Genomic DNA, 57,671 nt, shown 5'->3' with positions numbered 1-57,671 from the left:
TACATTGCTAAACTATTATCTAACGCTATATAAAGATCTGCCGCTGTATCATATTGCTTACCAATATTCATAATAGGTATCGTTTTATTAAGATTAACATTCTCAATAATAACGTCATTTTCGACATAAAATAACAATATTGCTTCGAGATTATGGTTGTGTAAAGAATCTAACAATTTTAGTTCACGGTTATAATAATGCTCAGATTCAATAAACAATATTGTATAACCTTGTTTAATTAAATTTGCTTGTAACACATCAAGCAAAATTTGCGCAGAATGATCGTGGTTTTTGGTTGTTATAACTGCAATAACTGGGCTAGATGACGCCGAGGCTAACTGGCTAGCGGTAACATTGGGTTTATATCCTAACGCATCGATAGCAATTTGAATCTTTTTGCGAAGTTTAACAGAAACACGTTCTGGCGTGCGTAAGGCACGTGACACGGTCATAGAGCCCACACCGGCATATTTCGCTACGTCAAATAAAGTAACCTGCCCTGTATTCCTCCGTTTTTTTGCGCTTTGCATATTTCATCCTAATTGAATTTAATCTAACCGTTCGTTTAAAAAAGACTAATTTTGACAACTGCAAGCCAGTGATGAGTGACTTATCCATTAATATGAATATTGTGAGCCACCTTTTAAAACTCAATTTTTTAATAATATTATTCTATCAACATAATTATTTTTAATGAATTTATTAGAAATGTTATCTACATCACAAAATAAATAAAAATTTATGCAAATATGATAGCGCTATCACATTTCTATTATTTTAGTTGTGGCTATTTTTAATTTATATGCTAATTTTTCAATAAATTATCAGAATTTTAATGGAGAGAAAATGCTCGCTAACTATTTAACACAGCAAACTGTGAATATTGTTGATTCTGTAAATGATTGGAAAGAAGCTATACAGCTTTGCGCATCACCATTATTAGCAAACAATACGATTTCTCCTAATTATATTGAAAAAATTTTTGAATTACACGAATCACTTGGACCTTATTATGTGTTAGCGCCTGGCATTGCAATGCCACATGCCAGACCAGAGCATGGTGTAAACCAATTAGGCTTATCAATGTTATTAGTCAAACAAGGGGTAAATTTCAATTCGGCAGATAATGATCCAGTTTATTTAATTACGTTATTAGCAGCAATTGATAGTTCTAGTCATATTGAAATATTAACGCAATTGGCAACCTTATTTGGTGAATCAAATGATATGCAAGCCATTTTTAATGCTCAACATTGCGATCAGATTTTAACTGTAACCAATCGTTATTAAATTTAATTAAACTTTATAAAAGGATAAATAATATGAAAATTATGGCTGTTTGTGGTCAAGGTCTAGGTAGTAGTTTTATGGTTGAAATGAATATCAAAAAAGTGCTTAAGAAATTAAATGTTGATGCCGAAGTAACACATGCCGATCTTGCATCTATCTCACCCGATCAAGCCGATATTTTTGTTATGACCAAAGATTTAGCGGCCAGTTCGGGTATCCCGGCAGATAAATTAGTGGTACTAAGCAATATTATTGATATCAACGATCTAGAATCCAAACTTGCTGAGCATCTTGCTAAGAATTAACGACCTATGAGGTGTTGCTATGATTCAGGAAATCGTAAAATTTATTGTTGATATTTTAAAAGTACCTGCCGTATTGGTGGGTTTAATTGCCATGGTTGGGTTAATAGCCCAACATAAATCATTTGCTGATACCGTAAAAGGAACCGTGAAAACAATTTTAGGTTTTTTGGTATTAAGCGGTGGTGCAAGCGTGCTTATCAGTGCAATTACGCCACTCGGCATGATGTTTGAGCAAGCTTTTAAATTACAAGGTATTATTCCTAATAATGAAGCTATAGTTTCTATGGCATTAAATGAATATGGTGCAGCAACGGCATTAATTATGGCATTTGGTATGGTCGCTAATATCGTAGTTGCACGTTTTACACGTTTAAAATTTATCTTTTTGACAGGACATCATACCTTTTATATGGCCTGTATGATTAGTATTATTTTAACCGTTGCAGGATTTAAAGGCTGGCAACTGGTATTTACTGGATCGTTAGTGCTTGGCCTTATCATGGCTTTTTTCCCTGCTTTGGCACAACCGCATATGCGTAAAATTACGGGTAATGATGATGTCGCATTTGGCCATTTTGGTACTTTAGGTTATGTGCTAGCTGGCTGGCTTGGACAAGTTGTAGGTAAAAACTCACGCTCAACTGAAGAGATGAATTTACCTAAAAACCTAAGTTTCTTACGCGATAGCTCAATTTCAATTTCATTAACTATGATGATTATTTATCTCATTCTAGCTCTATTTGCTGGCTCTGATTATGTCGAAACTAATCTAAGTAAAGGTGATAATTATTTAGTTTATGCGATTATAGAGGCCATTACATTTGCTGCTGGTGTGTTTATCATTCTACAAGGTGTGCGATTAATTCTCGCTGAAATAGTGCCAGCATTTACAGGCTTCTCAGAAAAATTGGTACCTAATGCAAAACCCGCTCTTGATTGTCCTGTTGTCTTTCCATATGCGCCAAATGCTGTTCTCGTCGGCTTTTTATTTAGTTTTCTTGGTGGATTAATTGGATTATTTGTTTTAGGGCAATTAAATCTGGTTCTGATATTACCAGGCGTTGTTCCTCATTTCTTTTGTGGTGCAACAGCGGGGGTATTTGGTAATGCAATGGGAGGACGTCGTGGGGCAATGCTCGGAGCATTTGCTAATGGTCTATTAGTCACATTCTTGCCGGTTATGCTACTGCCTGTGCTAGGATCTTTGGGTTTTGCAAATACGACTTTCTCTGATGTCGATTTTTGCGGTGTTGGAATTATCTTAGGTAATATGGCTAAGTGGTTTAACAAAGATATCATAATGAGCATTATTATTGCTATCTTTGCTATATTGGTTATTTATAATTACATAGCTAAACCCAAAATTGATTCAAAGGATTAGTTAAAGTATCTATAGCCACTATTTATATTAGTGGCTATATAAAACACAGAAAAGGCATCTTTAAGAAAGCCCATCATTTAATTAAGCCCTATTTTACAACAAAGACATTATGGCTTAATTTTAACTTATTTTTAGTCACACTTTTCAGTTAAAAAACATCTATTGTTGCTTTTATACCGACTAAAAAACATGAGTAAGCAATTCCTTTAAATAAACCCCCTTAAATAAATCATCTAACCAGAAATAAGGTTGCTATTTACTAATTATGCTTCCATAAATAATTAATATAGCAACAACACTTATTGCTACTATAGCAATGGTATATTGTGTTTTTACACGGTACTTTTTCACCTCACCGACTGAAAGTTCGCTATGTTTGTTCTTTCGTTGATAATAATAGTACATTGGTAAACCAACTAACGTCAGCACAATTGATGCCAGCCCATTTTCTGTTTGATAAACTAGCATACCATAAATCACATAAACAGCGCCCAATATGGCTAAAATAGGGATAATTGGATAGCCAATGACTTTGTAAGATCTTGGTATATTAGGGTATTTTTTTCTGGCTATCATAACACCAACAAAGGTTAGTAAATAAAATACCCAAATCGAAAACATAGAAATTTCAGATAAACGATCGGCATCTAACAAAACCGAATATAAAAATGCAAAAATAACAAGAACTGAAATGGCATTAACAGGAGAACGGCTATCCTCATCTATTGTACTTAAATAACGTGCACCAACAATAGTTCCACGCTCTGCCATGCTAAAAATAGTACGTGATAATGTCATGATATAACCATTAATACCACCCAAAATCGAGATCATAATACCAACAGCAACTAAGTTACCTCCTGAATGCCCAAACATTCGCTGTGAAGCAACCGCGGCGGCATCGTGCCCTAATGAAACCATTTCGTTGACAGGAAAGATTTTAAAGAATGCTATATTGATACAAGCATAAACAATCACTAAAAAGATAATCCCAAAAATGATTGCTTTTGGTAATACTTTAGATGGATTATGAATTTCACCTGCAACCGATGCAACCTGTGCCCAACCATCATAAGCAAATAATGTAGCTAAGATAGCAACAGCAAAAGGCGCAAATGTTTCAATACCTTGACCACTAGCACCAAATAATGCGACTTGCCCATTGCCTTTCCAAAGACCAAATACCGCCAGTAGTAATATCGGAATCAATTTACAAGCCGTTGCAATGGTTTGTAAATATCCTGCCTCTTTGACACCAATTGCATTAATAAAGGCAATAAAGCCTAATGCTCCTGCACCTACCGCCATTTTATATGTGTCTTCAATCTCAAATAATGAGCAAAATACTGAACTAAAATAACCGACTAATGCACCAATTAACGCTGGAGAAAAGATAACTGTCATCATCCAACCATAAAGGTGAGCGATTTTAGCGCCATAGATTTTTTCTAAATAAACAAGCATGCCCCCAGTTTTTGGGAACATGACGCCTAATTCACAAAGCGTTAATCCACCACAAATGGAAATAGCACCACCAATAATCCAAGCTAATAAAGCATAATGATAATCGCCAGTAACTTCCAATACTGAAGGTGGTTTCATAAATGCACCAGCGCCTAAAACCATCCCAACAACCAGGGATAATGCAGAAACTAAACCAAGATCTTTCCGCAAGTTATTTTCTAAATTGTGATCTGACATAAAGATCCCCTTGAATCTATCAATAAGCAAAATTTGTTTATAATAGGGATTTATTTATAAAATACAAGAAGGATTAATTTTAACTCATTAAAAACACTAAAAATAAAAATGATAACATAAATAAAAAGCCAGCTAGAAGCTGACTTCTTATTCTCTAGATTACTGAAAAGTGATTTCTATTTCTTCATTTTCATATCCACAACCATACGTCCACGAATTTTACCTGCTTTCATTTCGTCGATCATATCATTGATATCTTCCAATGGTCTTTTTTCAACCATTGGTATTACTTTACCCTCAGCACTGAAACGAAATGCCTCGGCTAAATCTTCACGAGTACCAACCAGTGAACCTAAAACTTGAATACCATCAAGCACTGTTTTTGGAATACTCAAGTCCATAGTTTCCGAAGGCAAGCCTAAGGCAACAACACGTCCTAAAGGGCGTACTGAATGAATAGCCTGATTGAAAGCTGTTTTCGTCACTGAGGTCACAACAGCACCATGTACACCGCCTTCAGTGTGCGCTTTAATATAAGCACCTACATCATCCACTTTTTTAGGATTAACGACTAAATCTGCCCCCAACTTTTTACACAATTCTAATTGACTATCGCTATTACTAATTGCAACCACTTTATTGTTAAACACTTTTTTACCATACTCAATAGCCAGTGTTCCTAAACCTCCAATGCCAAATACAGCAAGCCATTGCCCCGGTTTGGTATCGGCAACTTTAATGCCTTTGTAGGTTGTAACGCCGGCGCAAGTAATACTTGTTGCCTGTGCGGGATCTAATCCTTCCGGTACTTTAACCGCATAATCTGCTTTAACAATACACTGCTCTGCCATACCGCCATCAACACTGTATCCAGAATTTAACGCATTACGACAAAATGTTTCATGACCAGAAATACAATATTCACAAGTACCACATCCAGCATGAAACCAAGCAATACTAACTCTATCACCAATTTTAAGGCTCTTTACATCAGGAGCAATTTTAGTCACTATTCCCACACCTTCATGACCAATAACTCGGCCTGGCTTTTTGCCAAAATCACCCGATGCTACATGGATATCAGTATGACAAAGACCACAATATTCAACGTCAACTAATGCTTCTCCCGCTTCTAATGGGCGAACTGGAATATCTTTAATTTCAACTTGACCATCGCATTCTTGCTTAATTACTGCTGCCTTCATTTTTTTCTCCTAAATAAATTTTAAAGTTAAAACATAATTGCTTTTCATTCTAAACGAATTATTTTTGAAAAATATGAGTGGTTTCACAATTCTATTAAATAATATTCATTGTTTAATAATTTATACTTGAACATAGCCTTTCATTGAAATTTGAAAAAAATAAATTGGTGGTGTTGTTATAAAAAGGGGTTGTTATAAACATATGCAGCATACTGATATAGGCTGAAAATAAGTCAACTATTTTTTAAAGGCGATATTTACTCAAGTGGTAACTTAAGTTCAATCATAATGTCATTAGATAACAATGGTATTGGCTTAAATTAAGGATATCGCTTTAACTAGCACAAATGATTAATAAACAACCAAAAAAAAGCAATATAATAAAAAAACTAACTAAATGGAGGCTATAAAATGGCTAGAAAATGTATTTCTCGTGGTAAATTCACACGTATGCAACAGCTATCAAACCAAGATGGCGTGATTGCTGCATTAGCGATTGATCAACGCGGTTCAATGGTTAAGATGATGGAATCTGCGGTTGGTAAAGATCGTTATCATATTGATATGGTGTATGAATTTAAGGAGCTTGTTTCTCAAGAATTAACTAAATATGTTAGCGCAATTTTGTTAGATGAAGAATATGGTTTTAAAGGCATGGCGGCAAAAAATAGCAATGCTGGATTAATCATGTCATATGAAAAAACGGGATATGATGCCAATACACCAGGTCGCCTACCCGATATTTTGCCCGAGGATTCATTACAACGCTTAATAAAAAAAGGGGCTGATGCTGCAAAAGTATTGGTTTATTATAATCCAGATGATCCTCAAGATATTTTAGATAAAAAGCACGCATTTTTAGAGCGTTTAGGTAATGAAGCAAGAGCTGCGGATATTCCTGTTTTTGTTGAACCTATTGTTTATGATAATGTGATAACCGACGATAAAAGCCCTGAATTTGCAAAAATCAAACCACAAAAAGTCATTAATACCATTAAAGAGTTTACTAAAGAACAATATTACATCGATATTTTAAAAGTCGAAGTTCCTGTACTTTTTAAAAATGTCGAAGGCTTTAACGACAACAATGTCGTGGTTTATACTCAAAAGCAAGCCGCAGATTACTTTAAACAAGCTAGCGATGCAGCAACACGACCTTTTATTTATTTAAGCGCTGGTGTGCCAACAAAAACTTTCCATCAAGAGCTCATTTTTGCCGGCGAAAATGGCGCTAAATATAGTGGCATTCTTGGCGGGCGAGCAACATGGTTTGAAGGTGTTGCAGCCTATGCAAATGGTGGAAAAGAGGGATTAAAACGTTGGTTAGATCAAACAGGCCGCGAAAATGTTGAACATCTTAACAAAATATTAAAACAATATGCTACTCCTTGGTATGATATCTATGGTGGTAAAGATAATATTGAAGTGATTGATGTTAAATTAGGTAATTAACATAATCATCTAAAATAATTAATTGCAATAAGTTATTAGCAAACTAAAAAGAGAACAGTTTTTATTCCTATTTTTACTGTTCTCTTTTACTATGATTGCAAGTTGTGTAGCGATAAATCTGTTGCTATAGTTTTATTAAGATGGTTTTACTAATATGGTTTAATATCAAATCAAAATAGCCTACCACACATAACAAATCATCAAATTGCTTTACTGAAAAATAAATCAACCTTACTGAGTTTTGCCATTGATTGAATATAGGCCTTAATCTTAGGTGGAAAAACTAGACTTTTAACACACGTCAAATTTCGTAAAACGGGGAACAAACAGATATCATCTAAAGATAATTGTCCATTACATGCTTCTGGTGAAATAATTAGCAATTCAAGTTTATTTAACACAGTTAATACCTCAGCGGCTAGTGCATCGGTTTGTGCCATACATTGATCAAATGATCCCATTTTTTCCTTTTTACTAGTAACAAAATAATCAATAGCACTTTGTGTCGCAAACTCGGCTAAACCTAATTTTATATATCGTGGACACACTAACTTATAATCATATTGCTGTAGCTGCTTTATTAGTTCAGCTATATTTGCTGATCTATCGCCAATTAAAATGGGATTGCCGCCATAATTGTTATCGACATAATCAACAATATCTAAACTTTCAGGCAGATAACTGCCATCGTCTTTCTGTAAAATCGGCACCATCTTTTCACCAATCATACGCTCTGGCGATTGAAAATCATCACTAAGCAATACCTGTAGTTCAACTGGCACGTTTTTTAAACCAAAAATCATTCTAGCTCTTACACAAAAAGGGCAATGTTCATAAATATACAGTTTCATTTTTACTCCTTAAGTAATCAATCAACCAACATAAAAAGGCAATTCCCAAAAATAATAAAAAAAACTTACTTACAGCAAATAGTGCTTGGGAATAACCAATCTTTACAACATTAATAAAAGGATATGGATACAGATTGGTATAGTAACCTCGAATAAAAATATAAACACCATAGCCAATCATTAACAATGACGCCCCCATAATGACTTTTAAATTAATTCGTCGAAATGGTCCAAAAATAAACCAGCTCAATAATCCCAAAACAGGAATAATCACATGTAAACTTTCATTCGCAATTTTCAATAATACATTAGGTGGCGGTGTATGGATGCTTCTTAACACTAGGTTATATACAATAGTCGTTATCATCACACCCGCCAATCCATTCAAACGAATAACTTTAAAACTGTATCGATGACAGTTAGGATTGATAGCTAGCCAAAAACAACTCAATGCTAACATTAAATTTGATAAAACTGTAAAGAAACTATAATAATAAATTAATCGCCCTATTGAAGATTCGGGTTGCCAAGGACGAAATTTAGTATGCCAATAAATGTAAGTTTCCATGGCAATAATAGAGATTGCAAATAGCGCAATAAAAATATTAATAGTTCGTTTTAACATAATGCCTTTTAATATAAATAGTACAAAAAACAACTAAAAGTGCAGTATATAGTAATTAATAAAAAAATCATAAACTACCTCTGTTTAAAAGATAACAAATAGACAAAATCTACAACTTATTGGCAGTTAGTATATAATGTCAGAATAAATGTAATGTAGAGATGATATTGATGTCGAATCACGACACCCCGCCCCAAAATAAAATATTAATAGAACATTTTTTAGATTCTTTATGGTTAGAAAGGAATTTAGCTGAAAATACCATTGCGTCTTATAAGTTAGATTTGCTGGCATTAAGTCAGTTTTTACAACAACAAAATGTCACATTTTTGTCTGCTCAAACAGTTAATCTACAAGCATTTTTAATGCAACGGGTGCAAGATGGGTATAAAGCAAGTAGTTCTGCAAGATTACTTAGTGCAACTAAACGTTTTTTTCAATATTTATATCAAGAAAACTATCGTGCAGATGATCCTTCAGCGGTATTATCATCCCCCAAGCTTCCCAAAAAATTACCTAAAGATTTAACCGAATCACAAGTGGAGGCATTACTTGAATCGCCAAGCATAGACGATCCGATTGAACTTCGAGATAAAGCAATGCTTGAAGTACTTTATGCAACCGGTTTACGTGTATCTGAATTAGTGAATTTAGAAATTAGTGATGTTAGCCTACGGCAAGGTGTTGTAAGAGTGATAGGTAAAGGCAATAAGGAACGTTTAGTACCGCTGGGTGAAGAAGCGGTTTATTGGCTTGAATATTATTTTAAATATGGCAGAAATGATCTTCTAAAAACAGGGCCTGTTGATGTTCTTTTTCCTAGTCGATTAGGAAAAAAAATGACACGTCAGACCTTTTGGCATAGAATTAAATATTATGCCGTATTAACAGGTATCAATATTGAAGCACTTTCACCTCATGTGCTTCGTCATGCCTTTGCAACGCATCTGCTTAATCACGGTGCTGATTTGCGTGTTGTGCAAATGTTGCTTGGGCACAGTAGTTTATCAACGACGCAAATTTATACGCATGTGGCAACTGAAAGATTAAAACAGTTACATAGTAAACATCATCCTCGAGCGTAATACTCAAAAAAATAAGGGTAATTGAATGAAAAAATTAGGTTTAGCTTTAGCTTTAATTTCAACCTCAGTATTAGCGAGTAATGCTGATATAACAAAAACTTTAAATAAGTTAGGTTACGACAATAAAGAGTTAAAAATTACTAATAGCCCAATAAAAGGGCTTAAAAGCGTTTCTACGCCTGATGGTATTTTTTATGTTACAGAAGATGGCAAATATTTAACTCAAGGTTCTATTTATAATGTTCAAGGTGACAATCTTGAAAATATTGCTAACAGTAATAACCTTAAACTAATGCAAACAATTGCAAAAGATGCCATTGTTTACAAAGCGCCTAATGAACGATATGTCATTTCTGTTTTTACTGATTACACTTGTCATTACTGTAAATTATTGCACGAAAATATTGATAAATATTTAGAAGCAGGTATTTCGGTGCACTATTTTGCCTTTCCTAGAGCAGGAGATAAAAGTGATGTTGGTAAAAATATGCAATCTATTTGGAGCATGAAAGATCGTAAAGCCGCGTTTGAAAATGCTTATAAAGGCAATAAAATTTCACCAGCTAGTAGTATGATTCCTTACGTTACCCAACAATTTAATGTTGGGAAGCGACTTGGAATTAGCGGTACACCAGCAATTATTTTACCTAATGGCGAGCTTGTTTCTGGTTATGTACCAGCAGATAAATTACTTGAAGTTTTAGATAAAAAAACAAGTAAATAACTAATTACCGCTGTTGAAATATAATATTAAACTCAATGTTAGCGCTAATGCGCTAGCATACAGAATATGAAAAAAAATAAATTAAGACATCGCAAATTACCTGATGGATCTCCAGAATTTTCCGAGGATATTCCATTATTATTACAGCGAGTTTATGCATTACGTGGGGTGACTAGTATGCAAGAGCTCGACTATACCACACGCAATTTGCACAATTACGACACATTAGATGGCATTAACAAAGCCGTTGAAATTCTTTATTTGGCAATGAAGAATAATCAACGGATCATGATTGTTGGCGATTTTGATACTGATGGTGCTACTAGTACTGCTTTAACCGTTAAAGCCCTTAAAAATATGGGGTGCCAATTTGTTGATTATATCATTCCGGATCGTTTTGATGATGGATATGGGCTAAGTATTTCAATTGTAAAAAAAGCGCTATTAAAAAATGCGCAACTCATTATTACTGTGGACAACGGTATTTCTGCTGTTGAAGCTGTCGATTTTGCCAAGCAGTCAAATTTGCCAGTGATTATTACTGATCACCATTTATGTCCAGAACGATTACCTGATGCAGATGCTATAATCAATCCTAATTTACCTAATTGCGTGTTTCCTTCTAAGCATTTAGCTGGAGTGGGTGTGGCTTTTTACTTCATGCTTGCTTTACGAGCCAAATTACGGCAAGAAAATTGGTTCACGGACAATAAGTTAACTGAATATAATGTAACGAATTTATTAGATTTAGTTGCTTTAGGTACGGTTGCTGATGTGGTTAAACTTGATCATAATAATCGTATTTTGGTTCACCAAGGTATAAACAGAATTCGATCTGGTTATTGTAGCGAAGGTATTAAAGCCTTATTGCATATAGCGAAGAAAGATCCTGCTTCGATTACATCAACCGATTTAGCTTATTATATAGCTCCTCGATTAAATGCTGCGGGAAGAATGGATAATATGACATTAGGCGTTGAATTATTACTTTGTGATAATTATGATTTAGCAATTAATAAAGCAGTAGATCTTGATAATCTCAATTGTGATAGAAAATTGATTGAACAAACAATGCATAAAGAAGCTTTATTGTTTATTCAAGAAATTGAAGAGCAAAATATATCAATTCCTAACGCACTGGTGTTTTATCATCAACAGTGGCATCAAGGTATTATTGGTATATTATCTTCTCGTTTGAAAGATAAATATCATCGACCAGTTATATCGTTTGCTTCAACCCAAGATGGTTTTTTAAAAGGCTCTGGACGCTCAATTAAAGGCGTTCATTTGCGCGATCTACTTGATGAATTAAATCAGCGACACCCTGATTTAATCGTTAGCTTTGGTGGGCATTCAATGGCAGTTGGTTTAACTATTCACGAAAAAGATTTAGCGCATTTTACACGTTGTTTTCAAGCACTTTTAAATACACAAGTCGATCCTGATTTACTAGAACATATTATTGAAACAGACGGTGAAATAGATAGCCAAGACTTTACTTACGCAACCGCCAAATTGTTAAAAAAATCTGGCCCTTGGGGCGAAGGGTTTGATACGCCTATTTTTGATGGCGTATTTGTTATTCATCAACAACGGTTAATTGCAGACAAACACCTTAAATTAGTATTAGAGCCACAAAATGGTGGTCCATTTATTGAAGGTGTCTGTTTTAATGTCAATCGACAACAATGGCCTGATCAGTCGATAAAAAAAGTAGAATTAGTTTATCATCTGGATGTAGATGAATTTCGGGGTAACCAAGCTCCACAATTACTGATAAAATATCTATGGCCTATCGCCTAAGCAATTAGAATGGATTATAATTTGACAATTGTGCTTAATTTACATCTAATTACGATGGTTATCTAACATCATCAACATAAAATTTACGCAACGTTAAGGATTCAAAATGCATATTCATATTCTTGGAATTTGTGGTACATTTATGGCTGGGATTGCATTAATAGCTCGCTCGCTAGGCCATAAAGTAACAGGTTCAGATAAAAATGTTTATCCACCAATGAGTACACTGTTACAAAAAGAGCACATTGATATTATTGAAGGATATGATCCATCACAACTCGCCTCTACACCCGATTTAGTCATCATCGGCAATGCCTTATCAAGAGGTAACCCTTGCGTTGAATATGTCTTAGATAATAACATCCCTTACATTTCTGCGCCTCAGTGGTTACATGATAATGTTTTGCGCGATCGCTGGGTTATTGCGGTTGCTGGAACACATGGCAAAACTACAACCGCAGGTATGATCAATTGGATTTTAGAAAAACTAAATTATAAACAAGGTTTTGTTATTGGTGGTGTACCGGGTAATTTTGATGTATCAGCCCGATTAGGAGACGGGAATTTTTTTGTGATTGAAGCTGATGAATACGATTGTTCATTCTTCGATAAACGTTCCAAGTTCATGCACTACTGCCCTAAAACACTTATCATGAACAATTTAGAATTTGATCATGCCGATATTTTTGATGATCTTAGCTCAATTCAAAAACAATTCCATCATTTGGTTCGTTTAGTGCCAAGCAAAGGGTTAATTATTTCACCACAAGAAGATGTAAATTTAAAACAAGTATTGGCAAAAGGTTGCTGGAGCGAGCAAGTTTTTACTGAGTCTGAAACAGGCTGGTTAGCACAGCGCATAAATAACGACGCAAGCCATTTTGCAGTTTACTATAACAATGCAAAAGTAGGCGAAGTGAAATATTCCTTAGTGGGCGAACATAATATGCATAATGCATTAATGGCAATCGCCGCAGCACATAATGTAGGCATTGATCCAGCCGATGCTTGTTTAGCATTAAGTTCATTTATCAATGCCAAAAGGCGGCTAGAACTCTATGGTGAAATAAATAACATCGAAATCTACGACGACTTTGCTCATCATCCAACTGCAATTTTAGCAACATTAGAGGCATTACGTAGTAAAATTGGTGCAAATCGTCGCATTTTAGCTGTTCTTGAACCTCGCTCAAATACCATGAAGCTAGGCGTATCTAAAGATGAACTAGCACCATCACTAGGTCGTGCTGACGAAATCTTTATCTTTCAACCAGAACAATTGCCTTGGTTAGTTGCTGATGTTGTTGATGCTTGTATCCAACCTGCTCACTGGACGGGTGATATTGATTTACTTGTTGAAATGATAACCAAAACAGCTCGCCCAACCGATGCCATTTTAATTATGAGTAATGGTGGCTTTAATGGCATCCATAAAAAGATCTTAGAAAGCTTAGAAAAGCAACAAATCAAAGCTCATGAAAACGAACAATTAATTCAATAACAGTAGATGATATGTCACATACTGTGGCATATCATACCTAAAAGATATTTTATGAATGAAACTGCCGAAATGATTGCTATGTTATGTCGCAGAATAAAAATAGCAAGAATTGAAAAAAATTTATCTCAGCAAGAACTGGCTAACAAATCTCGAATCGGTATTGCGACAATAAAACGCATTGAACAAGGCGAATCCATTACATTACAAACATTAATTGCGGTTCTTCGTGGGTTAGATGAACTGGATCAACTGAATAATTTGCTTGCCTATAATGAAGTGATTCATAAAACAGCAATGGAGCAACTTAAGCGGAAAAGAAAATACCGTACAATAAAACAAGAAAAGGTGGATGTGTTGGTTGAGAATGATTTTTTGCGTTCTAAAGTCAATACCATGCGCTGGAAACATTAAAGGCAATTTAAGAAAGTTCAATTTAAGAAAATACAATTTAAAGTAATATAATTTAAAAAAATATAATTTAAGGTTTCGCCGATTGTATAATCGGCGAATTTGACACAACAAATAATTTCAACTTAACTACAATGAACGGTGATGGCAAGCCCCCCGCGTGATGTTTCTCGGTATTTTGCATTCATATCTTTTCCTGTTTCATACATAGTTTGAATCACTTTATCTAAAGATACTTTTGCCGCAGTTGTTCGCCTTAGAGCCATTCTTGTTGCATTTATCGATTTTACCGCGGCAATAGCATTACGTTCGATACAAGGTACTTGCACTTGACCTGCAACTGGATCACAAGTTAATCCTAAATTATGTTCCATTGCTATTTCTGCTGCCATGCAAACTTGCTCAGGATTACCACCTAACAGTTCAGTAAGCCCAGCAGCAGCCATAGAACAAGCTACGCCAACTTCCCCTTGGCATCCAACTTCTGCACCAGAAATAGATGCATTAATTTGATAAAGTTGCCCTATTGCACCACAAGTTAGGAAAAATCGAATATAAATATCAGGAGTAACTGGATTAATAAACTTATCATAATAAGCAAGCACAGCGGGTATAATGCCGCATGCGCCATTTGTTGGTGCAGTGACCACCCGTCCACCCGCTGCGTTTTCTTCACTAACGGCAAGTGCGAACATATTTACCCAATCAATAATTACCATAGGGTCACTAATAATTTTGTCTTTAGTGGTGGATAATTGACGATATAACGAAAATGCCCGACGCGGAACTTTAAGCGGTCCAGGTAATAAACCTTCAGTATTCATTCCACGGTTAATACATTCCAAAATAGTTTGTCCAACGCGAGAAAAATAATTTTCGATTTCTTCATAAGTGTGCAGTTGCAACTCATTTTTCATCATAACGCTAGAAATTGATAAGGCATTATCTTCACAATGTTTTAATAATTCTTGAGCTGAAATAAATGGGTAAGGCAGTTTTACCGCATCTTGCTCTTGCTGGCCGAATTGCTCTTCTTCAACAATTTGACCGCCACCTACAGAATAGTAAGTTTTTTGAAATAATAAGGTATCACCGTTATAGGCACTTAAAGTCATACCATTTTCATGTAATGGTAAAAATTTAGAATGAAATACCATGCAACTATCTAATGGGAAATCAATTTCGTAGGAATGATTATAAATAGGTAAACGGTGCGTTTGGCTAAGTGTTCCGATAAAATTTGGGATATTATCTATATTTACAGTATCAGGCTTTTCACCCGCTAATCCCATAACAATAGCAATATCTGTTTGATGCCCTTTACCTGTTAGCGACAAAGATCCATAAACATCAGCCACAATTTTTGTCACTGATGACATCATTTGTTTATTAATTAGTTGATCTATAAAAGCTTTACCCGCTCTCATTGGTCCTACTGTATGTGAACTTGAAGGCCCAATACCAATTTTAAATATTTCAAATACTGAACTCATAATTTTCCTTTTTAATGCCAAGTATAAATATCATAGGCATAGTTATATTTTTGTAAATTTATCTTTGCTAATAAAATGCTAAACAAAAGTATCAACAAATAACCTCAATTTTGGGATTACGAAAATAAGTTTTTAATTCTCATTAGTGGTTAATGCTTATTGTACCCATTGTTTATTTTACTAGTAGGATAACCTACAGACTATTTTGTCCACCGACGAATGTCGATGGATTTCATACATACATTAATTAAATAGGTGATTATTACCTATTAGGTAATCTTTATAATAAATTATAGATAGCCGCAGAAATTGCAACTAATCCCATAACAACAATAAATACATTACTTAATTTTCCACGATATTTTGCCAATGCTGGGATTTGATGAATTGCATACATAGGCATTAAGAACAATAATATAGCTAAAATAGGTCCACCAAGTGATTCAATAAGCGCTAAAATGCTTGGATTAATTGTTGCAATTCCCCACGCTGTTACAAACATAAATGCAATGGCTAGTTTATCAAGTTTCTTTTCTGAAATCGTTTTGTTGCGGCTACGTAATATTTTTTGCACAAGACCGTTAAAGCCTTCTTTACCACCAAGATAGTGACCTAAAAACGATTTAGCCATGGCAATAAAAGCAATTGGCGGCCCAATGTATTCAATAACTGGCGAATTAAATCGATTAGCTAAATAAGATAAAGTCGAGATATTTTGTGTTTTTGCTTCTAAAAGTTCAGCTGGCGATAAGCACAGAGCACAACTAAAAACAAAAAACATAACAGTCACAACCATCATTATGTTACTGGCAGCAATAATTTTAGTACATTTCGGTTCTGCATAAATATTGCCATATTCTTTACGTTTAGCAACAGCTAATGAGGAAATAATGGGAGAGTGATTAAACGCAAAGACCATAACGGGAATAACCAGCCAAAGTGTCATTAATATACTATGTCCACCTTCACTATTAAGGCTAAAGGATAAATTACTGCTATTCCATTCAGGGATTAAAAATAAAGCTAGCATCATTAAAACCGCAATAAAAGGGAAAACTAAAACGGACATCACTTTAACAATCAGCTCTTCACCAAAATGAACAATTGACATTAAGAATGCAACTAAAACAAACGAAAGCAAAGCACGGGGGATTGGCTGCATACCTAGTTGATTAACCATAAAACTGTCTACTGTATTGGTAATACCAACACTATATACCAATAATATTGGGTAAATGGCAAAAAAATACAGCACCGTTATCCAAATTCCTGCGGTGCGCCCAAAAGACTCTTCTACAACAACAGTAATATCGCCATTACTGTTTTTTCCTGATAGAACAAATCTACATAAAGCTCGGTGGGCAAAAAATGTCATTGGAAAGGCAAGAATCAACATAACTAATAATGGAATCAATCCACCAACACCTGCATTAATGGGTAGAAAAAGCACTCCAGCACCAATTGCGGTACCATAAAGACTAAGCATCCATAAAGTGTCGCTTTTTCGCCATTTTGGTAATGTTGATTTATTGTTTGAACTGATAACATTTTCGTTATTCATTAACTTACTCATTGGGTACTACTCCTTAATTAATATTCTGCACATATGATATCAATTTAACGACCTTTCTAAAGTGATCGTTATCACATAAATAAAAAAATATTAAATATAATCAATATTATGTGGGTATCTATTTTGATGCTTAGTAAAATTAAAAATAAATAAAGTATCAATTTTGATTCAAAAAGTTCGAAACTAGTGACAACTGAAAGCAAATTAAAAAGGAAAGTTAAGGTGATAATCAAATATTTTGGAAAATGTTGTCTGTTGAGATTAAACGTTTAACTGTGCTTAGTACCTAAAGTTAATAGTGGGTTGGAAAATATCGGCTTATCAAAATGGGGGGGTGGTCATTACTGAAAGTGTGTCTTTAGGCGATTATTTTAATCATGAAATGTAAGCGATTGAGCGTTTTTTACAAAGTATTAATTATCAAATAGGCACAATGACCGATTAATCTAAAACAGAGTCATAATAACAGGTTATTCCTGTCTCTAAATGCTCAATTTCTAACTCACCACCTGTTAAAATTCCACCGTCAGAAAAATAACTTGGCTTTTTTTTGAGGGTTGCTTTTCCAAAGAGTTTATCATTGTCATAAAAATACCCTTCTTTACTAATTTTATAAGAATCATCTGGTTCTATCAATCCTGTGCCACAAGGACAATTGATAGAATCTACCCAATCACCATCTTTAGTTTTACACCCGTCTCCTCGCCAGCCAAAATCTAAAATTTCATCATAACTTAAATCCATTAAATGATATTTGGTTATTTTCACAGGATAATAGAGTATAGCAAAGACTAATAGCAGATAAATAATATGCGATATTTTTAATTTTTTTAGTTTCATTATTTTCATAACCACTTACTTTCTTATTAAATTATTCGTATGAATAAAAAGTACATGTTATACCTGTTTCTAGATCCTTTACATACAGCTCACCTCCTGTAAATCGCTCAAAAGAAATATAATCAGGTTTTTTCTTCAAATAAATTTTTTTCATCATATCACGGCCAACAATATAGCCATTACCTTCTTTTTGGATATACATGTCATTGTGTTTATATGGGCTTATTTGATTGCAAATAGAACAATCTTTACTGTAATCATACTCACCACTATCTGATTCACCAGAGTAATAGCACATGTCATCATAAATCCACATATATTCCATTATTTTGTCATAACTAAAATCAACTAAATAATAGGTAATCAATTTAATTGGTTGGTATAGTACCAAAATTACAAAAACGGCGGTAACGAAGTGCGATAAATTTAATTTCTTCATATTGATTTTATTGTATTGTTTATATTGGCTAATTTATTATAAATGTTTTTGACTATCAATAATTGCCAATAAATTACTTTAGTGTTATGCAAGGTACTGCTAAACTAGCTTACATTTTTATTATATTTAATACATCAATTATTTTTTAGGATAAATGTATGCGAACCAGTAAATATCTTCTTTCTACGTTAAAAGAGACCCCTGCTGATGCAGAAGTCATTAGCCATCAATTAATGTTACGTGCCGGTATGATCCGTAAAGTTGCCGCAGGGTTATATACTTGGCTTCCCACTGGTTACCGTGTACTTAAAAAAGTAGAAAATATTGTCCGTGAAGAGATGAATAAAGCTGGCGCAATAGAAGTATTAATGCCAGTTGTACAGCCTGCTGATATTTGGCAAGAAAGCGGTCGTTGGGAACAATATGGACCTGAGCTATTACGAATCAAAGATCGTGGCGACCGTGACTTTGTATTAGGTCCAACTCATGAAGAAGTGATTACTGATTTACTGCGTAATGAAGTTAGCTCATATAAACAATTACCTCTTAATGTGTATCAAATTCAAACTAAATTCCGTGACGAAGTGCGTCCTCGCTTTGGGGTGATGCGTTCGCGTGAATTTATTATGAAAGATGCTTATTCTTTCCATACTTCACAAGAATCATTACAAGAAACTTATGATGATATGTATAAAGCCTATAGCGCTATTTTTACACGCGCAGGCTTAAACTTTAGAGCAGTACGTGCTGATACTGGATCGATTGGTGGTAATTGGTCTCATGAATTCCAAGTGCTAGCGGATAGCGGGGAAGATGATATTGTTTTCTCAACAGAGTCAGATTATGCCGCTAATATTGAAATGGCGCAAGCTTTAGCACCAACACAACAACGTGCAGAGCCAACTAAAGCGATGGAACTAGTTGATACTCCCAATGCAAAAACGATTGATGAATTAGTTCAGCAGTTTAATTTGCCAATTGAAAAAACGGTAAAAACCCTAATGGTAAAAGCAACTAAAGAAAGCGGTCATCAGTTAGTGGCATTATTAGTTCGAGGCGATCATACTTTAAACGAAATCAAAGCGGAAAAAATTGATATCGTTGCTTCACCCCTTGAATTTGCAACCGAAGAAGAAATTCGTGCTTTAGTTAACGCCGGTCCTGGTTCATTAGGTCCAATTAATTTAAACATGCCAATTATTATCGATCGTGATGTTGCTGTTATGAGCGATTTTGGCGCAGGCGCTAATATTGATCACAAACACTATTTTAACATCAATTGGGAGCGTGATGTTTCCCTACCACGTATTGAAGATATCCGTAATGTGGTTGAAGGCGATATGAGTCCTGATGGCAAAGGTACATTACAAATCAAACGTGGCATTGAAGTTGGGCATATATTCCAACTTGGCACAAAATATTCACAAGCTATGAAAGCGACAGTGCAAGGCGAAGATGGGCAAAACCATGTGATGATTATGGGATGCTATGGTATTGGGGTTAGTCGTATTGTAGCGGCAGCTATTGAACAATGCCATGATGATCGAGGTATTATTTGGCCAGAAGCTATTGCGCCATTTAGTGTTGTGATCATTCCAATGAATATGCACAAATCAGAAAAAGTGCAAGCGACAGCCGAAAAACTTTACGCAGATTTGCAAGCAGCTGGCATTGAAGTGCTTTTTGATGATCGTAAAGAACGTCCTGGTGTTATGTTTGCTGATGCTGAATTGATCGGTATACCTCATACCATTGTCATTGGTGAGCGTAATCTTGATAATGGCGAAGTGGAATATAAACACCGTGCTGGTGGCGATAAAGAAATGGTAAAAGTTGATAATATTATTGAATTTATCAAAACTCGTTGCAAGCTAGCTTAACATTAAGATAACTTGCTAACTAGTTATAAAACATAATAAAATTTGGAATCATTACCCTCAATACAACAGTAATTAGCTTATTACTGTTGTATTGTTATTATTTAGCTACCATAAAGCCAATACTAATTAACGACTAGCGTAAGGTGATTTTTTTACAAAACTACTTTTAATTTTCAAAAATAAACATCCACAAATACTTAACAAAGAAAATGTTGAGTATAAATTCAAAGTGATATTGTTCTTTTTTTCGGCTAAAATAAATCAATAAAAATCTTACATCAATGGGTTGAAATAATGTTAAAAAAAGCCATCGCATTTGCACTATCTACCTCGTTATTATTACAAAGCACGTCCATTGTTTATGCTGATAATATTAACCTACCCGATATAGGTACCGCTGCTGCTACAACATTAAGTATTGGCCAAGAAATGGAAATGGGCGATTATTATATGCGAATGTTGCGAGCCGATGCTCCAATTATAAACGACCCTGTTTTAAGCCAATATATTAATGATTTAGGTAAGAAATTAGTCTCTAAATCAGAATCAGTAAAAACGCCTTTCCATTTTTATATTATGAAAAGTGATGTGCTAAATGCATTTGCCTTTTTTGGGGGAAATGTTGTTATTCACTCACGATTAATATTAGATACTGATAATGAAAGCCAACTAGCGTCAGTAATGGCTCATGAAATTGGTCATGTCACCCAACGGCATTTAGCCAGAGCGATGGAAAATCAAAGTCGAAATAGTCCTTATGTTTGGGGGGCAACGTTAGGCTCTTTATTGCTAACATTAGCGAATCCGGAAGCTGGCATGGCCGCGATGACAAGCACCATGGCAGGTTCAACTCAAAATATGATTAGTTTTACACAAAGCAATGAGCAAGAAGCTGATCGTGTCGGTTTAAGAACGCTTGCCAAAGCAGGGTTTGATCCTTATGCTTCATCGGAGTTTTTACAAAAGCTGGCTGATCAAAGCCGTTTTAGTAGTAAAGCGCCTGAAATATTACTTACTCACCCATTACCCAATAGTCGGTTAACGGATATTCGCAATCGCTCAATGCAATACAGTAAAAAAAGTGTATCGCCATCATTAAATTATTATTTAGCAAAAGCACGATTAGCAATCTTAATAACTAAAAATAAAAATGCTGCTAAACGATTACTTGAAGATTACAAAAAGATCAATAACGAACAAACTAAAACAGCTGTTATTTATGGTAACGCATTAGCTGACAACTTGAGTGGTAATAACCAAAAAGCAAAACAGCAGTTACAACCCTTATTAGACCGCGATCCAAATAATATTTGGTATATTGATTTAATGACTGATATTGATTTGGCGCTCAACAATAACGATGCAGCCATTACTCGCTTACAAGCCGCATTAAAAAAAGCCCCAGACAGCTCAGCTTTGCAATTGAATCTTGCTAATGCATATATAAAAAATAGAAATTACCAACAAGCCGTCACGTTATTACATCGTTACACTTTTGACCATAATGATGATACTAATGGTTGGGATTTACTTGTTACAGCTTATGGTGGATCACGTTCAAGGGCTCAAGAAATGAGTGCTAAAGCAGAGTTACTTGCATTAGAAGGTCAATTCCAACAATCAATACAATTACTACAAAATGCGAAAAATCAAACCAAAGGCAATCAAATAATGATTTCTAAAATCGATGCAAGAATTAATCAATTAAAACAGTTGCAAAAACGTTATGCTGTTTATAAACGATAACAATCTTTAATGATCATATCTCGACTAATTTTTGTAATAATATTAGTCGAGAAAATGATAAATCAGGTTATTTTTTAAGACAAATGATCTACATTATTGAAGAATTTTACCGTAAATGCCCCTTCAGGATGCTCATGGCTTTGTTTATAATTAACCAAGCTAATGCTAGTATTTAGCATTCGAGGAAAATAATTTTCATCACGATGTAAACGCCAATCGCCACCATTTAACACACAAAGTAAAATTCGTAATACTGTCCCATGTGACACAACCAAAATATTACCCGTATCTTGAGTCGCGCTTTGAACAATGGTGTTTAATCCTTGCTTCATACGCGTTAGTATATCAAGATAATTTTCACCTTGATTAACTGAAGCGTCGAAATTAGCTGGATCAGTTAAATAAGTCGTAAATTCAGGAAACGTCTTTTTCAACAGAGGGACATGTTTACCTTCCCAAATGCCAAAATCCATTTCACGTAGATCGGCAAGCTCAAAAGTGGGAATAGTAAGATTATTTTCTTTAACAATATAATCGCGTGTTTCCATCGCACGTTGTTGTGTGCTTGAGTACGCTTGCATAAAAGGAATATCTTTTAAATATTGTCCTGTTATTTTAGCACCCAAAATGCCTTGTTCGGTTAACGGTGAATTTTGAGATCCTTGCATCTGATCTTTAATGTTCCATTCCGTTTGGCCATGTCTAATTAAGTATAAATTAATATCTTTCATTCGCACTTACTACCTTGTTTATTTTAAGAATCGGTTCGCTTATATTTATCTTTTCTAAGATAGGCTAAACAAGCCTGTAAAGTATCATCCATTGGTGCATTTAATAGCATTTCTTGTAAGCTTTTAGGATGAATAAATTTAACACTTGCTGCATGTAAAAATAATCGATTAAGCTTTGTTCCTGCTAACAATGCATCAAATTGTCTATCGCCATAGCGGTCATCAAAAGCAATTGGATGGTTAGCATATTGTGTATGAATGCGGATTTGATGTGTTCGCCCAGTAACGGGGCTTGCTTTTATTAAAGTTGCAAAATCAAACCGCTCTTCAACTTTAAAACGTGTTTCTGATGGCTTACCGTCTTTATCGACTTTCACGACTCGTTCACCGCTTTTTAACACATTTTTGAGCAATGGCGCTTGTATGACTTTGCAGTCAGAAGACCAATTACCTTTAACCAAAGCTAAATAGTTTTTCTGCATTTGTTTAAGGCGTAATTGTTCGTGTAAGGATTTTAATGCGGAGCGTTTTTTAGCAATTAATAGCACCCCTGAAGTTTCGCGATCAATGCGATGCACTAGTTCTAAAAACTTTGCTTCAGGTCTTAAAGCTCGTAATGCTTCAATTACCCCAAAACTTAAACCACTGCCACCATGTACGGCAATACCAGATGGTTTGTTAATCGCCAATAAGACATCATCTTCATAGATAATCGCTTTTTCTAAATCGGCGACTTTATTTAGCTTGGTTGAAATTTCTGGCATGGCTTTTTCTGTCATTCGAACCGGTGGGATACGAATTTCATCGCCAATATTTAATTTATATTCAGGTTTGATCCGTTTTTTATTAACACGCACTTCACCTTTTCTTAAAATGCGATAAATCATACTTTTTGGCACACCTTTTAAATAGGTGATTAAAAAATTATCAATACGCTGTGTCGCATTTTCTTCTGAAATAGTAACAAATGAGACTTGTAATTTTGTTTGTGGAACTGTTGAGTCCATAGAAAATGATTAATCCGCTATCAATAAATAAAGTCGTTTACATTATAAAAAAATAAACTACACTATCGTAATTAAAAAATAAGATAGATTATATTCAGTATAATTAAAGAAGAAAGATTATAACGGAATATGGAGGAATAAAATAGTATGTTATCACTGCTTAATCAATACTCAAAAGGTAGATTTGCTTGGTTCTTATTGTTCTTTTCCACGCTTGCTTTTGAAATAACCGCACTTTATTTTCAACATAGCTTAGGGCTTGCACCTTGTACACTCTGTATTTACCAACGTTGTGCTATTTTGGGCATTATGCTAGCTAGCATTGTTGGGCTCATTGCTCCTCGTAACATTATTGTTCGATTAATCGGTATTTTAATTTGGATGGTTAGCGCCTATAAAGGCTTTTTGCTAGCAACATTTCATGCCCATTTACAATTTGAACCTAATTTAAGTGATACTTGTTCGATTAACGCTCAATTCCCTTCGTGGTTTCCCTTAGACTCGTTGCTTCCTAGCATGTTTAAAGCTTATGGCTCTTGTGCCGATAAAATTTGGACGTTTTTAACTATTGAAATGTCACAATGGATGATTATTATTTTTGCTTGTTACCTGATTTTTGGTTTAGCTGTATTAATTTCACAGATATTTCCATCGCCAAAAGGTTCAATTTGGAATAAGTAACTTTATTTATAAAACTGGCACTTTTTGTTGAGTTTGTTAGAATGTGTGGCAATTTTATTTTACGAATTGTCACATATAAATGCTTTTAGAATATCACCCGCCTATCGAACCTTGGCTGTCCATTTTATATCAAGATGACCATATCGTGGTTGTCAATAAACAACCCGGTATTTTGTCAGTTTCAGGCAATAAACCACAATTTATTGATAGCATTATTCATCGTTTACAACAAAAATATAGCTATGTCGAATCCGTTCACCGGCTTGATATGGCAACCAGCGGTATCATGGTTGCTGCACTGTCAAAATTAGCTGATCGCGAAATAAAAAAACAGTTTCGAGAACGTATCCCTAAAAAAATTTATATCGCGGTCGTACATGGACATCTTGAGCAAGATGTTGGCCGTGTTGAGTTACCATTAATTTGTGATTGGCCTAATCGCCCAAGGCAAATGGTTGATTTAGAAAATGGTAAACCTGCGCTAACTGAATATCAAGTGATATCCAGAAATCCAGACAACACAACTCGCATAAAATTATTCCCATTTACAGGCAGGTCGCACCAATTACGTGTTCATATGCAAGCCATCGGTCATCCCATTTTAGGTGATAAATTCTATGCTCATCCTGATGCTTTTGCGATGTCAAAAAGGCTACTATTACACGCTCAATTGTTGACGATTAATCACCCTAAAACAGGTGAAAGTATGACATTTAGTTGCGAACCTGATTTTTAAAAATTCAACATAAAATTAGCTAGCGTGGGCTACAACCAGCTCAAGTCAATAATGAATAAACAAGTAATATAAAGGAAGTCAAAATGCAAAAAATTGTGTTAGCAACCAATAATCAAGGCAAGGTCAAGGAATTGCAACGGTTACTCGTTGATGCCGGTTTTGATATTGTTGCACAAAGCCAATTTAATGTACCTGATGCTAACGAAACAGGTTTAACATTTATTGAAAATGCTATTTTAAAAGCACGGCATACCGCTAAATTAACAGGACTGCCGTCCATTGCTGATGACTCTGGCTTATCGGTAGATGCTCTTGGCGGTCAACCAGGAATTTATTCTGCGCGTTATGCTGGTGAACACGGTAATGATCAAAGCAATAATCAAAAATTATTGGATGCATTAAACAATGTTCCCAAAGAAAAACGTACTGCCTACTTTTATTGTGCACTGGTGTTTATGCGCCACGAAAATGATCCAACACCAATTATCTGCTTAGGAAAATGGCATGGTTTAATCTTAACTGAAGCACAAGGCGACGGTGGATTTGGTTACGATCCGCTTTTTTATGTGCCTGAATTGGGTTGTACAGCGGCGCAACTAACCAAAGAACAGAAAAGCCAAATATCGCACCGAGGTCAAGCACTAAAACAATTGATTAGTAAAATTAAAACTGAATATTAATTATTCACTATATTATGTATACTCGAAATTGCATATTAATAAGTAAACAGTATATACTTAATGCATCAATGATATCGGAGTTAATATTGTGATTTTACTGATAGTAAGTGGTCGCTCTGGTTCTGGCAAATCCGTTGCCTTGCGAGCGCTAGAAGATATGGGATTTTATTGTGTTGATAATATCCCCGTTGTTTTATTACCTCAATTAGCCAATTCACTAAAAGACAATAATACCCCTGTTGCTGTTAGCATTGATATCCGAAATTTACCTGAACAATTTGATTTTAATAGTGATATCTTTCAACGCTTACCCGCATCAGTTACACCCGAAATTATTTTTTTTGATTGTAGCCCAAATACCTTAATTCGGCGCTATAGCGAAACTCGACGTACGCACCCATTAACTAATCAACAATATTCTCTTGAAGAAGCCATCGATTTAGAAGAAAAATATCTAGAGCCGTTAAAATCGCATGCAAGCCTAGTTATTAATACCGATAATCTTTCGGTTCATGAACTATCTGATATATTAAGATCGCGTATTTTAGGTAAAAAAGAACGGGAATTAACGATCATTTTTGAATCATTTGGCTTCAAACATGGCTTACCTGTTGATGCGGATTTTGTGTTTGATGTTAGGTTTTTACCTAACCCTCATTGGGAAGTTAGTTTGCGTCCACTAACAGGATTAGACAAACCTGTTAAAGACTATTTATTAAGGTATGAAGAAGTCTCAAATTTCATCTCTCAAACTGCTAATTACTTAAATCAATGGCTACCGCTGTTAGAAAAAAATAACCGCAGTTATCTAACCATTGCTATTGGCTGTACAGGAGGGCAACACCGTTCGGTCTTTATTGTTGAACAATTAGCTGAATTTTTTAAGGCACAAAATAAACAAGTACAAATTCGCCATCGAACGTTAGAAAAGAAACCGTGATTATTCATTCTCGGTAGCAAGGGTTGATAATTCTTCAAATCGTTCTTTGCATTTATCAATAATATTTTGGCATTTATCCGCAATATTTTTCAGTATTCTTTGGTATTTAGCTGGATAATTCGTTGCATTAGGCGATGATGTAACTAATTTACCAACTTTAACTAATTCAATATCAGCAGGTAACTTAGCAAGTTTTGCTTTTAATACATTAATCGTTTGTGGATGTGGGTGCCCAATAACAATAGCAACGCCTTTTTTACGCGCTAATTTGACGGCTAAATCAAATTGCCGGCTAATTGCTCGCTCAGTTTGCTCATCATCTAAAAATACATCACGCGCTAGCACTGGAACATCATAATAACTAGCAGCTTTTTTTATTTGTGTTCGGCCAATTGTTTTGCTATCTAAAAAAAACATTGGATGCGCGCTTAATGCCTTCATCACATTAGTCATTCCGTTAAGATCTGCTGTCATCAAACTGCCCATATGGTTATTAAAACCAATAGCATGTGGCACAAGCTCAATTGCATTATTTACAATCCGACTTATTTGCGTTTCGTCCATTGATGGAAATAAAGTGTCTTTTTCTAGCCGCTGTTTGCTAAGTGGTGCCATAGGTAAATGAATTATTACATCATTACCATGTTGGTGAGCAATATTAGCTATACGCGCAGCATTTGGTGAGTTAGGTAACACAGCTACAGTGATATTAGGCGAAAGCCTAATAACCTGCTCTTCATTATGCTGACGATAACCAAAATCATCAATAACAAGCGCAAGCTTAGCCGCCCAAACAGAGTGTGTATTTAGCGTAAAGACAATCATAATAAAAATAGTTATAAAACAACGCACTATTTTAACCATCCACTTGGATCAAGCGCCTTACCATCACGGCGAATTTCAAAATATAACGCTGGGGTGCGTTGACCGCCACTGGATCCTACTAGCGCTATAGCTTGCCCATGGAGGATCCTATCGCCTACCTCAACTAACATGCGTTGATTATAACCATATAAACTCATATCACCTTTACCATGCTCAAGTGCCACAACAAAACCATAACCTTGTAGCCAACTGGCTAAAATAACGCGACCATCAGCAATGGCTTTAACTTGAGTACCATCTTTAGCATTAATTACCATTCCTTTCCAATACAATTCCCCTTGTAGCCGCTCACCAAACTTGTGTGCAACACTACCACTAACTGGCCAATTAAATTGGTGTTGAGGTTTTCCTATACCACTAACACGCGCCATTAAAGCTTGCTCGTCAGGATTAGGGATGTAACTTTTATTTTTTTGTTTTTCTTCAATATTTTTTGCTTGTTTTATTTCTTCTTCTGCTATGCGCTTGCTTTCTTGCTTTGCCTGGGCAATTTTAGCTTGTAACTTAGCTTCATTATTACGCAAGTCCATTAATTTTTGTTGATTAACTTGCATCGCTGAATCAAGATCGGTTATCGTACTTTGTCGATTTTCTCGATTTTTTTCAAGTTTTGCTTGTTGTTCTTTCTGCTTACTTTGTAATGTTTTATGCGAAGATTGCTTTTTTTCTAACTGTGCACGCTTTTCAGTCAATTGAGCTTGCGTATTTTCAAGAGCTTGGATTTGCTGTTGCCTTGCATCATTAATATAAGCATAGTAAGTCATTATACGATTATTACGCTCACTTTTCTCGCTGGAAAAAATCAGCTCTAACCCTGTCATATTACCTAGTTTAAAAGCACTCTCAAGTTGTTTGGCTAATACGCTCCGTTGCTGTTTTTGTTTTATCGTTAATTGCTCAATTTGCTTAACTAAACTATTAATCTCTTGATTGAGCTTTCTCAATGATAAATCATTTTTTTCCACAGAAGTTAGCAGTTTAGCTATTTCGGTTTCTTGCTCTTTAAGTGCATTGACAAGCTTTGACCGTTCTTTTTTTTGCTGGGCTAAACGCTTTTCTTGCTCCTCAATAGAGTGGCGTAAAGATTGCAGTTGCTTATTATCGTCCGCATACAAATAATGAATTTGTAACATTCCAACAATAACAATAATAACAAATTTTTGATAAATAGACATGAAATTGTCTTTATGATTTATAACCAAGCAATAAAAATGGTGTCACTATACCGATAAATAGACAAAGATGCAAAACGAAAACAACCTATCAAATTATTATCTTTTTTATATGAAGTGTTTATCGGTGATTAACCGTATCGTAATCTTAGTTATTTTAAAAATAAACATAACCGCTTAAAAATGGTTCAGAAAAGTGATTGATTTTATTGAAGTTTTTTGTTTTTTTATGGTAATTAACTGATTTTACGTTATTTTTTAACTATTTTTTTTGCTGTTTTGGCATGTTTTTTTGCAATAGCTTTGCTTTGGAGCGGCTGCCGTTTGCAAATAAAATTAACGGTTGATGATAACATTTGAGCAGGAGAGGGCGAAATTTAGCACGGTTGCGTATGGTTGTAGAATATAGCTTATGGCTATCCGGCTCTGTTGCTGAGTTTTAAGACAACGGCACTGAATCGTTTCTGAAAAAACTGCATCTTGTTCAGTCGATAGCACATTCTAACGCCGAATAAGGCGCAGCGTTAGCCTTTTGGGTAAAAATGTTGATTTTTATAAAAATAAAAACTTTAATAAAATCAATGCATTTTCTGAAGTGTTTTTAAGATCTAAAATACCTTGTTTTGGGGGCGTTGGTATTTTTAGCATTAAGCCCCCCTCTTTATTGTTTACGTATAAATTGCTTACGTGTAAAGAGGGAATACTATTGTGTTTATTTGTTTTCTAAAATCCTACTGACCTTGATCAGATAGTTGCGTGATTCTTGTGAAACATGAGAAGTGACTAATTTTTGATAAACTTGTTGTGGTGTCATTGAGTTTATAATACGGATAGCTTTGTTGCGATCTTTATCAAAAGTAGACAATACACTACCAGCCCCACCGTTATAGGATGTAATCATGGCATATCGCAATGATGTTGGGTTATTAATTCCTGCTAGATATTTGGTTTTTAGCAAGGACAAATAGGCCGTTCCCATGTCAACGTTATTACGAGGATCGAGTAAGAATTTTCGGCTTGGCTCTCCTGATTTGCCACGTAATTTAAAAATATCACGACCAGCGGTGTGTTGTTGTACTTGCATGAGTCCCAGTGCATCAGTGCGGCTAACCGCATATGGGTTAAATGCTGATTCAACTTCCATAATAGCTAAAATCAAACGTTCATCAATCAAATGGCGATTAGACGCTTCAGAGACAAGTGGTAAAAATTTTCGTGCTCGTTGATTGATATGGTTAGGAACCAGTTTAATTTCAACATAAGTAATTTGATGTGAGCCTGATTTGCGCTGTTTCAAATTATTCGCTAATACATAATCAGCAAAGCTGTTGGCTCTACCACTCCAACGGATAGGTTGGTGCTCTTGATCTAATACCTGATTGTATAAAAATGGATCTTGGGATAAATCTCGGCTAATTTTATCACGACGAATAATATCGACGGGCTCTGACATCAGTAATGTTGAAACTATCGCTTCTTTCAAATTATTTATTGGTGAATCAGACAGCGTTTCGATTGTGATCACCCCCGAAACAAAGTTAATATGAACACGTGTTTGCAGATTATCTTCATATTGAACATAGTCTTTAGGACCCGCAATAAGGACTTCTTTCGGCCCCCAGATTTGTTCAATGTTATTGGCATACTGGCTAATTAGAATATTGAAAGCATTAGTATCTTTAGCGTAATAATCGTTATTATTCGATTTTTGGCTCGGGCAACCAGTTAAAAGGCTTGTGGCAATAAATAACGCAATGATTTTTTTGTTTTTTTTCATTTTGTATCTCAATTTTGGGGTTTATATCCATCAATCAGAATCTCTCCGCCTTCAAATAGAAACTTAACCATTTCTGCTTCAATTTTTTTGCGGTGCTCAGAATTCATCATATTGAGTTTATGTTCGTTAATTAGCATAGTTTGTTTTTTAAGCCACTCTTGCCATGCTTGTTTGGATATTTCATTAAAAATACGTTTGCCAAGCTCTCCTGGGTATAGTTGGAAATCTAAACCTTCTGCTTCTTTTTTTAAATAATGGCAATAAATAACACGACTCATTTTTATCTCTTTTAAGTACAATTAGCAAACGATGGCTGATTATACCTGAAAATAATTGTAGATAAGAAGAAAATAATTGTAGAAGTTTTAAATTAAAATCGCCATTAAATGAATATTAATATAAAATAAATGAATAATTATTTACTTTACACCGCGATTAATTCACTTAAAATGACATAAACTACTTTAATAATAAATGAGGATTCAATCATGCAGCCAAAAATGACCCGTGAATTATTCGATAAAGTTATTTTACCTGTTTATGCACCAGTAAATTTTATCCCTGTAAAAGGTTTCGGTAGTCGCGTTTGGGATCAGCATGGTGAAGAATATATAGATTTTGCGGGGGGGATAGCTGTAAATGCGCTGGGGCATTGTCATCCTAGACTCGTCAAAGCGCTACAAGTGCAAAGTGAAAAGCTATGGCATGTGAGTAATGTTTTTACTAATGAACCCTCGTTAAAGTTGGCGCAAAAACTGATTGATAACACATTTGCTGATCGTGTTTTTTTTGCAAATTCAGGCGCAGAAGCTAATGAAGCGGCGTTTAAATTAGCGCGTTATTACGCAATACAAAAATACAATCCTTATAAAACTAAGATTATTGCCTTTTATCAATCATTTCATGGACGTACATTTTTTACTGTGTCGGTTGGCGGGCAAGCTAAATATTCTGATGGCTTTGGTCCAAAACCTGCTGATATTATTCATGTGCCTTTTAATGATTTGGATGCTGTTAAGGCTGTAATGGATGACCATACTTGTGCTGTTGTTTTAGAGCCCGTACAAGGTGAAGGCGGTTTAGCCTCAGCAACACCTGAATTTTTACAAGGGGTACGCAAGCTGTGTGATGAATATCAAGCGCTACTGGTATTTGATGAGGTCCAATGTGGCATGGGGAGAACAGGGCGTTTATATACTTACCAGCAATATGATGTAAAACCTGATATTTTAACCTCTGCTAAGGCATTAGGTGGTGGGTTTCCAATTAGTGCTATGTTAACAACGAATGAAATTGCTTCTGTTATGCATCCTGGCGTACATGGCACAACTTATGGCGGTAACCCTTTGGCCTGCGCTGTGGCCTGTGAAGCATTTGATATTATCAATTCTCCTGAAGTACTTGAAGGCGTGCAAATTCGACGAGCTTTATTTATTAAAGAACTTGAGCTAATCAATGATAAATTCAAATTGTTCCGAGAATATCGAGGTAAAGGCTTATTATTAGGTGTTGAGTTACAACCTGAATTTCATAATAAAGCCCGTGATTTGTTAAATGTTGCGGCCGAGTTTAAAGTGATGATTTTAAATGCAGGCTCAAATGTGTTACGTTTTACCCCATCGCTGATTATATCCGAAGATGAGATAAAAGAAGGGATGGCACGTTTGACAAAAGCAGTCGAAAAAGTTGTCAATGCTTGAGTTTTTCTATACAGTAACGGCATTTTAATCAATTAAGTGCCGTTGTGCGCTTAAAGGTATTTTTTTATGACAACAATTCGACCATTAAATTACGCAAAAACTCATTTTATTTTAAGCGCGCCTGATATTTCTCATTTACCAAGTGATAGTGGTGTTGAGGTGGCATTTGCTGGCAGATCTAATGCGGGTAAATCCAGTGCACTTAACACATTAACCAATCAAAAAACGCTAGCCAGAACAAGTAAAACACCGGGAAGAACGCAGTTAATTAATCTTTTTGAGGTTGAAGAAAATTGCCGTTTAGTTGATTTGCCAGGTTATGGTTATGCACAAGTTCCCGAAGCAATAAAACGTAAATGGCAAAAATCTTTAGGGGAATATCTACAAAAACGTGAAAGTCTGAAAGGGTTAGTTGTCCTAATGGATATAAGGCATCCGTTAAAAGATTTAGACCAACAGATGATTCAATGGGCGGTTTCAGTTAATATTCCTGTCATGTTATTACTTACTAAGGCCGATAAACTTGCTTCTGGAGCACAAAAAAAACAAGTTAACATGGTTAAAGAAGCCATTTTGCCTTTTCAAGGGGATATTATCGTTGCGCCATTTTCCTCGCCTAAGCGCATGGGATTAGAGCCTTTAAAACAAAAATTAGATGAATGGTTTAGCCAACAGTAAAGGTAACAGTTTAATGGATAATACCCCTTTTTCATATAACTCGTTATCGCCTGATTTGATTGTTGATAGTTTGGGGTCCATCGGGATTCGTCTTGATTCAGGACTTACCGCCTTAAATAGTTATGAAAACCGAGTCTACCAATTTCATGATGAAGATCACACCCGTTATGTTGTTAAATTTTATCGTCCTCATCGCTGGAGTAGAGCTCAGATTCTTGAAGAACATCAGTTTACCCAGCAGTTATTCGATGCGGAAATTCCTGTTATTACGCCATTAACATTTAATAATACGACGCTACATGAATACCACGGTTACCTGTTTTCCCTATTTCCAAGCATGGGCGGACGGCAATATGAAATGGATAATATTGAGCAGATGGAGTCTGTTGCTATGTTGCTCGGGCGTATTCATCAAATAGGTGCAAAACAATCTTTTTCATATCGCCCAACTATCGGGTTAGAGGAATATCTTTATCATCCACAAGAGGTTTTGCTATCTTGTCGCTTTATTCCCAATAAAGTTCAATCCGATCTTAAAATAATTTTAGCGCAATTAATTAAAGCTGTTGAACAATATTGGCACAATGATTGGCAACCTATTCGTTTACATGCTGATTGCCATGCTGGCAATATTTTATGGCGTGATAATGCGATGTTTGTTGATTTTGATGACTCACGCAATGGACCTGCAATCCAAGATCTATGGATGTTACTACATGGCGATCATAAACAGCAACGTCTGCAATTAGATATGCTAATTGAGATGTATCAAGAGTTTTATCATTTTGATAACCATCAATTAAAACTTATTGAGCCTTTGAGAGCAATGAGAATGATTCACCATTTAGCGTGGGTTATAGCGCGTTGGCAAGATCCTGCTTTTCCAATCGCCTTTCCATGGTTCACTGATGATGATTTTTGGCACCAGCAATTAACTGAATTTAAACAGCAAATTACTGCTATCAAATCACCACCACTACAATTAGCGCCAATGATATAAGGCTAAAAATTAAATAAAAAGCTTGGTTGATATTATGAAAACTTAATTTATTACACTCTATTACGTTATAGTGAAAGGGATTGTAATAACTGCTCAAAATTAGGTTGCTTTAAAATCAACCACTCTTTTTTATGCTTAGAAAGCTGTTTTATTCGATACTCAATTTTTAGCGCTGTGGATTTATCACCCACGCTAATTTGATAAACAATGCTAAGATCTTGATGCGCTTTTAAATATTTAGAACCTTTGCCATTTTTATGTTGCTCAAAACGCCTTGTAATATCTGTCGTAATGCCAGTATAAAGTGATTGTTTTGCTGTTCTAATAATGTATAAAAACCATTGGGAAGCGTTATTAGCCATAGATGTCAGCAATATAAATAAACAATTTCACCATAATATCATTTTTTATTAAGTAACAAATATGTATTATTCTAAATCGTTGTTATTAATCTATGTCGCTGAGTCCCTATTACTGTTCCATTTACTTTAACGCGGATAATGTTTAAGATAAGCTAAATTTTTTGATGTATTTTGGGATAATAAATTTGAATAACTTTGCAAAAATTATTGAGGTTCAACGCGGCAATTTAAAATTCGCTTACGTGCAAAATGACGAAATCAATTATTTAGAGCTTTTTGACCAATTTTTGGCAGAAGAAGGGCATCATGAGTTACTGGATCCAAGCGATAAAATTGAACGATATACTTATCTAATCAATCATAAGCAAGACAAATTTATTTTTAAAATTGATGGTGGCGTTGAGCATCGTTTAGAGCGTCGTTTGATAGCCAAAATTACTGGTGATTTTTATTTTAATTTAATTCGTAAGCTGGCAAGAATATCGCTTGATAAGTGTGATATTGCTTATGAACTTTATTTGGTTGCTTTTGACCAAAAAACCAATCGCCATTATATGATTTTTAACTTCATTGAAGGTCGCTCTTTAAAATGGGATGAAATGAAAGAGTATGGCGATCAGGTAAAAGAGTGCATAGAAAAGCTGCACAGTTATAATCTCGTTTCTAATGATGTGCATGGTGGAAATTTTATTTTAACGCCTGAAGGAAAAATCAAAGCCATTGATTTAACTAATTCGGGGTTTATTTGGTTAACTAAGGCCAATGATGCAATTGAATTAAAAGAACGGTTTAATATCATAATTAAGGTGCCTTTTTGGGCTATGACGATTAAAAAGTTTACTCATGGTTTTAAACGATTATCCCGTAAAATCCGTGGTAAAGGAGATTAATTATCTTATTATTGTGAGCAATTTTGTCACTTATAAAGATACTTAATCAATAACCTTTTCTTCAGCCTTAATTAAATTTGTATTCACTATTGATAAATACTAGTAAATTAGGATGTAAAAAGCTAGAATTGATGAGCTTATTCAAAAAAGGATGGGATATGAAAAAGTTAATTGGTTATTTGGCTGTTTTAACTATTCTAACAAGTTGCACATCGCAAAAAATGTTGTCAATTTATCAGACTAGAGCGGTGTTGAAATTGCTCAAAATTCGTCAGGCGCTGATATATTAAATAAGTACAATACATCACGACCAATTACCGCCCTCCACTCCTCTTTATCTTTATGTATTGCGCAAGAACTTGATAATGGTCCAGTGGTATTAGCAAGTGAAAACTATTCTGGATCACTTTGGTGGCCTTATTACAATGTGCCGAGCCAGCAAGCAATCACAGTTAGCGGAGGTGACACAATTAAATTAGTTGAAGGTAATCATGTTGTGGCTAATGCTGTAACTGACTATCTTTACCATACTAAATATTTTATCAGTTATATCCTAACGGCAACTTGTCATCAAAATAACATCCATTATCTATTTAGCAATATTAAACAAGCTCACCAATATACAGGTTCAGTTGTAAATGATGGATTTGAAAATGTGAAAACGCTTGAAAGTGCTCACCCGAATCTGGTTATTGATGCACTTAATAAAGAGGCTGATAAAATTCAAGAATGTTTATTGCGCTAATAATACGTTATTTTTAATTGCTATTTTTAAAAAGTTTTAGGTCAATATGCGTTTAAGTCTATTTTAGCGTTCTACTGTTTAAAACTATTAACTTCAATCTTAATCCTACTTAATTACTCAACAACTCCAAAGCAGAAAAAGCTATGTATACTTATATTATTAGTGCTAGATGCGCGATTATCCAAATAAAATGAATAGTCTATTAGTATTTATCAGAATTTTTAAAGGATCTTTGGATGCAAAAGCTAAAAATATCACTTTAAAAATATAAGCAAGTATTGTGACTGCTCATAAAGTATCGGTAGAATATATATTATTCAATGCTTTTGAGCCAAATATTGCTAAATTAGTAACTGAAAGCATAAATAACGCAGTAAAATAAGCAAATTATTTAGTCTGTTAAATTGCATTAGTAATAATCTGTCAATAAACTAATGTTATTAGCAGATTTTGTAATGAATATCAATTCAAACCATTGTGGTGGAAAGAGATATTGAATTTTAATGAAATACCTTTTAATCAAGTAACACTTAAATTTAAGCTTATTAGCTTCTTTTGTTAGTTTTCACTTTATTTCTAGCTGATAAAATATTTATATGCGTTGTATTGTTAATATTTACAATGTTTACGCTCTCGAGTTGAAAGCGCTACTAAATTTATCTCTTCACCAAATAAAATCGAAATCATTAATAACGGTGATAATCTTTTAGAAGAAAGCTCACAACGTATATTTCAAAAAAGTTATTTAGCGAAAGGAGATAATTGTAAGATTGGTTTTATAGTGTTAGCAAACATTGATGCGTTTAATGAGCATATTCAATTGTGCGATTCAACTAATTAAGAAAACCTATTGCAGCGTATCATTGCTCATGATAATTGTGTGGGTTTAATTTTACTTGATGTTTTTATTCTAAAACTTACAGGGTTAGAGTTATTAAAATATATTTGTATCAGTTATCTAAAAACAGATATCATTGTGGTAACTGTCGCCTGTAAAAATATTTACTTTTGGATGTCTACAGGTTGCTTTGAGTCGATATCAAAAACGTGTATATTTGTTATCTTCATCCAAAATATTTAATCACAATCAAATAGCAAGTGGGCTTATTATAACTTATAACTATTGTGAGAATCTATTTTTGGCCACTATAAATGGAATGCTAAATATAAAAAACCATTTTAATTATAGAGCATGATCGAAATAAAAATACGCGGGTAAATAAGTTATTTTACATCGTTATTTCGTCTAATGATAAGCTAAAGCTTGGCACAAAAACATCTAAAAAGTAGTCCATTTCAGGGCTATTACGTTCAGATAAAGTCTCTTTTAAACGTTGCTCTGCTAATTTAAATTCATTATTACCCGCACTTAATTCCTCAATTGTTTTCAGATAAGCACATAATGCGTCAGCTTGTTTTACAATGTTTTTTTCTGCTTCGCTATAAAAATCATCATCAATTAATGTCTTAAAATCATCTTGTAACTCTTCAGGAAGCATATTAAGAAGTTTGTGTTGTGCTATTTTCTCAATTTTTTTATATTCAACAGTAATTTGCGGATTATAATATTTTGTGGGCGTCGGTAAATCGCCAGTTATTACTTCTGAAACATCATGATACATTGCTAATAATGCGATGCGTTCAGGGTTTACATCGCCATTAAATTTCTTATTTTTAATTACAGCTAAAGCATGTGCAACAAAAGCAACTTGTAAGCTATGCTCTGATACATTTTCTGTTCTTACATTACGCATTAAAGGCCAACGGTTAATTAGTTTTAGGCGTGATAAATGGGCAAAAAAATGGCTATTTTTCATATTAGTATCTCTTTAAATATAAAATAAAAACGCTCCTATTTTTAATAGGAGCGTTTATAAAATATAACTATTTATGATTTTACGCTAAAACAAGCTGTTGAGTGCCTAACACGAGTGGCACCGTTTGCTCTTCTGTAAATGTTACATATTCCCAAGCATCTTGTTTCGCCAATAATGCTTGTAATAATTGATTATTCAATGCATGACCTGATTTATAACAAACTACTTCACCAATCATATTATGGCCACTCATGTATAAATCGCCAATAGTATCAAGCATTTTGTGACGAACAAATTCATCATCAAAACGTAAACCATCGTCATTGAGTACTTTATAATCATCTACCACAATTGCACAATCTAAGCTACCACCTAAGCATAAACCTTTAGATTGTAATGCTTCAATATCACGCATAAACCCAAAAGTTCTAGCTCGGCTGATTTGGCGAATAAAAGACTCAGATGAAAAATCCAACTGATAACGTTGTGAACTGTTATCAATAGCAGGATGATGAAAATCAATGGTAAAATCTAATCTAAATCCATTATAAGGTCTTATTTCGGCCCATTTGTCACCATTTTCAACTCGAATAGTTTCCTTTACACACAAAAACTTTTTCAAGGCATTTTGTTCAGCAATACCTGCATCAAGCAATAAATAAACAAAAGGGCTTGCGCTACCGTCCATAATTGGAATTTCGGGAGCATTAACTTCAATAATGAGATTATCAATACCTAGCCCAGCTAAAGCAGCATTGATATGCTCAACTGTTGAAATGCGAACATTATCTTCGTTTACTAAACAGGTACAAAGCATGGTATCTCGCACTGATTTTGCATCCACTGGAAAATCAACATATGGATCCAAATCAGTACGACGATAAATAATACCTGTATTTTCTGGCGCAGGGCGTAATGTCAAAGTAACTTTCTTGCCAGTATGTAAACCAACACCAGTTGCTTGAATGGTTTTCTTTAATGTTCTTTGTTTCACTTTACACCTACTTTTTTGTTTGTTCCTATCGATTTTGACAATAAAAAATCAAATAAGTTCAATTCTAATTCGCTTGCTTACGGATGAAAGCTGGAATATCTAAAATTTTATGATCCTCAAGCGGAGAAGCTGTTGGTTCATTAGCAACCTTAGCTAATTTCTCTTCTTGTTGTCCTAATGTATTGCTGTGGCCAAACAAATCATTGTGTGACACGGGTGGTTTAACTATTTTAGCTTCTGGTCGTTTATCCATACCAATACCCGTTGCAACTACTGTTACTCGAATCTCATCAGACATATCCGGATCAAACGTTGTACCAACAACGACTGTTGCATTGTCAGAAGCGAACGCTTTAACTGTGCTACCTACTGTTTCAAACTCTTCTAAACCAATATCTAACCCCGCAGTTACATTTACTAATACACCACGAGCGCCAGATAAATCAATATCTTCAAGTAATGGACTAGAAATTGCCATTTCTGCTGCCTCTTCGGCTCGGTTATCGCCACTAGCTCTACCAGAGCCCATCATAGCATATCCCATTTCAGACATCACTGTTCTTACATCAGCAAAGTCAACATTGATAAGACCTGGTTTAGTGATAAGTTCAGCAATACCTTGTACTGCACCTTTTAAAACGCCATTAGCTGCCGCAAAAGCATCAAGCAATTTAACTCCACGACCTAATACTTTTAATAATTTGTCATTTGGAATAGTGATCAGTGAATCGACATGTTTTGCTAATTCAGAAATACCCTGTTCAGCAAAAGCCATACGTTTTTTACCTTCAAAGCTAAAAGGTTTAGTAACAACAGCAACCGTTAAAATACCTAATTCTTTTGCTATCTCGGCAACGACTGGAGCTGCACCCGTTCCTGTGCCCCCGCCCATTCCAGCAGCGATAAAAACCATGTCAGCACCTTCAATTGCACTGCGGATGACCTCGCGATCTTCCTCTGCAGAATTTCTACCAACTTCTGGATTAGCGCCAGCACCAAGCCCTTTAGTAACATTAGTCCCAATCTGGATAGTTTGACCCACCTTAATTCTTTTTAATGCTTGCGCATCTGTATTTGCCGCAAAAAACTCAACACCTTCAATATGCTCTGCAATCATATGCTCGACAGCATTACCACCGCCACCACCGACACCAATAACTTTAATGACTGCTGCTGGCTCAGCATCTGCAACCATAGGCTCAAACATAACTTATCTCCAAATTTACGATCTGCGGACATTGTACAGATAATCATCTACAATGTCCACGAAGTTCTTGAAATATACTAGCTAAAATTCTTTTTTAAACCATCCGGTCAATCGTTTAGCTATCCCTTTTAATGATGATTTATTGCTATCTTTAGCATCATCATTTAATAAATCTTGTTTTCCATAATGTAATAACCCTATAGTTGTTGAACAATAAGGTTTTTGAACATAATCGGTTAATCCTGATATGTTTAATGGCTGACCAATACGCACTTGGTTTTTAAATACTTTTTCGGCGCATTCTACCATTCCTTTTATTTGAGATGCGCCACCAGTTAAAACAATACCTGCTGCTAATTGATATTTAATATTTTGTTTCTTAAGTTCTTCTTGTAATACAAGTAACTCTTTTTGTACCAACGCAAGAAGTTCTGAATAGCGTGGTTCAATTACATCGGTAAGCGTCTGTCGTTGCAATGAACGAGACGGCCTTCCTCCTACACTAGGGACATCAATAACCTCATCTTTACCCACTAACGAACCTACAGCACACCCATAACGAATCTTAATGTTTTCTGCATCCATAGGTGGTGCGCCAAACGCATATGCAATATCGCTGGTAACAACATTGCCAGCATAAGGGATTACAACAGAATGACGTAATGCACCATCAGTATAGACTGTCACATCCATTGTACCGCCACCGATGTCTATTACGCAAACACCTAATTCTTTTTCATCATCAGTTAAAACTGCATAGCTGGAAGCTAATCCAGAAAAAATAAGCTGATCTACTTTTAATCCGCAACGTTCAACTGCTTTCACAATATTTCTAGCCATATCATTATGACAAGTAATTAAGTGAACTTTGGCTTTCATCCTTACTCCAGATAAACCAACGGGATTTTTAATACCTTCTTGTAAATCAATAGAATATTCTTGTGCAATGACGTGTAAAATACGGTGTTCATCTAAAATTCTGACTGATTTTGCTGTATGAACAACATTATCTACGTCCTCTGCTGTGACTTCTTCGTCGGCTATTGGCACCATTCCTATTTCATTTTGGCACCGGATATGTTTACCAGAAAGGCTTAAATATACTGAGGATATTTGGCAATCAGCCATTAGTTCAGCTTGATCAACCGCTCGTTGGATTGATTTCACTACAGACTCAAGATCGTTTACACCACCTTTATCAACACCTTTTGATGGGCAGTGCCCCACGCCAATGATATTGACAATACCATCAGGAAGAACTTCACCAACAAGAGCAAGCACTTTGGATGTGCCAACCTCTAATCCAACGACCAATTTTTTTTCTGTTGCTTTCATACTTCAGCCTTAATTTATTCCTTACAGCATTATTTTTTCTCTTTGTACTGAAATACCATTTTCGTAACGTAAATCAGCTACCGTTATTCTTTCATTTTCAGGCACTCTTGATTGAATTTCTGGAAATAATTTAATAAATTGTTGATATCGCTGTTCAATTTTTTCACTACCTAACAATAATTTTATTTCTTGATTTTCAAGGCAAAAACCAGATATACATTGTTTTATCATCAATTGCCATGCATTGCGTTCATCAGTTATAGCGAATTTAATATGTAATGCTAACTCATTATTAGCTAATTTTTTAGAAATATCTTCTAATTTCAAATAAATTTCTAAAGCTGCTTTTGCCTTACCCTCTGGACCGTATAGCCTTGGTAATTGTAATTCGGCAATACGGTCAAGAGGTACACTAAATACATTACCATTTTTATCAAGTAAAAATAGATCATTCCAATAAAGTACAGGTTTATATTCTTCTACATAAATAATTAGCCTATCAGGCCATTGTTTTCGCACACTGGTTTGTTTAACCCATGGAAATCGCATGATTTCTTGTTGAATATCATTAACATCTTGTCCTATATAGGTATTAGGCAACCCTAATCCTAAAATCGCATTTCGAAGATCGTCCTCAGTTGTATAGGTGTGTTCCCCACTTAACGTTAATTGTGATAATACCATTTGCTCGGGATCATCCATCCAATTCTTAAAGCTTTGAATCACCCAAATGCTAATAAAAATAATCATAATAAAGAACAAAAAACCTAAAAATTGTTCTGTATTACGAAAGATAAGCAACCGCCTTTTATTTTTTTCTTCTCTTCTATGCGCTGCTTGCCGAACTTGTTTCATAAAATAAGGCCAATTAGAGAATTGCCAAATTTAAGATTTTGGCTACAAGTTCGTTAAATGACCAACCATGTTGTTTTGCCGCCATAGGTACCAAGCTGTGATCTGTCATTCCTGGCGCAGTGTTTACCTCAAGTAGGAATGGTTTTTGATTAGCATCAAACATGATATCAACTCTTCCCCAGCCCCTGCAACCAACCGCTTTATAAGCATCTAATGCTAATTTTTGAATTTCTTGCTCTTTGTCATTAGGTAAACCGCTTGGACAAAAATACTGGGTAGTGTCAGATAAATATTTGGCATCATAATCATAAAACTTGGTAGTAGGTTTTATGTGAATTGACGGTAAAACCTCTTCACCTACAATAGATACTGTAAATTCTGGACCAGCTAAAAATGACTCAACCATTACCGCACTATCATATTTAAAAGCGGCATCAATGGCTGATTTTAATTCAGATTCTTCATTAACACGAGCCATACCGACACTAGAACCCTCATGAATTGGTTTAACAAACAGTGGTAATCCAAGTTGTTTAACAATAGAGTCCGTATCAATTGATTGTGATTTTTCTACCATGATGTAATCAGCAACAGGTAAATTGAGCGATTTCCAGATCAATTTAGTTTTTAACTTATCCATGGTTAATGCTGATGACAAAACATCACTGCCCGTATAAGGAATATTTTGATAAGTCAAAATTGCTTGAGCAATACCATCTTCACCACCACGTCCATGAAGGATAACAAAAGCCTTTGTGTAACCCTCCGCTTTTAAATTAGTGATAGGGTAATATTTAGTATCAATAAGATGTGCATCAACACCATTTGCCAATAATCCTGCACATACAGCTTTACCTGACTTAAGCGATACTTCACGCTCAGAAGAGGTACCACCATATAATACAGCAACTTTATCAACCATTTTTATAAAGCCTCTTTTGAAGATAATTGAGTTTTAGCTAATTGGCGAGCAATACGACCAACACTACCAGCGCCTTGTGTAATTAATAAATCACCACCTTGTAATACTTCTTGCATAATTTCAGGCAACAAATTTAAATCAGAGATATAAATGGGATCAACTTTACCTCGATTACGAATTGTTCGGCATAAAGAACGACTATCAGCCCCTGCAATGGGTTGCTCTCCAGCAGGATAGACATCTAACATCACAAGAGCATCAACTTGAGAAAGTACTTGCGCAAAATCATCAAATAAATCGCGAGTGCGCGTATATCGGTGTGGTTGAAATAACAACACAAGCCGTCGTTCAGGCCAACCATTTCTTGCCGCTTGGATTGTTGCATTAACCTCGCTTGGATGATGCCCATAATCATCAACCATCATAATATCCCCACCGTCGGCATGAGGAAAAACACCTAATAAATCAAAACGCCTACTGGTACCTGCAAATTTAGCTAATGCATTTATAATCGATTCATCATCAATGCCATCTTCAGTGGCAGCAATAATTGCAGCTACTGAGTTTAAGGCATTATGTTTACCTGGTGCATTTAACTCGATTTGTAAATTTGGCCGCTCTGGACGGCAAACAGTATAATAGCTTATACCTTTTTCTTGGCGATAATCTTTAATAACAACATCAGCTTCTTCACTAAATCCATAAGTAATGACTTTTCGTCCTACAATCGGTAATAATTCACGATTAATCGGATCGTCATAACACATAATAGCTAAACCATAAAATGGCAGGTTTCGTAAAAACGAAATAAATGTTTGTTTAAGATTCTCAATACTGCCTTGGTAAGTATCCATATGGTCAGGTTCGATATTAGTTACAATAGATACCATTGGTTGCAAATGAAGAAATGAAGCATCACTTTCATCTGCTTCTGCAATAAAATAACGACTACTACCTAGCTTAGCATGTACTCCTGCTGCCTTAACTAAACCGCCATTAACAAAGGTTGGATCAAGTTTAGCTTCAGCATAAATAGTGGTAACCATTGCCGTTGTCGTGGTTTTACCGTGCGTGCCAGCAATAGCGATGCCGTATCGAAAACGCATCAATTCAGCTAACATTTCAGCGCGTTGAATGACTGGTATACGAGCCTCACGGGCAGCAACCACTTCAATGTTATCTTGCGAAATAGCCGAAGATATAACGACAACACTGGCGTTAATAACATTTTCAGCGGCATGACCAATAACGATCTTTGCTCCTAATATTTCTAGGTGTTGAGTCACAGCATTTTCAGCAATATCTGAACCGCTAATGTTGTACCCTTCATTAGCTAGAACTTCGGCAATTCCACCCATGCCCGCGCCACCAATACCCACAAAGTGAATATGTTTTACTCGTTTCATTTCAGGAATAATTGCTCTTAACTCTGCTAATTCCCTTGTATTCACTATTGAACTCCTAATTATTTTTTCATTGCATAGTGCACAGCGTCATATCATCATTGAACATTTTTATATCTGTTATTTTTAGTTCAAACAATTTATTGACTCAAACATACACCTAACCTGAAACTTTTTTAACAGAATTATTACATAAATTCATATTATAAGTTTACTATTTTATCACTGAATTAAGGGTTTGCGCCACTTTTTCAGTGGAATTTACAATAGATAAACTTTTAGCTTTAATCGCCATTTCAATTAGTTTGTCGCGATTCAGATTTAGTAATAGTTTTGATAAGGATTCAACGCTAAAATCTGGTTGTTCTATGATGTTAGCTGCGCCTATATCTGCTAATGATTTTGCATTCCAAAATTGTTGGCGATCTTTATGCATAAACGGAACAAAAATAGCACCGATACCAACAATTTCAATTTCACTAACGGTTAATGCACCACTTCGACAAATTACAAGATCTGCCCAATTATATGCCTCAGCAACATCAGAGATAAATTCAGTCACTTTGTTATTTTTCATATTACAATCTTGATAAGATTCAGTGACTGAATTTAACATTCCTTTACCAGTTTGGTGCCATATTACATATTTATCTGATAATTTTGTTATCGCTTGAGGCACTATATCATTAATAACTTTTGCGCCTTGGCTTCCCCCCATGACCAATATTCTAATTGGCCCATGGCGATCTTTGAATCTTTTTTCAGGTCTTGCAATAGTTAAAAGCTCACTACGCACAGGATTGCCAACAACTTCAGCCTTAGGGAAAGCTGTTGGGAATGCTTGCAAAACTTTAGTTGCAATTTTAGCCAGCCACTTGTTGGTTAAACCCGCTATACCATTTTGTTCATGTAAAACAATAGGGATACCAAGTGTTTTTGCTGCGATCCCTCCAGGACCTGAAACATATCCTCCCATTCCAAGGACTACATCGGGGCGATAGTTTTTTAAAATTTTCCGCGCCTGTAAAACGGCTCTTAAAATTTTATAAGGTGCTTTTAACAATGCGATAACACCTTTTCCGCGTAGCCCTGATATTTCGATAAAATCAATATCAATGCCATTTTCAGGAACTAGGTGTGCTTCCATTCTATCGGCGGTGCCTAACCATCTTACTTGCCAGCCTTGCTTCATTAAATAATGCGCAACAGCAATACCGGGAAAAACATGCCCACCAGTTCCCCCTGCCATAACTAATAATTTTTTCATTATTTTATTAACCTTATTCTTGCTTGCGCTTGTTGTTGTCTAAATTCAAAATCTATCCTAAGTAATATTGCAACTGCAATACTCATCACAATAAGGCTTGAACCACCATAACTAATAAATGGTAATGTTAATCCTTTAGTTGGTAACATACCCGATGTAACACCAACATTAACAAATGTTTGGAATCCAAACCAGATACCTATTTCACAGGCTAAATAGCCTGAAAATAGTGATCCATCATTAAGCGCACGATAACCAATTGCAAGTGCCTTAAATGTCAAAAAGAAAAGCAATGACAACAAAGCGACTACGCCTATATATCCATACTCTTCTGAAATGATTGAAAAAATAAAATCAGTATGGCATTCAGGTAAATAGCCTAATTTTAAGATAGAATTTCCCATGCCTTGCCCAGTAATGCCGCCATTACCTATTGCCATTAATGAAGCAACTAATTGATAGCCTGAACCCGTTGCATCTTGCCAAGGGTCAAGAAAAGTTAATAACCGTGTTAAACGGTAAGACTCATATAAAATCAAACAAATCACTGTACCAACACCCGTTAGTAAAATCGCAATAAATTGCCACAATTGGGCTCCAGCAATAAATAAGATACCAATAGTCACCATAAATAAAACAATAACAGTGCCTAGATCGGGTTGTTTAAGTAACAATACCGAGAGTATTGCCATAACAACCATAGGTTTAAAAAAGCCCCAAAAGCCACTTTGTACCTCGTCGGATTTGCGCGATAAATAACCCGCTAAAAATAAAAATAGTGCTAATTTTGAAAGCTCGGCTGGTTGAAAATTGAATACACCTAAAGGTATCCAGCGAGATGCACCATTAATCGAAGAACCAATGCCTAGCACAACAATCAACATAATAATAGCAATAATTAGTAATATTGACCCAAACTGTTGCCAACGTTGCATTGGAATATATAATGTAATAAACATTAAAAATAACGATAACCCTAACTGAATAAGCTCTCGTTGTGTATAAAAGAACGGATTACTTTCATTAAATGACATTGAAGACGATGTCACCATGATCAAACCAAATATCATTAAACCAAGCACAGTCCAAAGTAATTGATTATCAAATGGGACATGTGGATTCACTTGTTTTTTTAGCCCAAAAAATGTCATTTTTCATTTCCTTGAGCATATTGTGTAGCAAGTTGTGCAAATCGCTTTCCGCGTTCAATATAATTTTTAAACTGATCTAAACTTGCACAAGCAGGGGAAAGTAAAACCACATCGTTGGGCTCCACTTTTTGAGCAATAATTTTTACAGATTCCGCCATGGTTTCGGTGATTGTTGTTATATTGGCAGCTAGTTTACCTAGTAAATAGCGATCTCGCCCAAAGCAGAAAACCTCCAGGTTTCTATTTTGTAAATAAGGAATAAGTGGCGAAAAATCAGCTGATTTTCCATCTCCACCTAGTAATAAAAATAATTTTCCTTTGCAAACAATACTGTTTAAAGCAGCTGCAGTGCTACCTACATTAGTTGCTTTAGAGTCATTAATCCATTTCACTCCATTTTTTTCCAACACTAACTCAAAACGGTGAGGCAATCCATGGAATGATGCGATTGTTGCTATGCTTGATTTTCGTGGAATCTTTAATTTATCGGCTATTGCTAAAGCTGCAAGCGCATTAAGATAATTATGGCACCCAGTTAATTTCATGGTTTTTGTTGCTAATACGTCCTGCTCTTGTGCTATAAGATGCTCACAGTGTTGATCTAAATGATAATCGCCTTTAGTCACACCAAATGAAACACAATTACTTTGTTTATTTGTTGGAGTAGTTAGCTCATCATCATAATTAATCACGCAATATTTAGCGTTATGGTAAATACGTTGCTTCGCCTCGACATATTGCATTAGACCAAAAGGATAGCGATCCATATGGTCTTGTGAAATATTTAAAATTGTTGCAACGGTAGCTTGTAAACTATAAGTTGTTTCTAGCTGAAAACTTGATAGTTCAAGAACATATACATCGTAATCTTGGTTCAATAACGATAATGCTGGTTGTCCAATATTTCCCCCAACAGCAACTTTAGTGCCTGTTGATGCAATGATTTCACCAACTAATGTTGTTACAGTCGTTTTACCATTTGCACCAGTGATTGCCACGATCTGCTTATTATTTTGTTGATTTATTTCGCGACAAAATAGCTCTATATCCCCAATAATTTCAATCCCTTGTTTGGCTGCTAATTGTAGTTCAGGCGTAGCTAAAGCAATGCCTGGGCTTGCAATGATTAAATCAGCATCTAGCAACCAATCAATATTTAATTCACCTAAATGATAAACAACGCGTTTGTCTAATTGCTCTAATCCTGATGGGGATAAACGAGTATCGATAACTTTAGGTATAACATTTTGAGCAAGAAAATAGTTAACACATGAAAGACCTGTGATACCTAAACCAACAATAACGACTTTTTTGCCTTGATAGCTAACCATAATTCAATCCTAGTATTGTTTATTAACGTAACTTCAATGTTAATAAACCTATTACAACTAACATTAATGAAATTATCCAAAAACGCACAATAACACGCGGTTCTGGCCAACCTTTTAATTCATAGTGATGATGAATGGGTGCCATACGGAAAACTCTTTTACCACGTAATTTAAACGATCCAACTTGTAAAATAACGGAGAGCGTTTCGATAACAAAGATCCCGCCCATAATGAGTAATAAAAATTCTTGTCGTAATAACACAGCAATAATACCAAACACCCCTCCTAAAGCTAACGAGCCAACGTCGCCCATAAAAACCATTGCAGGATATGTGTTAAACCATAAAAAACCAAGTCCCGCGCCAATAATTGCCATGCAGACAATCATCAATTCACCACTAAATTTAATATAAGGGATATTTAAATAGGCGGCAAAATTGACATTGCCAGTAGCCCAAGCGACAAGAGTAAAACCAGCTGCAACAAAAACAGTTGGCATAATGGCTAGTCCATCAAGTCCATCCGTTAAATTAACGGCATTACCTGCACCGACAATAACAACATAAGTTAACAAGATAAACCATAAACCCAATTGAGGCATCACATCTTTAAAAAATGGCACAACAAGTACTGTTGCTGCGCTATCTTTTCCATAAACATAAAGACCAAAAGCGACAATTAACGCAATGACTGATTGCCAAAAGTATTTCCATCTGGCAATAAGACCAGCACTATTTTTACGAATGACTTTTAAATAATCATCAGTAAAACCAATAATGCCATAACCCATTAACACAAATAAGGTAATCCATATATAAGGATTACGAAGATCTGCCCATAACAACACCGATAATAAAATGGATGCTAAAATAAGCGTCCCCCCCATAGTTGGCGTTCCTTTTTTACTTAAATGGGATTCAGGTCCATCATTACGAATTACCTGTCCTATCTGTAGTTTTTGTAACCAATCAATAACTTTTTGTCCCATAAATAATGAAATAACTAACGAGGTTAATAGACCTAAAATGGCTCTTACTGTTAAATAAGAGATAACATTAAAAAAGGTAAAATGTTTAACTAAATATTCTGATATCCACACAAACATAATTTTAATCCTGATTCATTTTCAGCTGTTCAATTTGAATTTTTTCAATAAGTTCTTCCATTTTGGCACTACGCGACCCCTTAACCAGCATAGTTAAAGTTGGATATTGACGTAATAACATTAATAGATAATTTACTGCATCTTGTTTATTATTAAAATGGTGACCTACCCCGCTATATTGGCTAATAAATTGACTTAATTTGCCAACACTTACGACACAATCCAGTTTTTCATCATGAGCAAGTTCACCTATTTGTTGATGATATTTTTCTGCTTCGCATCCTAATTCCCCCATATCACCAACCACTAAAATTCGATACCCAGGCTGCTTTGCCAAAACTTTAACTGCCGCAGACATTGAACCAACATTGGCATTATAAGTATCATCCCAAATTAATTGGGTTTGATTTAGCTTGATTGGAAATAACCGACCTTTTACTGGTTTTAAAGTGGCTAAACCTTGCTGAATCTGGTTGAACGTTGCACCAACAGAGATCGCCAAAGCGGAGGCTGCAATCGCATTTGAAATATTATGTTGCCCAATTAGTGGTAACTTAATTTCACATTCGCCTTTAGGAGTATGTAACATAAAAGTAGTGTTTTGAGCATATGTAATATTGCTGGCATAAAAATCAGCTGATGGATTAGCTAATGAGAAAGTCCAAATTGTTTTATTTATCAGTTGAGTAAACCATTTATCTGAACAACTATCTAAATTAATAATAGCGATGCCATCTTTGGGCAAACCTTGAAATATTTCACCCTTAGCTTTTGCTACACCTTCAAGCGAGCCAAATCCCTCAATATGAGCTTCGGCAATATTATTAATTAAAGCACTTTGTGGCTTAACAATATTTGTAGTATAAGCAATTTCGCCAATATGGTTAGCACCTAATTCTATTACAGCAAAATTGTCTTGGGGAGTTAAACGAAATAAGGTAAGTGGAACACCAATATCATTATTAAAATTCCCTTGAGTATAAAGTGTTTGGCCACAAAAGCCTAAAATTGCAGCTGTCATCTCTTTAACAGAAGTTTTGCCAGAAGAGCCTGTTAATGCGACAATTTTTGCTTGACTTTGCTGGCGAATAAATGAAGCAATTTTACCTAATGCATGGCGTGTATCATCAACGACAATTTGCGGTATTAGACAATCGAGTTTACGATTGACAACCACAGCAATAGCACCATTTTGAATGGCTTGTTGGGCAAATTCATGCCCATCAAAACTATCACCTACTAAGGCGATAAACAATGATTTTTCAGTTAGTTTTCGTGAATCAGTGCAAATAGTATCAATCATAATACTTTCGTTTTGGATATGATAAAATTTACCATCCACAATTTTTTTTAATTGTTCGATTTTTAATGGGATCATGATTGACTTTCAACTCCTAAAAGTCTTTTGACTGTTTCTTGATCTGAGTAATGATATTTAGTTTTATCCACAATTTGATAATCTTCATGCCCTTTTCCAGCAATCAATATCACATCATTAATATTTGCTTGAGCAAGCGTTTGGGTTATCGCTTGTACTCTGTCAGTAACAACTTGTACATTTTTTTTACTTACTAAGCCTTGCTCAATGTCATGAATAATTTTCATCTCGTTTTCTGTTCGTGGATTGTCATTTGTCAGAACAATCTTATCGGCAAATTGTTCTGCTATTTTAGCCATTAAAGGCCTTTTACCCGTATCCCTATCTCCACCACAGCCAAAAATCACCCATAAAGAATCTTTACAATGTATTCGGCTTGCTTGTAAGGCTTTTTGTAATGCGTCTGGAGTATGCGCATAGTCAACAATAACCGTTGGACTATTTTTTACGTGTAACACCTCCATTCGCCCACAAATGGGGTTCAAAAAAGCAGCCATATTAACTACAGCAAAAAATGGAAAATTCAATGTTAAAAGTGTAGCTATCGCTAATAACAAATTAGAAACGTTAAACTCACCTAGTAGCCGACTATTAATAATGGCGTTTCCCCAACTTGACTCCATATAAATTTTGGCGCCTTTGTCGTGATAATCAATCATAGAAACACCAACATAAGGTATATTTAAGGCCTTTAATTGTCGTAATGATTTAGGTTGGCATGAGACAGCCGTCACTTGCGTGAGCTTTTCAATCCATCTTTTTCCATATTTATCATCATAATTAATAATTGATTTGCCAGCGGTTAAAACTTGTTTTTCTTTTTCATCAGGACTAAATAGCGACCATTTTGCTTTGGCGTACTTCCCCATGGTTTTATGGTAATCGAGATGATCGCGACTTAGGTTGGTAAATACGGTGGCAGCACAATTTAGTCCTTTAACACGATCCATTGCAAGCCCATGAGAAGAAATCTCCATGGCTACAATTTTCACCTGTTTTTTTACAAAATTAGCTAATAATGTTTGTATATCTATTGCAGATGCCGTCGTATTGATAGATGGTTCAAGTTGATTATAAATGCCATTACCAATAGTCCCCATTATTGCTGTTTTCTCATTCAATAATGTTGTACATTGAGCAATAAGCTGGCTAACGGTTGTTTTTCCATTCGTTCCTGTCACACCAATAACGGATAATTTTTTTGAAGGGGTATGATAAAAATCATTAGCAATTAATGATAAACGTTGTGAAAGTTGAAAAACACTTATTTGTGGAATGACAGATTTATTGTTTTGCTTAAGATAATCAATTTTTAAGTCATTTGATTTTCTTTTTGTTTCGATCAAGACAACAGCAGCACCAGCAGCAATAGCTTGTGGAATAAATGTTCGACCGTCAACGGCATGCCCTTTGATAGCAACAAATACATCATTTTTTTTCACTTTGCGGCTATTAATACACAAATGATTAAGTGAAAAATTGTCTAATTTTAGATTTCGACTTCCACCTCCACCTAATAACTCAAATAATGTATAAAAAGAACTTGTAGTCATTATTTTCCACCTATCAATAAATAATCATTTGGCCATCAATTTGGCGATCTGGTTTTACATTCATTGTTCTAAGAACACCTCCCATAATGCGACTAAAAACAGGGGCAGAGACTGAGCCACCATAATACTGACCAGCTTTAGGATTATCAATAACAACCACAAGAGAATATTTTGGCCCTGTTGCTGGGGCAATACCTGCTGTATAAGCCAGATATTGATTAACATACCGGCCACCAGATAATTTTTTTGCAGTTCCTGTTTTAACCGCAACACTGTAACCAGGGACGGATGCCTTCGTACCGCCACCAGTAACCGCTACAGCTTCCATTAATTGAACAACTGTTTTTGCATCTTTTTCAGAAACAACACGTTTGCCTTTAACAGGTTCGGTGGCCTTTAAAATTGTTACTGGTCGATAAATACCATAACTACCGATAGTCGCATAAGCCCTAGCTAACTGTAATGGTGTAACTCTTAGCCCATACCCAAACGCAAATGTAGCTCGTTCAATATCAGCCCATTTTCTTGTTCTATCCGCTGCAATTGAACCACTGACTTCGCCACCTAAACCTAATTCTGTTGGCTGGCCTAACCCAAAACGACTATAGAATTCTACAAGATCACCTTGCTGCATTTGTAAGGCAAGTTTACTTACGCCAACATTACTGGATTTTTCTAATATACCAGCCAAATTTAGTGATTTTTGATATGACACATCTTTAATTTCATAGCGATTGACATAAAATGGTCTTGTGTCAATAATCGTATTTAAATTGGCAATTTTCTTTTCTAAAGCAGCCATTACTACTAAAGGTTTAACAGTCGAGCCTGGTTCAAACGCATCTGTAACAGCTCTATTTCTCAATAAATTATAATCAAGCGATGAACGATTATTCGGGTTATAAGATGGGCTGGTTGCCATTGCTAAAATCTCGCCAGTGTGCACATCAACTAATACTGCTGTTCCACTGTCTGCTTTGTTAAATTCAACAGCTTGGCTAAGCTCGGTATAGACCAACGATTGTAAACGCTCGTCTATGCTGAGTGTTAAGTCTGCAGCTGTTTCACTTTCTGTTCGTTCTAATTCTTCAATAACACGACCGACTCGATCTCGCCTTACAATTCTTTGCCCTGATTCACCAATTAACCACTTATTAAAGCTTTTTTCAATGCCTTCAGAACCCTTTTCAGCGCCATTTTCATCAATGTCTGTTAAACCAATTAGTTGAGCTATATTTTCTGCCGCAGGATAATAACGTTTGGATGTTTTGGCAAATGATATCCCTGGTAATTTTAGCTTTTTTAAATAATCAGATATAGTTGGTGTTACTTGTCTAGATAAATAAACAAATCGCATTGATGCATTACCTAGTTTTTGCTCTAGTGTCGACATTGGAATATTCAACGTTTTAGCTAAACCTTGCCACCTGATATCATCTGCTTTAACTCCGCCTTTTTGTACAACGATTTTAGGATCTGCCCATACATCAAACATTGGCACACTTACAGCTAATGCTCGGCCATGACGGTCAGTTATCATTGCTCTTGGCGCATCCATTTCTTGATGACGTATCGAGCGTTTATTACCTTCAGCAATGAGTTTGTCTGGCTCAATAATTTGTAATAATGCCATTCGAACAATAAGACTAATAATCGCAAAAATAATAAGAGTATATACAATATAAAAACGGCTTGGAGTAAAAAATTGCTTTTTACTATTCAACTTATTTGTTTTTGTTGCCTTTTTAGTTTTATCTTTTTTATGTTTAGTAACAGGCTTCATTATTTACTCTTTATCACAATAACTGTTTCATTTTGTGGTGTTACATAAGACATACCTAATTGAATCTTAGCTTTCTCTTCAATACGCTTGGGCTCTGCAAGTACATTTTCTTCAATAATTAGGTTCCGCCATTCACTTTCTAATACATCTTGTTCTAATAAAAGTTGCTCACGCTCAAATAGCTGTTTACGAACCTGTTGCGTTGTTATTAATACAGCACCAGCAGAGATAATAATCATTACAAGTAATAATAATGAAATTTTTTGATGGCCAAACAAATCGCCAATAATTAAGCCAAATAAGCTTTTACTTGGCTTTTTTTGAATATCTTTATCAATATAGATGTTATCTCGAAAAGCATCATTGAGTTGGTGGCTATTCATGTTTCCTTTCTGCTACCCTTAATATTGCGCTTCGAGAGCGCGGGTTATTATTAATTTCTATTGTATTCGGTTTAATTTTACCGAGTGATTTTAATCTAGCACCGCCATATTGTTTAATTTGTTGTTCTGTTAATGGTAACCGAGCGGGTAAATCTGGGCCTTTACTCTGTTTGCTAATAAATTGCTTTACAATTCTATCTTCTAAAGAATGAAAGCTAATAACCGCAAGCCTGCCATGGTTGGCAAGAACCGACAAACTGCTATTTAATGCTTGCTCAACTTCTTCTAGCTCACTATTAATATAAATACGTATAGCTTGAAAACTGCGTGTAGCAGGATGCTTATTTTTATCTTTTTTGGGTGTCGCTTTTTCAATTAACTTAGCCAATTCCAGAGTACGAGTAATGGGTGAAATCTTATTTTGCTCGACGATCGCATGTGCAATACGTTTGGCAAATTTTTCTTCACCAAATGTTTTTAACACCCATGCAATATCGTTTTCATCACTGTTTAGTAACCATTCACTTGCAGTTAAACCTTTTTGGTTATTCATTCGCATATCTAAAGGTCCATCACGCATAAAAGAGAATCCTCTTTCAGGATCATCAAGTTGTGGTGATGAAACACCAAGGTCTAACAAAATACCGTCAATTTTACCTAATAATGCTAACTGATTAATATACTCATATATATTTGAAAATTCACCACGAATAAAAGTAAATCTAGGATCAATTATTTCTAAAGCAGTTTCTTCAGCACGTTCATCACGATCGATAGCAATCAATCGTCCTTGTGCACCAAGTTGTTCAAGTATTAAGCGAGAGTGCCCACCTCGCCCAAATGTACCATCAACATAAATGCCATCTTTTTTTATATTTAATGCTTGTACAGCTTCGTTTAATAAAACCGTTGTATGTTGATAATCCATCAATCTTTTGCTCTTATTAAATAGTTAAAATTTTCAAATTATCTGACAAGTTTTCAATATCTGTTGATAATGCAGTAATATCATCACGAATTTGTTGATACCAAATTGTCTCATCCCAGATCTCGAATTTATTCGATTGACCAACAAGCATTGTATTTCTTTCCAATTTTGCATAAGCCCGTAGTGTAGATGGCAATAAAATTCGCCCCGAATTATCCATCATGCATTCAGTTGCATAACCCAATAACAATCGTTTAATTCTACGTTCAGCTTCAACTATTGTTGATAATGTAGCAAGTTGCTGTTCGATCGTTTGCCATTCAGACATTGAATAAAGCGTCAAACAAGGGTGGTATAAGCCAATGGTGCAAACCATGCTTTTAGATAAAGATTCACGGTAGCGAGTAGGAATAGCTAACCGCCCTTTATTATCCAAATTGATTGAAATTGCACCACTAAACATAAAGGCACCATTATTTATAAATTTCTTGTTAATTTTTATTTAATATAAATCATCAAGTTAATTAAATAATCTATTTTTACCACTAACCCCCACTTTTTACCACAAATTCTCACAAAATAATAGGCCGTTGGTTAATTATTTATAAATGATTGGTTTTCTTCCTCAAAATGAACAAATCCAACGATAAACCACGTTTTTTGCTTTTCCTTTCGTTTCTGGATTGGCAAATGAGGGAATTTTTTCATTTATATAATGATTATCACTCCCTCCTATTTTATTGGCGAAAAATTAGAGTGATTTTCGTAAAAAATATTCAGGAATCTATACCGTTTCAGTATAAAATCATTTTAAATTTAAGGGATTAATAAATTATTATTCATAAAGCATCAAATGGCTTAAATCCCTTATTCAGCCAAAGCGTTAAACGGTTATCACTGACTGATTTAACTAATATAAACAATTAATATTAAACACTATTTATTTAACAATTTAAAAAAAGATTAAATTTTACACTAAAGCGGTGTATACTTTTTAGCTAAACCGTCTGTTTTTTGCGCTCAGTAAAATTAAATAATAACTAAAATAAAAATAAACGGAATAAATTATTAGGAATAATAGGAGAGCAAAACATGTCGAATGAACTTAATCGCCTTTTGGGGCAACTTGGTGGCGAGTTTAGCCATTTAATGGTCGGTTTAGGGGGTGTTAGTCACAACCGCTATACCTTAACCGTTGATGGGCTGACAGTACCAATTTCAGTTTTGCATGTTGATGGTGATGAGCAGTTAAATCAACCTTGGCATTATGTGGTTACCTTTACCAGCCCTGACAAAACCTTATCGCCCGATGCGTTCCTTAATCAAAAATCGACTTTCTTCTTTAATCCTGTTATTAACAAGCCATTAACTTCCGCTATTCGTTCACTAAGCGACTTGCCCGCCGTCACCAATAAACGTACCTTGCATGGGGTCATCACCGAATTTAGCCAGCTATCAGTCAATAAAGATGAAGCTCATTACCAAGTCGTGTTATCTTCATGCTTAGCACGGCTGTCCGTGGGGAAAAATAGTGCCCTATTTCAAAATCAAAGCGTGGTCAGCGTGGTTGAAGAAGTGCTACGCAGTCACGGTTTTACCGGCATTGATTACCGGTTAGTGCTCAAAGACAGTTACCCTGAACGGGAGTTTATCACTCAGTGGCAAGAAAGTGACCTGGAATTTATTCAACGCTTATTGGCTGATGTCGGTATCTGGTTCCGCTTTGAAACCCATGCCGAGCATGACTGTGATGTGATGGTGTTAAGTGATTATGAACAAGGCTATGCGCAAGTGGCCAATATCGACTATAAACCGCCGAGTGGCATGGCCGATACGGGTGTGGAAAGTGTTTGGGATATCACCTTACATAGCGAAGTGGTACCGGCCTCAGTGACCGTTCAAGACTATAACTACCGTAATGCCAAAGCCGATTTACTCACCGATATCAACACCCAACCCAAAACCACCACCAC

At 35.3% G+C, this 57,671-nt stretch carries 55 protein-coding genes (1 of these 55 running past the window's edge); 22 read left to right on the top strand and 33 right to left on the bottom strand.

The annotated features are described in order from the left end of the window. Nucleotides 1–530 carry the 5' portion of a LacI family DNA-binding transcriptional regulator gene (locus A9G28_RS03520; protein ID WP_065566510.1) on the bottom strand. It extends 502 nt beyond the left edge of the window, so only the first 530 of its 1,032 coding nucleotides appear in the window; it begins with the start codon at nucleotides 528–530; the stop codon falls past the left edge of the window. A gap of 316 nt (nucleotides 531–846) precedes the next feature. On the opposite strand from A9G28_RS03520, the gene A9G28_RS03515 reads away from it, so the two are divergent. Genes A9G28_RS03515 through A9G28_RS03505 form a run of 3 tightly spaced genes read left to right on the top strand, consistent with a single transcriptional unit; the run spans nucleotide 847 to nucleotide 2,976 of the window. Further along, nucleotides 847–1,290 (top strand): PTS sugar transporter subunit IIA, encoded by a 444-nt coding sequence (locus tag A9G28_RS03515; RefSeq protein WP_065566511.1) that lies wholly within the window; start codon nucleotides 847–849, stop codon nucleotides 1,288–1,290. 32 nt (nucleotides 1,291–1,322) lie between these two features. Beyond that, the gene (locus tag A9G28_RS03510; protein WP_065566512.1) at nucleotides 1,323–1,595 is read left to right on the top strand and encodes a PTS sugar transporter subunit IIB; all 273 of its coding nucleotides are present in this window, start codon (nucleotides 1,323–1,325) and stop codon (nucleotides 1,593–1,595) included. A 19-nt stretch (nucleotides 1,596–1,614) separates the two neighbouring features. Next, nucleotides 1,615–2,976, top strand: coding sequence for a PTS ascorbate transporter subunit IIC (locus tag A9G28_RS03505; protein WP_065579782.1), 1,362 nt, complete (start codon nucleotides 1,615–1,617; stop codon nucleotides 2,974–2,976). Between the two features lie 252 nt (nucleotides 2,977–3,228). On the opposite strand, the gene A9G28_RS03500 is transcribed toward A9G28_RS03505, so the two are convergent. Both A9G28_RS03500 and adhP read right to left on the bottom strand, forming a co-directional pair. Further along, nucleotides 3,229–4,677, bottom strand: a complete 1,449-nt coding sequence (locus A9G28_RS03500; RefSeq protein WP_065579781.1) for an APC family permease — start codon at nucleotides 4,675–4,677, stop codon at nucleotides 3,229–3,231. 176 nt (nucleotides 4,678–4,853) lie between these two features. Beyond that, nucleotides 4,854–5,882 (bottom strand): alcohol dehydrogenase AdhP, encoded by a 1,029-nt coding sequence (gene adhP, locus A9G28_RS03495; protein ID WP_065579780.1) that lies wholly within the window; start codon nucleotides 5,880–5,882, stop codon nucleotides 4,854–4,856. Nucleotides 5,883–6,293: 411 nt separating this feature from the next. On the opposite strand from adhP, the gene A9G28_RS03490 reads away from it, so the two are divergent. Beyond that, nucleotides 6,294–7,334, top strand: a complete 1,041-nt coding sequence (locus A9G28_RS03490) for a tagatose 1,6-diphosphate aldolase (protein ID WP_065579779.1) — start codon at nucleotides 6,294–6,296, stop codon at nucleotides 7,332–7,334. A gap of 200 nt (nucleotides 7,335–7,534) precedes the next feature. On the opposite strand, the gene grxB is transcribed toward A9G28_RS03490, so the two are convergent. Together grxB and A9G28_RS03480 are read right to left on the bottom strand one after the other, a co-directional pair. Further along, the gene (gene grxB, locus A9G28_RS03485) at nucleotides 7,535–8,185 is read right to left on the bottom strand and encodes a glutaredoxin 2 (protein ID WP_065579778.1); all 651 of its coding nucleotides are present in this window, start codon (nucleotides 8,183–8,185) and stop codon (nucleotides 7,535–7,537) included. Continuing rightward, nucleotides 8,166–8,810, bottom strand: a complete 645-nt coding sequence (locus A9G28_RS03480) for a Pr6Pr family membrane protein (protein ID WP_065579777.1) — start codon at nucleotides 8,808–8,810, stop codon at nucleotides 8,166–8,168. Before A9G28_RS03480 ends, grxB begins: the two co-directional genes overlap by 20 nt. 170 nt (nucleotides 8,811–8,980) lie before the next feature. Here A9G28_RS03480 and xerD point away from each other — a divergent pair, with 170 nt between their 5' ends. From xerD to A9G28_RS03455, 5 genes are all read left to right on the top strand, one after another. Continuing rightward, nucleotides 8,981–9,895, top strand: coding sequence for a site-specific tyrosine recombinase XerD (xerD, locus tag A9G28_RS03475; protein WP_065566519.1), 915 nt, complete (start codon nucleotides 8,981–8,983; stop codon nucleotides 9,893–9,895). 25 nt (nucleotides 9,896–9,920) lie between these two features. Next, a complete protein-coding gene (gene dsbC, locus A9G28_RS03470) occupies nucleotides 9,921–10,619 on the top strand; it encodes a bifunctional protein-disulfide isomerase/oxidoreductase DsbC (RefSeq protein ID WP_065579776.1) in 699 nt (232 codons plus the stop codon). 66 nt (nucleotides 10,620–10,685) lie between these two features. Further along, nucleotides 10,686–12,422, top strand: coding sequence for a single-stranded-DNA-specific exonuclease RecJ (gene recJ / locus A9G28_RS03465; RefSeq protein ID WP_065579775.1), 1,737 nt, complete (start codon nucleotides 10,686–10,688; stop codon nucleotides 12,420–12,422). 106 nt (nucleotides 12,423–12,528) lie between these two features. Continuing rightward, complete coding sequence (gene mpl, locus A9G28_RS03460; protein WP_065579774.1) at nucleotides 12,529–13,923, top strand: UDP-N-acetylmuramate:L-alanyl-gamma-D-glutamyl-meso-diaminopimelate ligase; 1,395 nt, start codon at nucleotides 12,529–12,531, stop codon at nucleotides 13,921–13,923. A 51-nt stretch (nucleotides 13,924–13,974) separates the two neighbouring features. Next, a complete protein-coding gene (locus A9G28_RS03455; RefSeq protein ID WP_065579773.1) occupies nucleotides 13,975–14,334 on the top strand; it encodes a helix-turn-helix domain-containing protein in 360 nt (119 codons plus the stop codon). A gap of 122 nt (nucleotides 14,335–14,456) precedes the next feature. On the opposite strand, the gene A9G28_RS03450 is transcribed toward A9G28_RS03455, so the two are convergent. The 4 genes from A9G28_RS03450 to A9G28_RS03435 form a co-directional block, all read right to left on the bottom strand. Then, nucleotides 14,457–15,824: an L-serine ammonia-lyase gene (locus A9G28_RS03450; protein ID WP_065579772.1), complete on the bottom strand. Its 1,368-nt coding sequence runs from the start codon at nucleotides 15,822–15,824 to the stop codon at nucleotides 14,457–14,459. A gap of 280 nt (nucleotides 15,825–16,104) precedes the next feature. Next, nucleotides 16,105–17,385, bottom strand: a complete 1,281-nt coding sequence (locus A9G28_RS03445; RefSeq protein WP_065579806.1) for a serine/threonine transporter — start codon at nucleotides 17,383–17,385, stop codon at nucleotides 16,105–16,107. Between the two features lie 453 nt (nucleotides 17,386–17,838). Further along, a complete protein-coding gene (locus tag A9G28_RS03440; RefSeq protein WP_065572375.1) occupies nucleotides 17,839–18,246 on the bottom strand; it encodes a hypothetical protein in 408 nt (135 codons plus the stop codon). A gap of 22 nt (nucleotides 18,247–18,268) precedes the next feature. Continuing rightward, nucleotides 18,269–18,676, bottom strand: coding sequence for a hypothetical protein (locus A9G28_RS03435; RefSeq protein WP_141674678.1), 408 nt, complete (start codon nucleotides 18,674–18,676; stop codon nucleotides 18,269–18,271). A 158-nt stretch (nucleotides 18,677–18,834) separates the two neighbouring features. Here A9G28_RS03435 and proS point away from each other — a divergent pair, with 158 nt between their 5' ends. Next, the gene (proS, locus tag A9G28_RS03430; protein ID WP_065566527.1) at nucleotides 18,835–20,556 is read left to right on the top strand and encodes a proline--tRNA ligase; all 1,722 of its coding nucleotides are present in this window, start codon (nucleotides 18,835–18,837) and stop codon (nucleotides 20,554–20,556) included. 294 nt (nucleotides 20,557–20,850) lie between these two features. Beyond that, entirely contained in the window at nucleotides 20,851–22,302 is a 1,452-nt protein-coding gene (locus tag A9G28_RS03425) for a beta-barrel assembly-enhancing protease (RefSeq protein ID WP_065579770.1), read from the top strand. A 74-nt stretch (nucleotides 22,303–22,376) separates the two neighbouring features. Here the strand turns inward: A9G28_RS03425 and A9G28_RS03420 are convergent, their stop codons facing one another. Next, a complete protein-coding gene (locus A9G28_RS03420) occupies nucleotides 22,377–23,033 on the bottom strand; it encodes a histidine phosphatase family protein (protein WP_065566529.1) in 657 nt (218 codons plus the stop codon). Nucleotides 23,034–23,056: 23 nt separating this feature from the next. Then, nucleotides 23,057–24,040, bottom strand: coding sequence for a 23S rRNA pseudouridine(955/2504/2580) synthase RluC (gene rluC, locus A9G28_RS03415; protein WP_065579769.1), 984 nt, complete (start codon nucleotides 24,038–24,040; stop codon nucleotides 23,057–23,059). 147 nt (nucleotides 24,041–24,187) lie between these two features. Here rluC and dsbB point away from each other — a divergent pair, with 147 nt between their 5' ends. The 4 genes from dsbB to rapZ all read left to right on the top strand — a co-directional run bounded on the left by dsbB (nucleotide 24,188) and on the right by rapZ (nucleotide 27,077). Next, nucleotides 24,188–24,721: a disulfide bond formation protein DsbB gene (dsbB, locus tag A9G28_RS03410; protein ID WP_065579768.1), complete on the top strand. Its 534-nt coding sequence runs from the start codon at nucleotides 24,188–24,190 to the stop codon at nucleotides 24,719–24,721. Nucleotides 24,722–24,800: 79 nt separating this feature from the next. Next, a complete protein-coding gene (gene rluA, locus A9G28_RS03405; protein WP_065579767.1) occupies nucleotides 24,801–25,457 on the top strand; it encodes a bifunctional tRNA pseudouridine(32) synthase/23S rRNA pseudouridine(746) synthase RluA in 657 nt (218 codons plus the stop codon). An 83-nt stretch (nucleotides 25,458–25,540) separates the two neighbouring features. Beyond that, on the top strand, nucleotides 25,541–26,137 hold the full coding sequence (locus tag A9G28_RS03400; protein WP_065579766.1) for an XTP/dITP diphosphatase: 597 nt from the start codon (nucleotides 25,541–25,543) through the stop codon (nucleotides 26,135–26,137). A gap of 88 nt (nucleotides 26,138–26,225) precedes the next feature. After that, a complete protein-coding gene (gene rapZ / locus A9G28_RS03395) occupies nucleotides 26,226–27,077 on the top strand; it encodes an RNase adapter RapZ (RefSeq protein WP_065566534.1) in 852 nt (283 codons plus the stop codon). On the opposite strand, the gene A9G28_RS03390 is transcribed toward rapZ, so the two are convergent. From A9G28_RS03390 to A9G28_RS03375, 4 genes are all read right to left on the bottom strand, one after another. Next, nucleotides 27,078–27,929: a divergent polysaccharide deacetylase family protein gene (locus A9G28_RS03390; protein WP_176702109.1), complete on the bottom strand. Its 852-nt coding sequence runs from the start codon at nucleotides 27,927–27,929 to the stop codon at nucleotides 27,078–27,080. It abuts the gene before it with no gap. Further along, on the bottom strand, nucleotides 27,929–29,137 hold the full coding sequence (gene envC, locus A9G28_RS03385) for a murein hydrolase activator EnvC (protein WP_065579764.1): 1,209 nt from the start codon (nucleotides 29,135–29,137) through the stop codon (nucleotides 27,929–27,931). Before envC ends, A9G28_RS03390 begins: the two co-directional genes overlap by 1 nt. 709 nt (nucleotides 29,138–29,846) lie before the next feature. Continuing rightward, nucleotides 29,847–30,911, bottom strand: coding sequence for a membrane-bound lytic murein transglycosylase MltC (mltC, locus tag A9G28_RS03380; RefSeq protein WP_065579763.1), 1,065 nt, complete (start codon nucleotides 30,909–30,911; stop codon nucleotides 29,847–29,849). A gap of 8 nt (nucleotides 30,912–30,919) precedes the next feature. Beyond that, nucleotides 30,920–31,189, bottom strand: a complete 270-nt coding sequence (locus A9G28_RS03375) for an oxidative damage protection protein (RefSeq protein ID WP_065566538.1) — start codon at nucleotides 31,187–31,189, stop codon at nucleotides 30,920–30,922. Nucleotides 31,190–31,399: 210 nt separating this feature from the next. On the opposite strand from A9G28_RS03375, the gene A9G28_RS03370 reads away from it, so the two are divergent. The 3 genes from A9G28_RS03370 to A9G28_RS03360 all read left to right on the top strand — a co-directional run bounded on the left by A9G28_RS03370 (nucleotide 31,400) and on the right by A9G28_RS03360 (nucleotide 34,289). Continuing rightward, nucleotides 31,400–32,611 (top strand): aspartate aminotransferase family protein, encoded by a 1,212-nt coding sequence (locus tag A9G28_RS03370; RefSeq protein WP_065579762.1) that lies wholly within the window; start codon nucleotides 31,400–31,402, stop codon nucleotides 32,609–32,611. A 66-nt stretch (nucleotides 32,612–32,677) separates the two neighbouring features. After that, a complete protein-coding gene (gene yihA, locus A9G28_RS03365) occupies nucleotides 32,678–33,289 on the top strand; it encodes a ribosome biogenesis GTP-binding protein YihA/YsxC (RefSeq protein ID WP_065566540.1) in 612 nt (203 codons plus the stop codon). Between the two features lie 13 nt (nucleotides 33,290–33,302). Next, on the top strand, nucleotides 33,303–34,289 hold the full coding sequence (locus A9G28_RS03360) for a serine/threonine protein kinase (protein ID WP_065579805.1): 987 nt from the start codon (nucleotides 33,303–33,305) through the stop codon (nucleotides 34,287–34,289). A 65-nt stretch (nucleotides 34,290–34,354) separates the two neighbouring features. Here A9G28_RS03360 and A9G28_RS03355 read toward each other — a convergent pair whose 3' ends face one another. Continuing rightward, entirely contained in the window at nucleotides 34,355–34,651 is a 297-nt protein-coding gene (locus tag A9G28_RS03355; protein ID WP_065566541.1) for a GIY-YIG nuclease family protein, read from the bottom strand. Between the two features lie 185 nt (nucleotides 34,652–34,836). Between A9G28_RS03355 and A9G28_RS03350 the strand changes: the two genes are divergently transcribed. From A9G28_RS03350 to A9G28_RS03345, 3 genes are all read left to right on the top strand, one after another. Continuing rightward, nucleotides 34,837–35,541 (top strand): lipopolysaccharide core heptose(II) kinase RfaY, encoded by a 705-nt coding sequence (locus A9G28_RS03350; protein ID WP_176700844.1) that lies wholly within the window; start codon nucleotides 34,837–34,839, stop codon nucleotides 35,539–35,541. A gap of 158 nt (nucleotides 35,542–35,699) precedes the next feature. Further along, nucleotides 35,700–35,831, top strand: a complete 132-nt coding sequence (locus tag A9G28_RS13835) for a hypothetical protein (protein WP_255307551.1) — start codon at nucleotides 35,700–35,702, stop codon at nucleotides 35,829–35,831. Nucleotides 35,832–35,914: 83 nt separating this feature from the next. Continuing rightward, on the top strand, nucleotides 35,915–36,286 hold the full coding sequence (locus tag A9G28_RS03345; RefSeq protein WP_065579760.1) for a hypothetical protein: 372 nt from the start codon (nucleotides 35,915–35,917) through the stop codon (nucleotides 36,284–36,286). Nucleotides 36,287–37,515: 1,229 nt separating this feature from the next. Here A9G28_RS03345 and yfbR read toward each other — a convergent pair. The 17 genes from yfbR to mraZ form a co-directional block, all read right to left on the bottom strand. Next, nucleotides 37,516–38,103 carry a 5'-deoxynucleotidase gene (yfbR, locus tag A9G28_RS03340; RefSeq protein ID WP_065579759.1) on the bottom strand — a complete coding sequence of 196 codons (588 nt, stop codon included), beginning with the start codon at nucleotides 38,101–38,103 and terminating at the stop codon, nucleotides 37,516–37,518. A 79-nt stretch (nucleotides 38,104–38,182) separates the two neighbouring features. Further along, nucleotides 38,183–39,097 (bottom strand): UDP-3-O-acyl-N-acetylglucosamine deacetylase, encoded by a 915-nt coding sequence (gene lpxC / locus A9G28_RS03335; protein WP_141674677.1) that lies wholly within the window; start codon nucleotides 39,095–39,097, stop codon nucleotides 38,183–38,185. A 64-nt stretch (nucleotides 39,098–39,161) separates the two neighbouring features. After that, nucleotides 39,162–40,304 (bottom strand): cell division protein FtsZ, encoded by a 1,143-nt coding sequence (gene ftsZ / locus A9G28_RS03330; protein ID WP_065566546.1) that lies wholly within the window; start codon nucleotides 40,302–40,304, stop codon nucleotides 39,162–39,164. Between the two features lie 81 nt (nucleotides 40,305–40,385). After that, complete coding sequence (gene ftsA / locus A9G28_RS03325) at nucleotides 40,386–41,639, bottom strand: cell division protein FtsA (protein ID WP_065566547.1); 1,254 nt, start codon at nucleotides 41,637–41,639, stop codon at nucleotides 40,386–40,388. 21 nt (nucleotides 41,640–41,660) lie between these two features. Beyond that, nucleotides 41,661–42,494: an FtsQ-type POTRA domain-containing protein gene (locus A9G28_RS03320; protein ID WP_065566548.1), complete on the bottom strand. Its 834-nt coding sequence runs from the start codon at nucleotides 42,492–42,494 to the stop codon at nucleotides 41,661–41,663. Between the two features lie 13 nt (nucleotides 42,495–42,507). After that, a complete protein-coding gene (locus A9G28_RS03315; RefSeq protein ID WP_065579757.1) occupies nucleotides 42,508–43,416 on the bottom strand; it encodes a D-alanine--D-alanine ligase in 909 nt (302 codons plus the stop codon). Nucleotides 43,417–43,418: 2 nt separating this feature from the next. After that, a complete protein-coding gene (gene murC, locus A9G28_RS03310) occupies nucleotides 43,419–44,867 on the bottom strand; it encodes a UDP-N-acetylmuramate--L-alanine ligase (protein ID WP_065566550.1) in 1,449 nt (482 codons plus the stop codon). A gap of 166 nt (nucleotides 44,868–45,033) precedes the next feature. Continuing rightward, complete coding sequence (gene murG, locus A9G28_RS03305) at nucleotides 45,034–46,086, bottom strand: undecaprenyldiphospho-muramoylpentapeptide beta-N-acetylglucosaminyltransferase (protein ID WP_065579756.1); 1,053 nt, start codon at nucleotides 46,084–46,086, stop codon at nucleotides 45,034–45,036. Then, on the bottom strand, nucleotides 46,086–47,237 hold the full coding sequence (ftsW, locus tag A9G28_RS03300; protein WP_065566552.1) for a cell division protein FtsW: 1,152 nt from the start codon (nucleotides 47,235–47,237) through the stop codon (nucleotides 46,086–46,088). Before ftsW ends, murG begins: the two co-directional genes overlap by 1 nt. Further along, the gene (murD, locus tag A9G28_RS03295) at nucleotides 47,234–48,568 is read right to left on the bottom strand and encodes a UDP-N-acetylmuramoyl-L-alanine--D-glutamate ligase (protein ID WP_065579755.1); all 1,335 of its coding nucleotides are present in this window, start codon (nucleotides 48,566–48,568) and stop codon (nucleotides 47,234–47,236) included. Before murD ends, ftsW begins: the two co-directional genes overlap by 4 nt. A 22-nt stretch (nucleotides 48,569–48,590) precedes the next feature. Continuing rightward, nucleotides 48,591–49,673 carry a phospho-N-acetylmuramoyl-pentapeptide-transferase gene (mraY, locus tag A9G28_RS03290; RefSeq protein ID WP_065566554.1) on the bottom strand — a complete coding sequence of 361 codons (1,083 nt, stop codon included), beginning with the start codon at nucleotides 49,671–49,673 and terminating at the stop codon, nucleotides 48,591–48,593. Nucleotides 49,674–49,677: 4 nt separating this feature from the next. Continuing rightward, nucleotides 49,678–51,051, bottom strand: a complete 1,374-nt coding sequence (gene murF, locus A9G28_RS03285) for a UDP-N-acetylmuramoyl-tripeptide--D-alanyl-D-alanine ligase (RefSeq protein WP_065579754.1) — start codon at nucleotides 51,049–51,051, stop codon at nucleotides 49,678–49,680. Beyond that, a complete protein-coding gene (gene murE, locus A9G28_RS03280) occupies nucleotides 51,048–52,604 on the bottom strand; it encodes a UDP-N-acetylmuramoyl-L-alanyl-D-glutamate--2,6-diaminopimelate ligase (protein WP_065579753.1) in 1,557 nt (518 codons plus the stop codon). The genes murF and murE overlap by 4 nt, the downstream gene beginning before the upstream one ends. A gap of 13 nt (nucleotides 52,605–52,617) precedes the next feature. Then, entirely contained in the window at nucleotides 52,618–54,387 is a 1,770-nt protein-coding gene (gene ftsI, locus A9G28_RS03275; protein WP_065566557.1) for a peptidoglycan glycosyltransferase FtsI, read from the bottom strand. Continuing rightward, on the bottom strand, nucleotides 54,387–54,770 hold the full coding sequence (gene ftsL, locus A9G28_RS03270) for a cell division protein FtsL (RefSeq protein ID WP_081301493.1): 384 nt from the start codon (nucleotides 54,768–54,770) through the stop codon (nucleotides 54,387–54,389). The genes ftsI and ftsL overlap by 1 nt, the downstream gene beginning before the upstream one ends. Continuing rightward, the gene (rsmH, locus tag A9G28_RS03265; RefSeq protein WP_065566558.1) at nucleotides 54,763–55,698 is read right to left on the bottom strand and encodes a 16S rRNA (cytosine(1402)-N(4))-methyltransferase RsmH; all 936 of its coding nucleotides are present in this window, start codon (nucleotides 55,696–55,698) and stop codon (nucleotides 54,763–54,765) included. The genes ftsL and rsmH overlap by 8 nt, the downstream gene beginning before the upstream one ends. 16 nt (nucleotides 55,699–55,714) lie before the next feature. Further along, complete coding sequence (gene mraZ / locus A9G28_RS03260) at nucleotides 55,715–56,161, bottom strand: division/cell wall cluster transcriptional repressor MraZ (protein ID WP_065566559.1); 447 nt, start codon at nucleotides 56,159–56,161, stop codon at nucleotides 55,715–55,717. Between the two features lie 629 nt (nucleotides 56,162–56,790). Here mraZ and A9G28_RS03255 point away from each other — a divergent pair. Then, a partial coding sequence (locus A9G28_RS03255) for a type VI secretion system Vgr family protein (protein ID WP_141674676.1) occupies nucleotides 56,791–57,671 on the top strand: 881 nt, incomplete at its 3' end.

The sequence above is a fragment of the Gilliamella sp. Fer1-1 genome, assembly GCF_001690825.1.
GTDB classification, from domain to species: domain Bacteria; phylum Pseudomonadota; class Gammaproteobacteria; order Enterobacterales; family Orbaceae; genus Gilliamella; species Gilliamella apicola_C.
Note: the sequence above shows the minus strand (reverse complement) of the source record. Positions and strands in the feature narration are given on the sequence as shown.

What these genes read in the sequence shown, in the direction of transcription:
- rsmH (WP_065566558.1), bottom strand. Translation starts at nt 55,698, where the DNA reads ATGGATTATCAACATACAACGGTTTTATTAAACGAAGCTGTACAAGCA.
- yfbR (WP_065579759.1), bottom strand. Translation starts at nt 38,103, where the DNA reads ATGAAAAATAGCCATTTTTTTGCCCATTTATCACGCCTAAAACTAATT.
- A9G28_RS03320 (WP_065566548.1), bottom strand. Translation starts at nt 42,494, where the DNA reads ATGAAACAAGTTCGGCAAGCAGCGCATAGAAGAGAAGAAAAAAATAAA.
- A9G28_RS03450 (WP_065579772.1), bottom strand. Translation starts at nt 15,824, where the DNA reads ATGAGTTCAGTATTTGAAATATTTAAAATTGGTATTGGGCCTTCAAGT.
- xerD (WP_065566519.1), top strand. Translation starts at nt 8,981, where the DNA reads ATGTCGAATCACGACACCCCGCCCCAAAATAAAATATTAATAGAACAT.
- recJ (WP_065579775.1), top strand. Translation starts at nt 10,686, where the DNA reads ATGAAAAAAAATAAATTAAGACATCGCAAATTACCTGATGGATCTCCA.
- A9G28_RS03505 (WP_065579782.1), top strand. Translation starts at nt 1,615, where the DNA reads ATGATTCAGGAAATCGTAAAATTTATTGTTGATATTTTAAAAGTACCT.
- A9G28_RS03375 (WP_065566538.1), bottom strand. Translation starts at nt 31,189, where the DNA reads ATGAGTCGTGTTATTTATTGCCATTATTTAAAAAAAGAAGCAGAAGGT.
- A9G28_RS03360 (WP_065579805.1), top strand. Translation starts at nt 33,303, where the DNA reads ATGGATAATACCCCTTTTTCATATAACTCGTTATCGCCTGATTTGATT.
- adhP (WP_065579780.1), bottom strand. Translation starts at nt 5,882, where the DNA reads ATGAAGGCAGCAGTAATTAAGCAAGAATGCGATGGTCAAGTTGAAATT.
- envC (WP_065579764.1), bottom strand. Translation starts at nt 29,137, where the DNA reads ATGTCTATTTATCAAAAATTTGTTATTATTGTTATTGTTGGAATGTTA.
- A9G28_RS03480 (WP_065579777.1), bottom strand. Translation starts at nt 8,810, where the DNA reads ATGTTAAAACGAACTATTAATATTTTTATTGCGCTATTTGCAATCTCT.
- A9G28_RS03425 (WP_065579770.1), top strand. Translation starts at nt 20,851, where the DNA reads ATGTTAAAAAAAGCCATCGCATTTGCACTATCTACCTCGTTATTATTA.
- mraZ (WP_065566559.1), bottom strand. Translation starts at nt 56,161, where the DNA reads ATGTTTAGTGGTGCAATTTCAATCAATTTGGATAATAAAGGGCGGTTA.
- grxB (WP_065579778.1), bottom strand. Translation starts at nt 8,185, where the DNA reads ATGAAACTGTATATTTATGAACATTGCCCTTTTTGTGTAAGAGCTAGA.
- A9G28_RS03510 (WP_065566512.1), top strand. Translation starts at nt 1,323, where the DNA reads ATGAAAATTATGGCTGTTTGTGGTCAAGGTCTAGGTAGTAGTTTTATG.
- rluC (WP_065579769.1), bottom strand. Translation starts at nt 24,040, where the DNA reads ATGGACTCAACAGTTCCACAAACAAAATTACAAGTCTCATTTGTTACT.
- murE (WP_065579753.1), bottom strand. Translation starts at nt 52,604, where the DNA reads ATGACTACAAGTTCTTTTTATACATTATTTGAGTTATTAGGTGGAGGT.
- rluA (WP_065579767.1), top strand. Translation starts at nt 24,801, where the DNA reads ATGCTTTTAGAATATCACCCGCCTATCGAACCTTGGCTGTCCATTTTA.
- A9G28_RS03490 (WP_065579779.1), top strand. Translation starts at nt 6,294, where the DNA reads ATGGCTAGAAAATGTATTTCTCGTGGTAAATTCACACGTATGCAACAG.
- A9G28_RS03315 (WP_065579757.1), bottom strand. Translation starts at nt 43,416, where the DNA reads ATGGTTGATAAAGTTGCTGTATTATATGGTGGTACCTCTTCTGAGCGT.
- ftsA (WP_065566547.1), bottom strand. Translation starts at nt 41,639, where the DNA reads ATGAAAGCAACAGAAAAAAAATTGGTCGTTGGATTAGAGGTTGGCACA.
- A9G28_RS03500 (WP_065579781.1), bottom strand. Translation starts at nt 4,677, where the DNA reads ATGTCAGATCACAATTTAGAAAATAACTTGCGGAAAGATCTTGGTTTA.
- ftsL (WP_081301493.1), bottom strand. Translation starts at nt 54,770, where the DNA reads ATGAATAGCCACCAACTCAATGATGCTTTTCGAGATAACATCTATATT.
- ftsW (WP_065566552.1), bottom strand. Translation starts at nt 47,237, where the DNA reads ATGACATTTTTTGGGCTAAAAAAACAAGTGAATCCACATGTCCCATTT.
- murD (WP_065579755.1), bottom strand. Translation starts at nt 48,568, where the DNA reads ATGGTTAGCTATCAAGGCAAAAAAGTCGTTATTGTTGGTTTAGGTATC.
- A9G28_RS03440 (WP_065572375.1), bottom strand. Translation starts at nt 18,246, where the DNA reads ATGAAAATAATGAAACTAAAAAAATTAAAAATATCGCATATTATTTAT.
- murG (WP_065579756.1), bottom strand. Translation starts at nt 46,086, where the DNA reads ATGAAAAAATTATTAGTTATGGCAGGGGGAACTGGTGGGCATGTTTTT.
- A9G28_RS03515 (WP_065566511.1), top strand. Translation starts at nt 847, where the DNA reads ATGCTCGCTAACTATTTAACACAGCAAACTGTGAATATTGTTGATTCT.
- yihA (WP_065566540.1), top strand. Translation starts at nt 32,678, where the DNA reads ATGACAACAATTCGACCATTAAATTACGCAAAAACTCATTTTATTTTA.
- mraY (WP_065566554.1), bottom strand. Translation starts at nt 49,673, where the DNA reads ATGTTTGTGTGGATATCAGAATATTTAGTTAAACATTTTACCTTTTTT.
- proS (WP_065566527.1), top strand. Translation starts at nt 18,835, where the DNA reads ATGCGAACCAGTAAATATCTTCTTTCTACGTTAAAAGAGACCCCTGCT.
- dsbC (WP_065579776.1), top strand. Translation starts at nt 9,921, where the DNA reads ATGAAAAAATTAGGTTTAGCTTTAGCTTTAATTTCAACCTCAGTATTA.
- A9G28_RS03435 (WP_141674678.1), bottom strand. Translation starts at nt 18,676, where the DNA reads ATGAAGAAATTAAATTTATCGCACTTCGTTACCGCCGTTTTTGTAATT.
- A9G28_RS03420 (WP_065566529.1), bottom strand. Translation starts at nt 23,033, where the DNA reads ATGAAAGATATTAATTTATACTTAATTAGACATGGCCAAACGGAATGG.
- A9G28_RS03355 (WP_065566541.1), bottom strand. Translation starts at nt 34,651, where the DNA reads ATGGCTAATAACGCTTCCCAATGGTTTTTATACATTATTAGAACAGCA.
- ftsI (WP_065566557.1), bottom strand. Translation starts at nt 54,387, where the DNA reads ATGAAGCCTGTTACTAAACATAAAAAAGATAAAACTAAAAAGGCAACA.
- mltC (WP_065579763.1), bottom strand. Translation starts at nt 30,911, where the DNA reads ATGAAAAAAAACAAAAAAATCATTGCGTTATTTATTGCCACAAGCCTT.
- A9G28_RS03400 (WP_065579766.1), top strand. Translation starts at nt 25,541, where the DNA reads ATGCAAAAAATTGTGTTAGCAACCAATAATCAAGGCAAGGTCAAGGAA.
- A9G28_RS03370 (WP_065579762.1), top strand. Translation starts at nt 31,400, where the DNA reads ATGCAGCCAAAAATGACCCGTGAATTATTCGATAAAGTTATTTTACCT.
- mpl (WP_065579774.1), top strand. Translation starts at nt 12,529, where the DNA reads ATGCATATTCATATTCTTGGAATTTGTGGTACATTTATGGCTGGGATT.
- A9G28_RS03455 (WP_065579773.1), top strand. Translation starts at nt 13,975, where the DNA reads ATGAATGAAACTGCCGAAATGATTGCTATGTTATGTCGCAGAATAAAA.
- A9G28_RS03445 (WP_065579806.1), bottom strand. Translation starts at nt 17,385, where the DNA reads ATGAATAACGAAAATGTTATCAGTTCAAACAATAAATCAACATTACCA.
- murF (WP_065579754.1), bottom strand. Translation starts at nt 51,051, where the DNA reads ATGATCCCATTAAAAATCGAACAATTAAAAAAAATTGTGGATGGTAAA.
- ftsZ (WP_065566546.1), bottom strand. Translation starts at nt 40,304, where the DNA reads ATGTTTGAGCCTATGGTTGCAGATGCTGAGCCAGCAGCAGTCATTAAA.
- A9G28_RS13835 (WP_255307551.1), top strand. Translation starts at nt 35,700, where the DNA reads ATGAAAAAGTTAATTGGTTATTTGGCTGTTTTAACTATTCTAACAAGT.
- dsbB (WP_065579768.1), top strand. Translation starts at nt 24,188, where the DNA reads ATGTTATCACTGCTTAATCAATACTCAAAAGGTAGATTTGCTTGGTTC.